The organism is Stappia sp. MMSF_3263 (genome assembly GCF_030733745.1).
Lineage (GTDB): Bacteria > Pseudomonadota > Alphaproteobacteria > Rhizobiales > Stappiaceae > Stappia.
Genome location: NZ_JASHIK010000015.1, coordinates 1 through 57,671 on the forward strand (window position 1 = coordinate 1; position 57,671 = coordinate 57,671).

At 60.8% G+C, this 57,671-nt stretch carries 38 protein-coding genes and 3 pseudogenes (1 of these 41 running past the window's edge); 21 read left to right on the forward strand and 20 right to left on the reverse strand.

All coding sequences use genetic code 11. The annotated features are described in order from the left end of the window. Positions 1–1,181 (forward strand): calcium-binding protein (locus RBB46_RS15995; protein WP_306030027.1); only part of this gene is annotated, 1,181 nt, incomplete at its 5' end. A 310-nt stretch (positions 1,182–1,491) separates the two neighbouring features. Here the strand turns inward: RBB46_RS15995 and RBB46_RS16000 are convergent. Beyond that, a complete protein-coding gene (locus RBB46_RS16000; RefSeq protein ID WP_306030028.1) occupies positions 1,492–3,612 on the reverse strand; it encodes a DUF3363 domain-containing protein in 2,121 nt (706 codons plus the stop codon). A gap of 510 nt (positions 3,613–4,122) precedes the next feature. Between RBB46_RS16000 and RBB46_RS16005 the strand changes: the two genes are divergently transcribed. From RBB46_RS16005 to RBB46_RS16040, 8 genes are all read left to right on the forward strand, one after another. Further along, positions 4,123–4,710, forward strand: a complete 588-nt coding sequence (locus RBB46_RS16005; protein ID WP_306030029.1) for a thermonuclease family protein — start codon at positions 4,123–4,125, stop codon at positions 4,708–4,710. 1,146 nt (positions 4,711–5,856) lie between these two features. Beyond that, complete coding sequence (gene cas5c, locus RBB46_RS16010; protein WP_306030030.1) at positions 5,857–6,522, forward strand: type I-C CRISPR-associated protein Cas5c; 666 nt, start codon at positions 5,857–5,859, stop codon at positions 6,520–6,522. Then, the gene (gene cas8c, locus RBB46_RS16015) at positions 6,519–8,303 is read left to right on the forward strand and encodes a type I-C CRISPR-associated protein Cas8c/Csd1 (RefSeq protein ID WP_306030031.1); all 1,785 of its coding nucleotides are present in this window, start codon (positions 6,519–6,521) and stop codon (positions 8,301–8,303) included. Before cas5c ends, cas8c begins: the two co-directional genes overlap by 4 nt. Beyond that, the gene (cas7c, locus tag RBB46_RS16020; RefSeq protein ID WP_306030032.1) at positions 8,300–9,247 is read left to right on the forward strand and encodes a type I-C CRISPR-associated protein Cas7/Csd2; all 948 of its coding nucleotides are present in this window, start codon (positions 8,300–8,302) and stop codon (positions 9,245–9,247) included. The genes cas8c and cas7c overlap by 4 nt, the downstream gene beginning before the upstream one ends. Before the next feature lie 981 nt (positions 9,248–10,228). Then, complete coding sequence (locus RBB46_RS16025) at positions 10,229–10,633, forward strand: transposase (protein WP_306030033.1); 405 nt, start codon at positions 10,229–10,231, stop codon at positions 10,631–10,633. After that, complete coding sequence (tnpB, locus tag RBB46_RS16030) at positions 10,630–10,977, forward strand: IS66 family insertion sequence element accessory protein TnpB (RefSeq protein ID WP_306030034.1); 348 nt, start codon at positions 10,630–10,632, stop codon at positions 10,975–10,977. Before RBB46_RS16025 ends, tnpB begins: the two co-directional genes overlap by 4 nt. A 93-nt stretch (positions 10,978–11,070) precedes the next feature. Next, on the forward strand, positions 11,071–12,654 hold the full coding sequence (locus RBB46_RS16035; protein ID WP_306030110.1) for an IS66 family transposase: 1,584 nt from the start codon (positions 11,071–11,073) through the stop codon (positions 12,652–12,654). Beyond that, on the forward strand, positions 12,651–13,268 hold the full coding sequence (locus RBB46_RS16040; RefSeq protein ID WP_306030035.1) for a plasmid pRiA4b ORF-3 family protein: 618 nt from the start codon (positions 12,651–12,653) through the stop codon (positions 13,266–13,268). The genes RBB46_RS16035 and RBB46_RS16040 overlap by 4 nt, the downstream gene beginning before the upstream one ends. A gap of 287 nt (positions 13,269–13,555) precedes the next feature. On the opposite strand, the gene RBB46_RS16045 is transcribed toward RBB46_RS16040, so the two are convergent. Together RBB46_RS16045 and RBB46_RS16050 are read right to left on the reverse strand one after the other, a co-directional pair. Next, a complete protein-coding gene (locus RBB46_RS16045) occupies positions 13,556–14,872 on the reverse strand; it encodes a type II toxin-antitoxin system HipA family toxin (protein WP_306030111.1) in 1,317 nt (438 codons plus the stop codon). Further along, positions 14,862–15,146 (reverse strand): helix-turn-helix transcriptional regulator, encoded by a 285-nt coding sequence (locus RBB46_RS16050; RefSeq protein WP_306030112.1) that lies wholly within the window; start codon positions 15,144–15,146, stop codon positions 14,862–14,864. The genes RBB46_RS16045 and RBB46_RS16050 overlap by 11 nt, the downstream gene beginning before the upstream one ends. Before the next feature lie 366 nt (positions 15,147–15,512). On the opposite strand from RBB46_RS16050, the pseudogene RBB46_RS16055 reads away from it, so the two are divergent. After that, positions 15,513–15,875, forward strand: a pseudogene (locus RBB46_RS16055) (transposase); the annotation flags it as partial. Positions 15,876–16,268: 393 nt separating this feature from the next. Here the strand turns inward: RBB46_RS16055 and RBB46_RS16060 are convergent. The 6 genes from RBB46_RS16060 to RBB46_RS16085 form a co-directional block, all read right to left on the reverse strand. Continuing rightward, on the reverse strand, positions 16,269–17,300 hold the full coding sequence (locus RBB46_RS16060; protein WP_306030036.1) for a helix-turn-helix domain-containing protein: 1,032 nt from the start codon (positions 17,298–17,300) through the stop codon (positions 16,269–16,271). Further along, positions 17,276–18,424 (reverse strand): type II toxin-antitoxin system HipA family toxin, encoded by a 1,149-nt coding sequence (locus RBB46_RS16065; RefSeq protein ID WP_306030038.1) that lies wholly within the window; start codon positions 18,422–18,424, stop codon positions 17,276–17,278. The genes RBB46_RS16060 and RBB46_RS16065 overlap by 25 nt, the downstream gene beginning before the upstream one ends. A gap of 647 nt (positions 18,425–19,071) precedes the next feature. Further along, positions 19,072–20,346: a TRAP transporter large permease gene (locus RBB46_RS16070; protein ID WP_306030039.1), complete on the reverse strand. Its 1,275-nt coding sequence runs from the start codon at positions 20,344–20,346 to the stop codon at positions 19,072–19,074. Positions 20,347–20,358: 12 nt separating this feature from the next. Further along, positions 20,359–20,868 (reverse strand): TRAP transporter small permease, encoded by a 510-nt coding sequence (locus RBB46_RS16075; protein WP_306030040.1) that lies wholly within the window; start codon positions 20,866–20,868, stop codon positions 20,359–20,361. A 23-nt stretch (positions 20,869–20,891) separates the two neighbouring features. Next, complete coding sequence (locus RBB46_RS16080) at positions 20,892–21,878, reverse strand: TRAP transporter substrate-binding protein (RefSeq protein WP_306030041.1); 987 nt, start codon at positions 21,876–21,878, stop codon at positions 20,892–20,894. Positions 21,879–21,916: 38 nt separating this feature from the next. After that, positions 21,917–23,221, reverse strand: coding sequence for an amidase (locus RBB46_RS16085; protein WP_306030042.1), 1,305 nt, complete (start codon positions 23,219–23,221; stop codon positions 21,917–21,919). A 356-nt stretch (positions 23,222–23,577) separates the two neighbouring features. Between RBB46_RS16085 and RBB46_RS16090 the strand changes: the two genes are divergently transcribed. After that, a complete protein-coding gene (locus tag RBB46_RS16090) occupies positions 23,578–24,063 on the forward strand; it encodes a RidA family protein (RefSeq protein WP_306030043.1) in 486 nt (161 codons plus the stop codon). On the opposite strand, the gene RBB46_RS16095 is transcribed toward RBB46_RS16090, so the two are convergent. Beyond that, positions 24,054–24,998, reverse strand: a complete 945-nt coding sequence (locus RBB46_RS16095) for a LysR family transcriptional regulator (protein ID WP_306030044.1) — start codon at positions 24,996–24,998, stop codon at positions 24,054–24,056. The genes RBB46_RS16090 and RBB46_RS16095 overlap by 10 nt on opposite strands. A gap of 482 nt (positions 24,999–25,480) precedes the next feature. Further along, positions 25,481–25,579 (reverse strand): annotated as a pseudogene (locus tag RBB46_RS16100) (IS5/IS1182 family transposase); the annotation flags it as partial. A 57-nt stretch (positions 25,580–25,636) separates the two neighbouring features. Here RBB46_RS16100 and RBB46_RS16105 point away from each other — a divergent pair. Beyond that, positions 25,637–26,006: pseudogene (locus RBB46_RS16105) on the forward strand (type IV toxin-antitoxin system AbiEi family antitoxin domain-containing protein). Between the two features lie 271 nt (positions 26,007–26,277). Here the strand turns inward: RBB46_RS16105 and RBB46_RS16110 are convergent. Then, on the reverse strand, positions 26,278–27,063 hold the full coding sequence (locus tag RBB46_RS16110) for a YARHG domain-containing protein (protein ID WP_306030045.1): 786 nt from the start codon (positions 27,061–27,063) through the stop codon (positions 26,278–26,280). A gap of 182 nt (positions 27,064–27,245) precedes the next feature. Here RBB46_RS16110 and RBB46_RS16115 point away from each other — a divergent pair, with 182 nt between their 5' ends. The 4 genes from RBB46_RS16115 to RBB46_RS16130 all read left to right on the forward strand — a co-directional run bounded on the left by RBB46_RS16115 (position 27,246) and on the right by RBB46_RS16130 (position 35,947). Further along, a complete protein-coding gene (locus tag RBB46_RS16115; RefSeq protein ID WP_306030046.1) occupies positions 27,246–28,358 on the forward strand; it encodes a hypothetical protein in 1,113 nt (370 codons plus the stop codon). Next, positions 28,342–29,625: a hypothetical protein gene (locus RBB46_RS16120; protein ID WP_306030047.1), complete on the forward strand. Its 1,284-nt coding sequence runs from the start codon at positions 28,342–28,344 to the stop codon at positions 29,623–29,625. Before RBB46_RS16115 ends, RBB46_RS16120 begins: the two co-directional genes overlap by 17 nt. A 34-nt stretch (positions 29,626–29,659) precedes the next feature. Then, a complete protein-coding gene (locus RBB46_RS16125) occupies positions 29,660–34,906 on the forward strand; it encodes a DUF6636 domain-containing protein (RefSeq protein WP_306030048.1) in 5,247 nt (1,748 codons plus the stop codon). Positions 34,907–34,987: 81 nt separating this feature from the next. Continuing rightward, on the forward strand, positions 34,988–35,947 hold the full coding sequence (locus RBB46_RS16130; RefSeq protein WP_306030049.1) for a hypothetical protein: 960 nt from the start codon (positions 34,988–34,990) through the stop codon (positions 35,945–35,947). A 638-nt stretch (positions 35,948–36,585) separates the two neighbouring features. On the opposite strand, the gene RBB46_RS16135 is transcribed toward RBB46_RS16130, so the two are convergent. The 6 genes from RBB46_RS16135 to RBB46_RS16160 form a co-directional block, all read right to left on the reverse strand. Then, positions 36,586–42,978, reverse strand: coding sequence for an SIR2 family protein (locus tag RBB46_RS16135; RefSeq protein ID WP_306030050.1), 6,393 nt, complete (start codon positions 42,976–42,978; stop codon positions 36,586–36,588). A 55-nt stretch (positions 42,979–43,033) separates the two neighbouring features. Then, complete coding sequence (locus tag RBB46_RS16140; protein ID WP_306030051.1) at positions 43,034–45,112, reverse strand: hypothetical protein; 2,079 nt, start codon at positions 45,110–45,112, stop codon at positions 43,034–43,036. 785 nt (positions 45,113–45,897) lie between these two features. Continuing rightward, the gene (locus RBB46_RS16145) at positions 45,898–46,941 is read right to left on the reverse strand and encodes an AbrB family transcriptional regulator (RefSeq protein WP_306030052.1); all 1,044 of its coding nucleotides are present in this window, start codon (positions 46,939–46,941) and stop codon (positions 45,898–45,900) included. A 20-nt stretch (positions 46,942–46,961) separates the two neighbouring features. Further along, positions 46,962–48,476, reverse strand: a complete 1,515-nt coding sequence (locus tag RBB46_RS16150) for a tripartite tricarboxylate transporter permease (RefSeq protein WP_306030053.1) — start codon at positions 48,474–48,476, stop codon at positions 46,962–46,964. A gap of 1 nt (position 48,477) precedes the next feature. After that, on the reverse strand, positions 48,478–48,912 hold the full coding sequence (locus RBB46_RS16155) for a hypothetical protein (RefSeq protein WP_306030054.1): 435 nt from the start codon (positions 48,910–48,912) through the stop codon (positions 48,478–48,480). Positions 48,913–48,975: 63 nt separating this feature from the next. Further along, positions 48,976–49,965, reverse strand: coding sequence for a tripartite tricarboxylate transporter substrate binding protein (locus RBB46_RS16160; RefSeq protein ID WP_306030055.1), 990 nt, complete (start codon positions 49,963–49,965; stop codon positions 48,976–48,978). 196 nt (positions 49,966–50,161) lie between these two features. Between RBB46_RS16160 and RBB46_RS16165 the strand changes: the two genes are divergently transcribed. The 5 genes from RBB46_RS16165 (at position 50,162) to RBB46_RS16185 (ending at position 56,905) form a co-directional block, all read left to right on the forward strand. Next, positions 50,162–50,836: a GntR family transcriptional regulator gene (locus RBB46_RS16165; RefSeq protein ID WP_306030056.1), complete on the forward strand. Its 675-nt coding sequence runs from the start codon at positions 50,162–50,164 to the stop codon at positions 50,834–50,836. Then, positions 50,833–52,002 (forward strand): PrpF domain-containing protein, encoded by a 1,170-nt coding sequence (locus RBB46_RS16170; RefSeq protein WP_306030057.1) that lies wholly within the window; start codon positions 50,833–50,835, stop codon positions 52,000–52,002. Before RBB46_RS16165 ends, RBB46_RS16170 begins: the two co-directional genes overlap by 4 nt. A 17-nt stretch (positions 52,003–52,019) precedes the next feature. Continuing rightward, positions 52,020–52,892 (forward strand): oxaloacetate decarboxylase, encoded by an 873-nt coding sequence (locus tag RBB46_RS16175; protein ID WP_306030058.1) that lies wholly within the window; start codon positions 52,020–52,022, stop codon positions 52,890–52,892. Positions 52,893–53,453: 561 nt separating this feature from the next. After that, positions 53,454–56,177: a hypothetical protein gene (locus RBB46_RS16180; protein ID WP_306030059.1), complete on the forward strand. Its 2,724-nt coding sequence runs from the start codon at positions 53,454–53,456 to the stop codon at positions 56,175–56,177. A gap of 2 nt (positions 56,178–56,179) precedes the next feature. Further along, positions 56,180–56,905, forward strand: coding sequence for a PASTA domain-containing protein (locus RBB46_RS16185; protein ID WP_306030060.1), 726 nt, complete (start codon positions 56,180–56,182; stop codon positions 56,903–56,905). A gap of 176 nt (positions 56,906–57,081) precedes the next feature. Here the strand turns inward: RBB46_RS16185 and RBB46_RS16190 are convergent, their stop codons facing one another. Both RBB46_RS16190 and RBB46_RS16195 read right to left on the reverse strand, forming a co-directional pair. After that, entirely contained in the window at positions 57,082–57,342 is a 261-nt protein-coding gene (locus RBB46_RS16190; RefSeq protein WP_306030061.1) for a helix-turn-helix transcriptional regulator, read from the reverse strand. Between the two features lie 177 nt (positions 57,343–57,519). Next, positions 57,520–57,671, reverse strand: the 3' end of a protein-coding gene (locus tag RBB46_RS16195; RefSeq protein ID WP_306030062.1) for a thermonuclease family protein. It continues 499 nt past the right edge of the window; only the last 152 of its 651 coding nucleotides appear in the window; its start codon lies beyond the right edge, outside the window — the gene reads right to left on this strand; it ends in the stop codon at positions 57,520–57,522.

Genomic DNA, 57,671 nt, shown 5'->3' on the forward strand with positions numbered 1-57,671 from the left:
AGCTTCCCGATCCCGGGACATCGCGGATCGAGCAGATCCGCTTCGCCGACGGCTCGATCATCGGCTTCGACACATTTGCTGCTCTGGCGAGCGGAGGCGCTCCGGTCGCCGATTGGACCGGGACCTCAGCCAGTGAGAACTATTGGCTGCAAGCCTCGGAGTTTGTCGCCGATGGCGGGCAGGGGGACGACGATCTGGTCGGCAATGACGGAGATTCTGTCTTCTTATGGCGCAAGGGCGATGGCAACGATCTCTTCGGCGAACGCGGCGGCTTCGACGAGGTTCATCTGCTCGATGTCAATGCCGACGATGTCGTGTTCGGAATCTCTCCCGATTGGGAGAGCCACATCACCGTAACGATTGTGTCGACGGGCGAAGTGATCACGCTCACCGATCAGCTTCCCGATCCCGGGACATCGCGGATCGAGCAGATCCGCTTCGCCGACGGCTCGATCATCGGCTTCGACACATTTTCGGGTCTGGCGAGCGGAGGCGCTCCGGTCGCTGATTGGACCGGGACCTCAGCCAGTGAGAACTATTGGCTGCAAGCCTCGGAATTTGTCGCCGATGGCGGGCAGGGGGATGACGACCTGGTCGGCAATGACGGGGATTCCATCTTCCTGTGGCGCAAGGGCGATGGCAACGACCTCTTCGGCGAACGCGGCGGCTTCGATGAAGTTCACCTGCTCGATGTCAATGCCGATGATGTCAGCATCGGCACCTCTGCGGATTTCGACACCCATGTCACCTTGACCATTGGGGCGACAGGTGAAGTCATTACCTTGACCGACCAGTTGGCATCGGCCGCAACCAGTCAAGTTGAACAGATCCGCTTTGCGGACGGCTCGACTTGGCAGTTTGCCAACCTGACTGCGGCTGTCCTGGCAGCACAGCAAACATCAGCTGATGACACCATCCTTGGATATGAAGGTCATGCAGATACGTTTGTCTTTGCAGAGACCGGGTTCGGGCATGACCGGATCGTTGGCTTCGAGGGTGGTGCCGGCACTGGCGACGTTATCGAGTTGAGCGCTTCGACCTTCGCCGACCATGCGGCCCTTTGGGCCGCCATGAGCGATGACGGGACGGATACGACACTCACGCTCGATGGGGCCAACAGCCTCACTCTGGCAGGGGTGACCATGTCCGCCCTGCATCAGGACGATTTCCAGTTCGTGTGATTGGGGCGGGGAGGCAAGCCGGTCTCGGTCAGATGAGCAATACGATGCTTGGCCGGCCGGCAGCCTTGCGCTCCGCCAGTCACTGCGCCAAGCGGATCCCAGCCTTGCTGCCGAACGGCAGGATGCGGCCTGCGAACAGCGATTGTGACCCCCTCAAGGCCCGCAAACCAGGCGTCGAGGGCTTCGCGCTTCCTGCCGTTCGGCCCCCGCGGTCACAGGCGACGGCAATCTGGACTGGTCGCGTCCAGCCTGATCTGAGCTGCTGAGCAGAAGGTGTGAACTGGATGCCGGCGGCTGATCGTCGGCCGGCTCATATTTCCATGCCGATCCCGCGACTGCGGCCGAAACCCCATTCGATGCTGCCAGCCGCGCGAATATGGGCGCTGACCATCTGGCCGATGCGCTGTTCCAGCACCGGCTGCCACGGAACGAGACGCAACTGGTGCCCATTGTCGAGCATGGCATAGCGGCCGCTGGCAAGATTGGCGGCACCGACAAGCTTTGCCTGAACCCGATCGCCGATGCGTGCCGCCACGAACATGCGCTGCCGGGCCTTCGCCATCTCACGGCCAACCCGCGCAAGTTCCTGCCGTTCGAGCCTGCCCTGCATGTGGGACGGGAAGGTGACCCGGCCGCTTGTCGCGTCGCGGTCGGCAATCCCCATCTCGATCAGCTTACGCGCACGCGTGTTCAGGGCTGTGCCGACCTCCCTCCCGAACCCGCTTGGCGCAAGCGGGATCTTGTCGCTGGCGGTGAGCTCGCGGTCGAGCCAGGTGGCTCCGTCGCTGCCGATCTGTTCGTCGAGATCGAGCGTGGAAACCACGCGAAGGGAGAAATCCTTGCTCCGGTTGCGAGCGTCATGGGCGATACCGCGCTCGATGAGGTCTGTTGGCACCTTCCATCGGTCGGCGTCGAGGCGCTCGACGATCCCGGCCCGGCGCAGGGCTTCGAGCCGGCGCATATGTGAGCGAACGACGGCGTGCGGGTCCTTGCCCTGATTCAGGGACGCCTCGCGGATCGCTTCCAGGTGGCGGCTCGGCTGGTAGATGCCGTGCGCACCGGCTAGATCGCGGATGTTGGTATCGGCCGGCCTTGGCTCGTTCTCGGGCCGTACCGGCTCCAGGGCGACAATATGGCCCTTGCCGATGTTGTCGAGCTTTGCGGGCTCGGCCACCTCCAGGTGGTGAACGTGACCATCGACCGCATCGATGATCACATGCAGCCGTTCGCTCATCTCGTCGCCGGCCAGGCCCTTGGCCAGGACGCGACCGACAATGGGCTTCTTGATGTTCTGCCCGTGTATCTCGTAGCTGCTGGATGGCCTTTCTGCCGCCAGGTTGTGGGCCTCCAGCGCGCGGTGCATGGTCTTGATGATGTCGCCGCGCAGAGCGAGGTCTTGCAGCGTCTTCTCGGCCGTGCCGGAGAGTGACCACCGGCCGGCGTCGATCTGGTGGGCGAGGGCCATGCGCTCCAGCTTGCGCACACGGTCGATGAGCAGATGGCGGTTGCTGCGGATCGTGTCGCTCCCGTTGGTCCCGGCATTGAGGTCGACCAGGCCGTGCTGCCGCTGCTCGGCAATCAGCATTCGGTCAAGCCGCGTCAGTCTGTCGGCGTCGATTTCCCTGGCCAGCTTCTCGGCGACCTCCCGCTCGCTCTGTGGTCCAAGTTCGAGCGTCAGCCGTTCCGATGCCCGGTGGCGGATGCCATAGGCGATGTAGTCGCCCGCAATGTTCAGGATCTTGCCGTCGTCGGTGACGCCGCGGATCAGAATATGGGTATGCGGGTGGCCCGTGTTGTGATGATCCACAGCCACCCAGTCGAGTCGCGTGTCGAGATCACCCTCCATTTGCCACAGCACATCGCGGGTAAAGCCGCGCAGATCGTCAATCTCCGTGGCCTCTTCCGGTGCCACGATGAAGCGGAACTGATGGCGGTCATTGCGACCGCGCTCCAGGAAGGTCTTGCCATCGGCTTCATCCAGATAGGCACAGTAGACGCGGCCCTTGTCACCGTCTCTGGTGACGCCGTCGCGCTCAAGATAGCGCAGATGCGCATCCACAGCCGTGGCACTGGTCACGGAGGTGCCACGGCTTGAGCCACCGCGCTGCATATTGAGCTTCACCACGCGGGCTTTCACGATAACCCGCCGAGCACGATAGTGCAGGCCGCCTTCATGGCGCTGCCAGCCACCACCTTCCTTGGGCAATGAGGCTGCCAATTTGGCGCCGCGGCCACGGGCGTTGAAGCGGCCGCCGGTTTTCCTGGACGACCGCACACTCCGGCGCGGATCGCTGCCCGATTTGCGCATCGTCAACTCCACCTCGCGGCGGAAGGAATTTACATCCCTCTCGGCGCCACTCTGCCGGTCGCCTGGTGGTCCCGGTTGGATGCGGAAGAGATCATCGAAATCGTCTGCCATGAGGCCCGACATGGGCAAGCACCCCGGTGGTTCAAGGTTCCAGGCCGCATCGATCGCAGATGGGCGCATATGAAGGCTGGGAGAGCGTAAGAGGGATTGGCAGAGCAGCCGGCCCGGCGCCATTGGAACTCCTGGCGAACCGCATCTGGCTGCAACGCCACCTGTTCCCGGCCACTCCCTGGAAAACACCACTAGAAATTCAGAAAAATGAAACAGAAACAGGTTTCTGCGTTTCTCGCTTTTGCGCAGGCCGCGCTGCGCTTTATCTTGCCAGATACGACATTTGTGAGCTCAGACAAGCTGTTGTGAACCGGGTCGTTTGAGCGGCCACATCGCCGTTGCTGATGCCCAAAACTCCCGCGTGAATCTGCCTGACACGCAAGTGGCAAGATCGCAGCAATGGGTGGAACCGGGTTTGGCGCGAGCACAGCTCTGGTCGCTGATGCAATCAAGGATTTGGTCATATTGGAGTGGCAGCCTTGCCGTGTGGTTGCTGGCGGCAAATGCAGGCAAGGCAGGACGATGGGTAAGCTGTACCAGTTTGATCGACGCCGTCATCCCAAACGGCAGCTGGGGCCCGCGCGCCGACCTTTTCGGCTGGTCTGGTCCCCGACACTCCTGCTGGCAGGGATGAGCTTCGTTGGCCTGGCATTCTTTGCGGCGACCCATTGGTTCATGCAGACGCAGTTCCAGCGGGAGCTTCAGGGTAGCCCCCGCGTCATTGACGGCGACACTTTGGCAATTGGCAATCACCGTTTGCGTCTTCACGGCATCGATGCCCCGGAAGCTGCGCAGACCTGCAGGGACTCGCAGGATCGAGCCTATCGATGCGGAACAGTGTCGGCCACGGGATTGTTGCTGTTCACCGGACAAACTGCGCAGCTGCGGTGTGTGCTTGTCGATCGAGACCGTTATGGACGGCATGTGGCGCGGTGTTACCGCAAGGACGGTGCCAGCGTCTCCGCCTGGCTGGTCCGAAACGGCCATGCCTTGGCCTGGCTGCGCTATGGTGGTTGGCGCTATATGCCAGAGCAGGTGTTGGCATGGTGGTATCGGGAGGGGCTCTGGCGGGGGACGTTCGAGGATCCGTCGAGATGGCGCCGGAGATGATCTTCATACAGGCCGCAAGACCGCCAGTACCTGGTATAATTGACAGGTAGTCGATGCCGCATGATCACTCGCCCTGGCTGCGTCGCGCCGGCGCAGTCACTGCGATCACGTGGTGAGCCGGATCCTGGTACGGCGCGGCGGATCACACAGGACGCATAAGCATCAGTGGTGGCCTTGAGCATCAAGCAGGCGGGCCGAACAGGCCAGACTATCAAGTGCTTTGCGTCAGAACGTGGCTGGCTACGGCAAACATCTCATGCAGTTCGAAATTCCTGGCAGGATTTTGCAGTCCAATGGTCACGTCAGGACCGATCCAGGTGCTGGCTCGATGAACCCGAGCTACGCAAACACTTGGCTCTGAACCGATTGACTTTACGGGCAACAGGCGGAGGCGGCCCCGGGCAGAACAAAAAGAGTGGGGCCAAGATGTGACCCCACTCAAAAGCGTGCCTGGCGGACAATCGAGAGTATGCTGTTTCACGACATGAAATCAAGGGCGTACACAAACAGGATTGGCGTGAGCCGGAGAACTTTGCCAAGGGTTGCCTTGGCGACCTGCAAAGGCACGACACACACTGAGCTGCACCGCTTGCGTTGCTGGCTGCATCTTGCATGTCTGAACAGGTCCAGCCTTGCTCCGTCAGGCGTCAGGGTCCTCTCACGCCGAAAGCCGAAGGTTGCGGCAATGGACGAGATCGGTTTCCCAGTTGCGTATCAGATTTACAACCGTGATCTGCGGGGCTTCGGTTGATGGCGGATCCGCACTGGTTAAAGCTCTCGTGATTGTTCAAAGTGCCCCCGCCCGCCCTGCAATAGGACGATTTCCAGTTTGTCTGACGGGCGAAAATGAGGATCGAGAGGCCATCGCGGCCATATTCGCTGCCAATCTGTTCAAAGGCCCCGGTTTCCCGCAACCGGCGTTGAACGCGTTCATTCGGGCGTGGTGGACAGAACACAGGATTTGGCCAAGTGATCAGTCGGCGGCCGGGGAAACTGCGGGGAAAGCGGTGGCGGCATTGCCATTGGAGAGGGGCTGGTGCTTCAGTGGACTGAACGTGTGTGGCAGGCGATACGCGCGCATTTTCAGCGCTTCGCTGCGAGGTCAGTGGATGAAGCACGCCTGTGCAGACGGGATTTGACAGAGCCATGTCGTTTGGAGTTCACCTTCTTGTGTCTGGACCATATGCCTGTTTCACCAGGCCTGAGATGAAGGTTGAGCGCGTTTCCTATGACGTGATGACGCCGTCGGCGGCGCGCGGAATCCTCGAAGCAGTTCATTGGAAACCGGCAATCCGCTGGATCATTGACGAGATTCGGGTGCTGAAACCCGTTCGGTTTCAGTCCTTGCGCCGCAATGAGGTCGGGGCCAAGGTGCCGGCAGGCAGGATCAGGTCTGCGATGAGAACCGGCGCGATCGGTGATCTGGTGCTGGTGGCTGATGAAAACCGGCAATTGCGCACGTCCACCATTCTTTGCGATGTCGCCTATGTCATATCCGCGCATTTCGAGCTGACCGCAAAGGCGGATGCGCATGAAACTTTGGCCAAGCATCTGGATATCTTCACGCGGCGCGCGCGCAAGGGGCAATGCTTTCATCAGCCATGTCTGGGGACGCGTGAATTCGTTGCTGATTTCCGGCTGATCGAGCCGGACGAGCGGGTTCCGCAAGGCATTTCGGAGAGCCGTGACCTCGGGTTCATGCTTTGGGGCATCGATCATGTGGCGCAGGGGGCGAGCCTGTTCTTTCGGGCAAGGCTGGAAAATGGCGTTGTTCGGGTGCCGCAGCCAGGCGCGCCGGAGATCCTGCGATGACGGTTCTTTCCTCGCTCGTACATGCCTATGAGCACATGCTTGAACGTGGTGAGGTGCCACCCTTTGGCTACAGTCAGGAAAAGATCGGTTATCTTGTCGCACTGACACGCGAGGGGCGGCCGGCGATCGACCCTGTCGACCTGCGGCAACGTGACGGCAGCAGGGTGTTGGCACGGGTCATGACGGTGCCGCAACCGGAAAAGCGGACATCGGGCATTGCTCCCAACTACCTCTGGGACAAGGCGGCCTATGCCCTTGGCGTGACCACCGGTTCGGCCGGCAGGGCGGCCAAGGCGCATAGCGCCTTCATCGAACGGCATGCCAGCTTGCTTGCCGGTGCGGAGGATCCCGGGCTTGTCGCATTGCGCCTGTTTCTTGACTGGTGGCGCCCGCAGCGGTTCAAGGAGCTGGGTTGGCCTGAGGAGATGAGGGACCAGAACATCGTCTTCGCGCTTGAAGAAGAGCGCCTCACTGAGGTGTGTCTGCACGACCGGCCGGCCGCACGACATGTCTGGGCGCAGGTTCACATACGTGAGCCGCGCGCGCAGGCCCTGTGTCTGGTCACCGGCCAGAGAGGACCAGTGGCGCGTTTGCATCCGCTCATAAAGGGGGTTTGGGGGGCTCAGTCCTCGGGGGCTTCCATCGTTTCCTTCAATCTTGACGCCTCGACCTCCTATGGCAACGCGCAAGGGGACAATGCACCTGTGAGTGAGGCAGCTGCATTCGCCTATGTTGCGGCACTCAACCGACTTCTTGAACGCGACAGTGGGCGTTGCCTGCAAATCGGCGATATGTCGACAGTGTTCTGGGCACGTGGCTGCGATACACGGCGCGCGGAACAGCTCTTCCTGGGCCTGTTTGCCGATACGGGGGAGGGGGCGGGCGAGACGATGGGCGAGACACCACGAGGGGGCACGCGCCCGGCGTCTATCCGCTCGACACACGAGCTTGCCAGGTTGCGCGCAAGTTTCCCGCAGCAACTGCGTTTTCATATCCTTGGGCTCTCGCCCAACGCTGCCCGGATTTCGCTCCGCTTTCATGTCGAGGACGATTTTTTCGCTCTGATCGAGCGGTGCATACGGCATCTGGAAAGATTGCGTGTCGAGCCTCCCGCCAAGGATCCGATGCCGCCCCTGTGGCGGCTTCTGCTCGAGACCGCAGTCTTGCGCAAGTCGGAAAACATCTGTCCAAATCTTGCAGGAGAATGGATGCGGGCTATTGTCACGGACGCGCCCTATCCGCGGATCTTGATGACCAGGGTGTTCGAGCGACTGCGTGCTGACGGGGATGTGAACGCTCTGCGGGTGGGCATTCTCAAGTCCGTATTGATCCGCAATTTCGAGGACGCATTGACGGGAGAAGTACCTGTGTCACTGGACGAGACTTGCCGTGAACCGGGCTATGTGCTGGGTCGCCTCTTTGCGGTCTATGAACGGCTGCAGACGGCAGCGTTCGGGCGCAATCTCAACGCCAGCATCAGGGAGCGATACTATGGTACGGCTTCGTCCCAGCCACGCAGAATCTTCCCTTTGCTTGACAAGATGTCGGTGCCGCATCTGATCCGGGTTGGCAATCAGAACCCTGCCCATCGGGCCGTCCTGGAGCGTATGATCGGCGGTATTTGGGAGGCCATGGTCCCCGGGGAGGACCCTTTCCCCGAATATCTTGCCGACCAGCAGCAGGCCTTTTTTGCCCTGGGCTATTACCATCAGCGCAGTGCGCTGTTCCAAAAGAATGACAAGGCGGGCACGCAACGGCTTGCTGGGGAGGAGCTGGCATGACAGCTGTCTCCAATCGCTATGACATCGTCTTCCTGTTCGACGTGGTGAATGGCAATCCGAACGGCGACCCTGATGCTGGCAATCTTCCGCGTATGGACCCGCAGACCAATATAGGTCTTGTCTCCGATGTCAGTTTGAAACGTAAGATACGCAACTTCACCGAGCTGGCACGTGGTGACGAGCCGGGGTACCGGATCTACGTGCAGGATGGCTCGATCCTCAACGAGCAGCACCGTGAGGCGTACCGGGCCGTGCGAGGCGACAGTGACAGGCTGGGCAGAGAGGCAAGGCTCAATCCACAGTCGGATGAGGAGGCGCGGGCGCTTGTGGCGTTCATGTGCGAGAATTTCTTTGATGTGCGCGCGTTCGGCGCGGTCATGAGCACTGGCATCAATGCAGGCCAGGTGCGCGGCCCGGTCCAGGTCGCATTTGCCCGCTCGGTCGAACCGATCCTGCCATTGGAAATCTCCGTGACCCGAATGGCGGCGACCGCGGGCAAGGACAAGGATGGTGGCGGGCGGGCGCAGGAGGAGCGGACGGAAAACCGGACGATGGGGCGCAAACATATCGTGCCTTACGGGCTTTACCGGGCGCATGTGTTCATCAATGCCAAGCTAGCTGAAAAGACAGGCTTTTCGGATGCGGATCTGACCCATCTTTTCCTGGCGTTGAAGATGATGTTCGAGCATGACCGCTCGGCTGTTCGCGGAGAAATGTCGACGCGCCGAGTTCTGGCTTTTCGGCATGCCAATGCGCTTGGCAATGCACCGGCCCATGTCCTGTTCGATCGCGTGAAGGTTGCCAGGGCTGTGGACGGGCAGGTCCTCCCCCTTGAGGACAAGCGGCTCGAGAGCATCCGGCCGGCGCGTGCCTATTCCGATTACGCGATCACTGTCGAGAGTGACAGGATGCCGGCTGGCGTGGAGATGCTTGAGCTGGTCTAGGATCAGGATCTGTTGAATTGGCGGAAGGCGAGGAGCAAGGCCGCCGATGGACGTCTGCCGCCTTTCCAAGGCTCGCGCGGCTGAGGCCTGTTCAAAGTCGCCCGATCCGAAGGGCGTTCGATCTAACAGCGATCTATGGAGTCAATGTTCCTGGCCGGGGGAGCACCCCGCTCTGCGCGCTCTTTCTGGCATTTCTTGTCATGTCAATTTCGTCATAATCGCAGGTCCTGGCCCGGGGACGCCACCACTTGGCACGCCACCGCCTGTTGCGGGCGTGATCGACTTTCCGATCGGCGGTCAGGAGCCCCTTGCAGGTGTCGATCTGCCGGTTTTTCTGATCCTGTTGGCATGCTAGGTTGCAGCCTCGCCTTTTTGGGAAGGCGCGGATCGAAATGACGTTGAGAAAATCCAGGTGCTGCTGTTGCCTGTCGCCTTTCGTATGGCGTGCTGATCAAGACCCGCGGGCCTGTCTCGAGCTCGCCGGTTCAACCGATCAAAGCGGTGTTGGAAGGCGCGGATTGAAACCCCAAGTCGAGAAGCAAAGTGACAGATCCTCAGGCCGCAGCTGGGTGCAGTTGCGGTCTGAGGCTGGAGTTCTTCTCCTGCATGCGGCCCTGCGAGGCAGAGCATGGTCTGCCTGGCCCTATGCTCCGGTCCCCGCTGCCCATAGCAGGCGGTTCCCCGATGATTGCCGGTGCGTCCCACATGGGCCTGCCGGTCCACCGGTGTCAGGGCTTCTGGTGCAATTTCCCGCGAGCGAACAAAGCGGTCGAACAGAATCCGACCCAGCCGTCCGGCAGGCTGTCGTTGAACACACCTGGCAGGCCCTCGAAAAGGCCAGCCTCGAAACTGGATAGGCCGGGTTTGAGCGGTAGGCGAAGCAGAGAAATCTCCAGGCCGTGCGTACCCCTCCGGTGAGGGCCGCCTTGCGATCTGAGGGCGAACGTCGGAAGTCCTAGGGATAATCCTAGGAGTAGCCCTATGACGATACCGCGGGTGGAAGTGATCACATCGGTCGAGAGACGCCGTCGCTGGTCGCATGAGGAGAAGGAGCGCCTGGTCGCGGCGTCGTTCGAGCCTGGGGTGTCGGCCTCGGAGGTCGCGCGATCGGCCGGCATTCACGTCAGCCAGCTCTTCCGATGGCGCAAGGAGCTTTGCGATCGGGTCGATGGCGGTTCATCGCAATTGGTCCCCGTCGAGATTGTTCCTGCTGCTGCCATGCCGCCCGCCGTTGAGGCGCCGGCGCCATCGGCGCCTCCTGGCCGAGGTCGCCGCAAGAACGGCATCATCGAGATCGAGCTTGGCGGCGGACGCCGTGTCCGCGTCGATCGCGATGTGGATGCCGAGGCGCTGCGGCGCGTTCTGGACGCGCTCGGTTCCCGATGATCCCGGTTCCGAGCGGAGTGCGGGTGTGGTTGGCGACCGGCCACACCGACATGCGAAAGGGCTTTCCTGGCCTGGCGCTGGTGGTGCAGGAGACGCTGAAGCGTGATCCGTACAATGGTCACCTGTTCGTCTTCCGCGGCCGCCGCGGCGATCTGATCAAGGTTCTGTGGCACGACGGCCAGGGCGCCTGCCTGTTCTCCAAGCGGCTCGAGCGCGGGCGCTTCCTGTGGCCATCACCGGCCGACGGGGTTGTAACGATCACGCCTGCGCAGCTCGGCTATCTGCTCGAAGGCATCGACTGGCGCATGCCGCAGAAGACCTGGAGGCCGACTGCATCGGGCTGATGTTTTTTTGCTTGCGCCTGGCGGCGGATGTGATTCCATCGCTTGGTGTCTGCCGCTGAATCGCTCCCTTCCGACCTTGCCGCCGCCCACGCGATGATCCTCGCGGAGCGCGCCGCGCGCATTGAGGCTGAGGCGCTTGCTGCTCGCGCGACGGCAGTCCATTCCAGCGCGGATGCGATGATTACGCGGCTGAAGCTGGAGATCGAGAAGCTCAGGCGCGAGCTCTATGGCGCCCGCTCGGAGCGCAAGGCACGGCTGCTCGATCAGCTCGAGATGCAGTTGGAGGATCTGGAGGCGAACGCCACCGAGGACGAATTGGCAGCGGAAGCTGCCGCCCTCCAGACGCAGACGGTTCGCTCGTTCGAGCGCAGGCGTCCATCACGCAAGCCATTCCCCGAACATCTGCCGCGCGAGCGTGTCGTCATCGTCGCGCCGGAGAATTGCCCCTGCTGTGGATCGACAAAGCTGTCGAAGCTCGGCGAGGACATCACCGAAACCCTCGAGGTGATCCCGCGCCAGTGGAAGGTCATCCAGACCGTGCGTGAGAAGTTCTCATGCCGGCAGTGCGAGACGATCACCCAGCCACCGGCACCATTCCACGTCACCCCGCGCGGCTTCGCTGGTCCCAACCTGCTTGCCATGGTGCTGTTCGAGAAGTTCGGCCAGCATCAGCCGTTGAACCGCCAGAGCGAGCGCTATGCCCGGGAAGGCATTGATCTCAGCCTGTCCACCCTGGCCGATCAGGTCGGCGCGTGCGCGGCCGTCTTGCGGCCGCTTCATGCTCTGATCGAGCAGCATGTGCTGGCCGCGGACCGGCTTCATGGCGACGACACCACAGTGCCCATTCTGGCCAAGGGCAAGACGACCACTGGCCGAGCCTGGGTCTATGTCCGCGATGATCGCCCCTTTGGAGGACCAGCTCCGCCGGCGGCCTTGTTCCACGCATCACGTGACCGCTCCGGCGATCATCCCGAGCGGCATCTGAAGCAGTTCACCGGGATCCTGCAGGCCGATGCCTATGCCGGCTACAACAGGCTGTATCATCCCGACCGCAAGCCGGGACCCGTGACGGAGGCGCTCTGCTGGAGCCATGCACGGCGCAAGTTCTTCGTGCTTGCCGACATCGCTGCCAATGCGCGTCGGGGAAAAACCGCGCCGCCGATCTCACCGATCGCCTTCGAGGCCGTCAAACGCATTGATCTGCTATTCGACATTGAGCGCGACATCAACGGACTGCCCACGGAGGAGCGCCTCGCCATCAGGTCGGAGCGGAGCGCGCCGCTGGTCGCCGAGTTGGAAGAGTGGATACGTGACGAGCGGGCCAAGCTGTCGCGTCACGCGCCCACCGCACAGGCTATAGACTACATGCTCAGGCGCTGGGAGGGGTTCAGCCGTTTCCTCGCAGACGGGCGCATCTGCCTGACCAACAATGCTGCCGAGCGGGCGCTGCGCGGTCTCGCCCTCGGCAGAAAGTCCTGGCTCTTCGCCGGCTCCGAACGAGGTGCCGAGCGTGCGGCCGTCATGTATACCCTCATCGGCACGGCAAAGCTCAACGATGTCGACCCACAAGCGTGGCTCGCAGACGTGCTCGCTCGCATCGCCGACACGCCGCAAAGCCAGTTGACCAATCTCCTGCCGTGGAACTGGAAGGCGCAATCTGCAAGACTGGCGGCATGAGCCACGCCGATCGCATCGCCTGCATCAGGATCCAGCTCGATGACTGGCAGCCCGCCCTCTGGCGGCGCGCCGAGGTGCCGCTGACGACAACGCTCAAGGCCTTGCACGACGTCATCCAGGCGGCCATGCCGTTTGACGATTATCACCTGTTCGAGTTCCGCGCCGACGGAAAGCGCTACGCCATCCCCGATCCCGAATGGGATAGTCTGCGCGACAAAACCTACTCGGCAAAGACGATGCGGCTGGGAACGCTGGTCGATCGCGGCATCACGCAACTGGCCTACACCTACGACTTCGGTGACGATTGGCGGCACACGATCACAATCGAGGCAATCGCCGACGCCGATCCCGCAGCCGAGTATCCCCGCTACATCGACGGCGCCGGCCGCGCCCCACCCGAAGATGTCGGTGGCATTCCCGGCTTCGAATTGTTCCTCGATGCCATCGCCGATCCCAAGCACGAGCAGCATCGTGAACTCAAACGCTGGCACGGGCGTCCGTTCGATCCCGCACATGCCGCTGAAGACGAAATCCAATCCCGGATGAAAAAACTCGCCAGACGCCGCGCTCTCGGCAGGGCCGGCTTCGAGAAAAGCCGCAGACAGGCACGCTGACGATCCGAGGCGGCCGCGGTCCTCACCGGAGGCTTACGGCCGTGCGCCCTGATCCCTGAAAACTGGATCGTTCGAAAGTGGAGTTTTCCGCGGTAACATCTCCTGGCTGGGAGGAGCGGAAGACGAGGATCGCTACAGCGCCATACCGGCGCGGACGGCATCATACGACGCCGGGCTAAGGGGCATCCACCGCATCAGTTCAAAGAACATAGCCGTGAAGACGCGTCTCGCAGACAGCGAGCTTTGGCTTTCAGATATTGGGAGTTGATTGTCGATTGAGGGGATGTTTACGCCATGATTGCGGCGCGTGCCTGCGCGAAAACGTCCTTGAGCCCTTTGGAGTTGTCGTCTAGCCCGTCCAGGCAATAGGCATTCAGGAATTGCCGCCCGGCAAATAGCGTTCGGTCGGTTGGGCTCAAATCGGCCTCGGCGCAGCTATCAGGCCAGCGTTTCGCGATAGTCTTTATTTGTTTTTCAATGATTGAAGCTGCTTGGCTTTCGCTCAGGTGATAGTCGGGTGCTGCGGCAAGACAGGTTGCCAGCGTGCTAAAGCGGGCGTCTCCTTTGACCAGCATGGCTTGCGACGCCTCATTGCCGGTGCGGCCTTGCGGGCAAATGTCATAGGCAGGCGTCAGGCTCAGCATCTCACCATCCCAGAATGCGGCATGGTTCCGTGCATGATCGTCCGTGTTGCCGCAAAGGATATTGAAGCAAATCCTGCCATACAGCTCTTTCATCGTGTCCTTGGGATCGGCAAAACGGTGGCGTATGATTTCGGCCAGTTCCTCATATGAGGCGTAGCGCGCCATCATTTCATCAAGGCCGAGCATGGTCAGTGCCGATACCATGGCGCGGCGTGTCCAGCCGCTATTCGATTTGATGCGGTCGAAACGCTCAATAAGCAGCACGTCTTTGTGTGCAGCACGGGTTAGGGACACAGGTGCGACGTTCAGTCCGGACTGCTCTGCCAGCCGCATGGCGATGAATTCGGCTTTCACGACGCTGTAGAGGTCGTTGCTCGCTGAGAACTTGGCAATGAATTTCTTTTCGCCATCTTCAATCATGGCTTTGGGGCGGGCGCCGCCGATGGAGGTGCCGTGGTTTAAAGCTTGTTCCAGTGTGGGGGTAAGTGGGAGCCCTTTTTCGATACGCTCCGCAGCGGCTTGCATTTCATCCAGCGAAGCTTCTGCTGCTAGACGTGGTATGTATTCCGTTGCCGATGCTTGAAAATCAAGCGCGCCGATGCGGTCCGAGCCGGATTGCAGCAGGAACGTAAGTTCATTGATATTTGGGATGTCATCGGAATCTGGCTTCTTGCCGGTGAGCCTGTTTATGATGACACGCCGCCCCCAGGCATCGGGCGAGCCATCGCGAATGCAGTTTGCCATTGAAAGCCCGTTTGACGGCTCTATCAGACCCGCTCGGAGCGGTAATTCCGGCTCGTAAATCGGTATGGCGTTCTTGCGATTGCGGTAACTTGCACCATAGGTGAAGAACAGTCGGTCTCGGTCTTTTGTGAGGCGACCAGCGACAACGGGTTCCGTTTCATCGGGAAGCCAAATCCATACAAAGGCTTCGTTCGGTTCTTTGAAATCAGAAGTCATCATCGATCTTCCGTTTAGCAGGGCGGACACTTTGCGGGATCAATGCCAGCTTTTCCTTTAGCCGTGCATCGTGCATCGAGAGCAATCGGCTGTCGGGCTCGAACAAATGGACACCGACAAGAGCAGCGACCTCGAAAACGCTTCCGATCTCAGGGCCGGGGGCACCTTTTTCGATATTGTAGAGGGTGGTGCGGCTAATTCCTGCGCGGTCGGCCAACTCTTGTGCTGTCATGCCCCGTTCCGTCCGCCCAATACGGATCAGCTTGCCGAGGATCGACAAGGCATGGCGTGTCACACGTGAGTAGCTTCTTTTGCGCTTCATCGTTCGGGTTTCTCGTATCCGTTTTAATGAACGTGAGATCGCTTCATGTCCATTTCGCTGAACATTATGGCACAAACTCATGTGTTTGTCAAATGAATGTCCATTAAAGTGGACATTAGATACTTAGTGTACAGTTATATGGACGTGGCTGGCTTGAGGTGGCTTTAATGAACCGGCATCTCCGATGATCGCTTGCCCTTCCGTAGAACAGAAAAATCCGTCCGACCGGCGGCAAATGCCAGGTGGACGCCTCGAAGAACCTCCCCATTCCGACCGCTTCATGATTCACTGTCGTGGTGATTTGGGCGGAAGCGATGGATGCGGGGACAGGCCGGGTTCTGGGACATCGACGAGCGCTATGTTCGGCTGAGCGAGGCCGGCGATCCGCTCGAGAAGCTGAACACGATGGTGCCGTGGGAGGTTTTCCGCAAGCCGTTGGCGAAGGCGCTGAAGCGCTCCGATCGCGCCAAGGGCGGGCGGCCGCCCTACGATGCTGTGATGATGTTCAAGATCATGATCCTGCAGGCGCTCTACAGCCTGTCGGACGACCAGGCCGAGTTCCAGGTTCAGGATCGGCTGTCCTTCATGCGCTTTCTGGGCTTGGGACTGGGTGACAAGGTGCCGGACGCCAAGACGATCTGGCTGTTCCGCGAGCAGCTCACGCAGGCCCGCGCGAAGATACTTCTTCACGGTCGTGTAGCTGCCCTCATAGCCCAGTTCGGTGATTTCCCGAAGCAACCGCCGGCCGGATAGATCGGGGAATTCGGTAACCCGTGCGGGTGCGCTGCGTATCTGCCAGATAGGCTCGTCCTGCCGCAGCCCAGCTGAGTGCCTGCACTCCTTCAAAACGTCGGTTGTGCCGATTGCGGGGCATGAGGACTGCATAAAGGCTGCATATCCTTCACGGCCTCCAGCGCCACGCGCGCCTTGAAACCCACGTCGTGATTCCTGCGTTTCGGCATAGTCTGATCTCCTCGTTCTTGGAGACCGCAGAAGTCAGATCCTAGCTTTCGTCACTGTCCGATTTCCGGGGGGATCATCCGGCTGACGGCAGCCGGCCGATATTTCGTCGAGCTAGCTGCGCGGGCGACGCTCTTTGCTGATAGGGCTATTCAGCAAGCGTTGCACTTCCGCTTCGACGCGGTTTAGCGAAAGCCCTGCCACGCCAAACCTCTCATAGAGCGACGTCAACAACGGCAGTAGGCATTCGGCCAAGCGGCTCTCAATGCCATCGGCAGGAAGCTTTGTTTCCAGCACAGCCTCATCGCTTCGCGCCGCGTGGCCTTCGACGAGCAAGTCGCTCAATGGATTTGCCCATGACCGCAGCACGCGACCGCGAAGACCTGTGAACATGGTGCGGAAATGAACCGTCACGGCTGTATCGGCATCTTTGCGAAGGAGCAATGCAAGCTTTTCCGCGTGCAATAGAACCTCACCCATCCGCCATAGGGGTAGCGTCGTATCGAGGATCGTTCCAGCAGGGAATGTTTCTGCACCGTCCTCCTGATAGCCGCGGATTAGAAACATGCGTCCCGAAGGCGCGCCGCGCCAGAAATCGCAATGCGCAGGATCGTTGAATCCGCGCTCAACCTCCTCGCCTTGCGGCGTAAACCAACATTCGACCTGCCCGTCAACTTCATGCGACCGAATGGCCTCGCGCGTCGGCAACCAGAATGGCGGCCAGCCCGTTTTCCGAACCACGGCCTTTTCCAGAATGTACTCGAAGGCGGTCAGCTCCGGCGTCTTTAGGTCGCCTTCAAGCCAGTAGTCGAACCGATACCAGCCATTTGGAAACCGCGCAGGCGAATCCTGTGGGAGGGGAGCAACCAGATTGCGCCAACGCTCGAATGCGTTGCGCACGAAATGGGCTTGCGTGTCCCCCTCGGCAGGCTCATCCACCAAGCCCACGACGCGGAGGATATCGAGTGCCTTCGCCAGCGTCAGGGTTGTTTCACCACGCTCGAACGCCGCCATTGTCGGATGGCTGACACCCGCCAAAGCCGAATGGTCCTTTTGTGTAAGCCCCTCCGCCTTGCGACGGCGCAAGGTTTCCTCCACGTACCGTTGCCACGCGAGCGGGGCTATGTTTCCAGTATTCTCAGGCATGAAATATCCACGATTTCTTTGAACCTATGCACGAAGCCATCCGGTGGCTCTGCATCGGGGGGGCGGATTATGGATGCAGCCTTTTTCACCTGCCGTTTTAGCTGTTTGAATGTCTGGTCGATGGCCCTGTCCGGTAGGCCGATTTCCTTGCCAAAGGCACGGAAAATCCCCTGGTTGGCCGCTTCCAGATGGATCTTTTCGCCGCCGATTGACAGCGCCAATGTCTGGTCGAAACCGTCATAAAATGCTGTGTTCACCACATCATAGGCGGGAGATAGCCGCAGCCCCGTCGGCGTTTCCAGAAGGGAGAAGTTTTTCAGGTGGGCATCGCAATTCCCGATCAGAGTGAAGACGATCAGGCGATTGAAAAACCGCAGAAGGTCGATTGGTGCGCGTGACGAGCGCTGGCGAATGATCGTGGCAATGTCCTCATAGGCCGCGTCATATTTGCCTGCATAATCTTGTCCCTTGGGCTTGCTAAGGATCTGCGCACAGTCTTCGAGGCGCAGTTTTTCGCCATTCGGTTCCCGGTCGAAGCGGGTAACAACGAGCGCTGTTTCGTCAGCAGCCGCGATGAGCGAGGTGGTGAATTCTGTCACTTCCCTTTCGCCGAGGACGGCGGCAGTCCACCGCAGGCTCAGGAGTTCATTCCGAACGAGATTGTCTATCCGGCCGGAATTGAATTTTGCGATATAGACGGCTGATCCTGTCGCACTCGCGGGAACGAACCTGTTTTCCGTATCCTTGGTGACGAGCAGTTTCTTTTGGACGCCCGAGACCGTGCGTCCGGGACTGGCCGTGGCTTCGGTGATTTCCGGAAGCTTCGCGGCATCGGCCGGCGGCCGGATGCTGACGGCCCCGATACAGTCTGCGCCGTACCGAAGGAGCAATCCAAGATCGTCTTCTTCAACGACATGCGCCGAACGAGCCTGTTGTTCACGCAACCATCCTTCCGGGCCAAGATGCTGGAAGAACGGATGCAGGCCGACCTTCCATTCATGTTCGCGCTGCGTGGAGGGGAAGCAGCAGGCGATATCGCCCTTGTTCCAGTCCGCATGATAGGCAAAGCGCGTTCCACCGTTGGCCGTCTCAACCAACGAGCCGGCGGATACATCCTTGAACAAGATGTCTGCGCTTCTTGGCATCATTAAACCATACCTTCATTCGGTGCTTCGCGCGCGTCTGAAGCAGGAAAAATCGAAGCTATGAATACACTATGGCGCCTGAAATCAGTATAATCAAGTTATAACTAGATTTTATTTTTTCCAGGTAAGGGAATCGATTTATAATTTTTCTCTTGGCCAAATTCTGTCCGTCATAGATTGCTTGTGAAGCTACAACTTGAATATGGTCGGTCGGAATCTGCTGGAAATGCGGCGATTGTCGCTGCAAAAGCAAAAATTCTTAAGTTTGCTTGGGCGTTTCGGCCAGGCGGAAGTCCGCCAAAAACACTGTAACTCCCTGTGACGAGCTGAGCGGCCAAACTGGGGACTCTTACTTTGGCACTGCTGGGAAAAATTCACGCCGCCGCCAGTCATCAGGCGTGCCGTCCCGAATACCGCATTGATCCGCCAAAGCACCGAGCAATCAACCGGAATAAGGGCAGCTAGCGGAAACGGTGACGTGTCCACGAACCAGACGGGATAGGTGATGGATCGTGAGCTCATAATTCCGACGAACCTAAAGAAAACCAGCGCAAATGGGTTCCCATATGCGCTGGCTTCAAACCCTGGCAGAAGCTCAGCTGCGTGCAGCTGGGTGTGCTTTTGCCTCAGAAGAACGTGTTCGGCAGCAGCATGCTGAACACCGGCACGTAGGTCAGGATCACCAATGCCACCAGCATCAACACGATCGTCGGCAGCGCGGCGCGGAAGATCTCTCCCAGTTTCATATTGGCCACGCCCATGGCGACGAACAGGTTGAGGCCGACGGGCGGGGTCAGCATGCCGACGGACAGGTTGACCAGCATGATGATGCCGAAATGGATCGGGTCGATGCCGACCTGTGCTGCAATAGGCATCATCAGCGGGCCGAGGATGATGATCGCAGAGGCGCTGTCGAGGAAGCAGCCGGCCGCCAGCAGGATGAGGTTGAACAGCAGCATCACGACGATGGAATTGCTGGTGTCGCTGAGAATGAAACCCGCCAGTTGGGAGGGCGTGCCGGAGCTGGCCAGGAGCCAGGAGAAGGCCGACGCGCCCGCGGTGATGAGGAGCAACGGGCCCGAGATCAGGCCGGTGTTGCGCAGCACCACCAGCGTGTCCTTGAACGAGATGGTCCGGTAGACGATCGCGCCGACCAGCCACCCGTAAAGACAGGCCGCCGCCGCCGCTTCGGTGGGGGTGAAGACGCCGGAATAGATGCCGCCGAGCAGGATGAACGGGAGACCGAGGCCCCAGGCTGCCTGCTTCAATGCCGCCCAGATGCTGGCGATGCTTGGTGTGGCATCGCGCGGGTACCCTTTGCGCGCGGAATACCAGCTGGCATAGGCGATCAGGATGCCGCCGATCAGCAGTGCCGGCAGCAGGCCGGCGGCGAACAGCTTGCCGACGGATGTACCCGTGACCGAACCGTAGATGATCAGCGCGATAGAGGGTGGCACGATCGGGCCCAGGGTGCCTGCGGTGGTGATCAGGCCGATGGAAAAGTACTTGTCGTACCCCGCCTTCACCATCGCCGGGTAGAGGATCGAGCCGATGGCGATCACCGTGGCCGGGCTGGAGCCGGAGATCGATCCGAACATCAGGCAGGCAACGACCGCTGCGGCCGCCAGACCGCCGGGCAGCCATCCCACGATGGCGCGCGCGAGATTGATGAGCCGCTCGGACAGGCCGCCGATCCGCATGAGCTCGGCCGCCAGGATGAAGAACGGGATCGACATCAGAGAAAAGTTATTCATGCCCGAGAACATGCGCATCGGCACGAGCACGGGGTCGAGGCCCCCCCAGAAATAGAGGGCTGCTGCCACAGAAAGCGCGAGGGCGGCAAAGATGGGCAAGCCGAAAACGAGCAGGCCAAAGAAGACGGGGACGAGAGCGCCGACCATGGGTGGGTCTCCTCAGCTCGTTTTGATGTCGACTGCGGGCGGCGTGTAGACGCGGCCGAACACGAGCTCCTGCAGGACCAGGAGATAACGGGTGATCATCAATCCCGCCGCGAAGGGGATAACGGCATAGATGTAGCCGACGGGGATGCGCAGGGCCGGCGAGAGCTGGCCCATGCGGGACGTGTTGATCACCAGCTTGCTGCCGTACCACAGCATCACGCCGGCGAAGATCAGGCCAAGGCATGCCGCGCCGATCTGCAACGGCCGAACCATCTTTTCCGGCACGAATGCGTAGATGGCCTCGACGCTGATGTGGGAGGCGTAGCGCACGCCCATCCCCATGGTCAGGAAGCTCATGGTGATGAAGGCGTAGAGAACGACCTCCTCCGACCAATAGAGCGAATTGTTGAAAACGTAGCGCGCGATAACTTGCGCGATGGCGACGAGGGTCGCGATCAATATCAACCCGCTGACCAGCGTGTTCTCGATGACGTCCACCAGTCTGTTCAACCAGGTGATCATGCCGCGACCCTCTTCTTCCTGACTTATTCGCCCTTGGCCAGAGCGATTGCCTTGTCCATCAGGGCAGGCGTGACTTTGTCGCGGAACTCGTCGTAGATCGGCTGCGATGCCTCGATGAACGCCTTGCGGCCATCCTCGGATAGCGCCTGGATCTCGATCTGGTCCTTGATCGCGTCGAGGATCTTGGCTTCGTCTTCGTTGGTGAACCGGCGCGCGGCGTCACGGCCGACGATCATCGCCTCCTCGATCACGGTCTGCAGGTCTTTGGGCAGGCCTTCCCAGACCTGCTTGTTCATGATCGCAGCATAGGTGTGATAGGCATGGCCGGTCAGGGTCATGTATTTCTGCACCTCGTAGAACTTCATCGAGGCGATGTTGGCGAGCGGGTTCTCCTGACCTTCGATGACGCCCTGCTGAAGCCCGTTATAGACCTCGACATAGGCCATCGCGGTCGGGTTCGCCCCGTAGGCGCGATAGGTCGATAGGATGGTCGGCGCCTGCAGGGTGCGCATCTTGATGCCGGCGAGATCGGCCGGGCCATTGATCGGGCGGATATTGTTGGTCATGTGGCGGAAGCCGGCGCCCCACATGGCGATGCCGTGCAGATTGTTGCCGTCGAGGGTGGCCAGCAGCTCGGTGCCGACCTCGCCGTCGAGAACGCGCATCATCGCGGCGTTGTCGCTGAGCAGGAACGGCAGGTCGAACAGGTACATCTGCTCGTTGAAGTTGGCGAGATTGCCGGTCGGCGGGATCGCGATATGGACGAGGCCCATCTGCGTCTGCTCGATGATCTCAACATCGCCGCCCAGCTGTGCGGCCGGGCGAATGTTGATCTCGATCCGGCCGCCCGAGTTCTTCTCGACCTCCTCCTTGAAGACCACGGCCGCCCGTGCGTTCGGCGTGTCTTCGGTCAGGACATGGGCGAAGGTGAAGGTGAAGTCGGCGGCATGGGCCGCGCCGCCGAACGTGGCGCCGATGGCCACAATGATCGCTCTGCTCAGGTTTTTCATGGTCTCTCCTCCAAGGGGGCTGATGTTGTAGACAGTGATCAGGTCAGCGGTGCTTTCCCGAGCATTTCGGGCCCGGATCCGATGGCAGTCTCGATGGCCAGAGCTGCCGCCAGCAGGCGGCGTTCCGCCATTGGCGGCGCAATGATCTGAAGGCCGGACGGGATGCCGTTGGCATCCAGCCCGGTCGGCAGTGTCGCCGCACACCAACCGAACAGGTTGGCGAGCGCGGTGTTGCGAAGGGCCAGCATGTTGGCCTTTCGATAGATTTCAGGGTTCGCCAGCTCGGCGATGGTCGGCGCCGTGACCGGAATGGTGGGCGAGACCAGCACATCGACGGTCTCGAACACCCGCGCCGCGGTCCGGCCGTACTGCGCAAGGTTGGCCGCGCGCTGCAGGTAGTCGGACGCGGTGAGGTTATCGACGGCCGCAACGCGCGCCATCACCGCCGGATCGAGCTCGCCGATCCGCTCGGGAAAGTTGCGATCGAGAAACGCGCGAAGCTCGGCGGCCGCCAGACCGCCCGCGCGGAAGATGGCAAGCGCCTCTTGCGTGCAGGCGAGGGGCGCATCGCTCAAGTGCGCTCCGGCCTTTTCCAGAACGCGGAGCGCCTGATTGGTGTTCTCGGCAATCGACGGCTCGACATCGTCCCAGACCGTGTTCGGGATGATGCCGATACGCAGCCCAGAAAGGTCGGCAGCCGCGACGGCCGGTGCCGCCTCGGGGTCGATGGCCTCGAAGGCGTAGACCAGATCCGCAATGGTGCGGGCGAGGAGCCCTGGTGTGTCCAGCGAGGGCGACAGGGGAACGATTCCCTCGATCGACCAGCGGCCATGGGTGACCTTCAGGGCGGTCTGCCCGGTGAAGGATGCGGGAATGCGGACCGACCCGGCCGTGTCCGTTCCAAGTGCCAGCAGCGCCGATCCTTGCGCCAGCGAGACGCCGGCGCCGGAACTCGATCCGCCGGGCACGCGCGGCGTCTCTCGCGACGACCAGGGATTGACCGGCGTGCCCGCATGCGGGTTCGTGCCCAATCCGCCAAATGCGAACTCGACCGTATGCGTCTTGCCGGTCACCACGCCCATCTGCGACAGGAGCGTCTTCACAACAGGGCCGGCGGCGTCCCACTCCCGCGGAAAGGCTGCGTTGGTGCCCGCATGAGTCGGGAGCCCGGGAACCCCGAACAGGTCCTTGACCGACACGGGAATGCCCATCAGCGGCCCCAGATCGATCCCGGAGGCGACCAGCACGTCCAGGGCTGCTGCCTGGACCTTAGCCCGGTCGCCGGCCCATGTCCGATAGGCATTCAGAACCGGCTCTGTCGCCGCATGGCGCTCCGCGGCCAAGGCCACGAGATCCGAAGACCGCACCTTACCGGCTCGAAGTTCCGCCGCGATCGTTGCCAGAGATTGAGACTGCACCCTGTTGGTCCCTGCTGGTGTGATACCTGAGCCGAGACATTACGAGAAAACGGATGCGCGACTACTCGCCTCTTCGCTGGAACGCAGAGTCGTCGGTTGGGTGTGTTGCAACAAAAAATCAAATAACTATTTGAAATAATTTAATTATTTCGATTTGCCCGTGCTCTCTGCAAGGCTATGAATTGCCGAAATGACAACACGGCGTTGTCGTCAACGCACACTCAGCCTTATCGGTTTTGCCTAGTTTGCCATCCGTCAATGCCTAATCCTGGAGCACGTTCATGCCGCATGCGACCGAAGCCCGTTTGAAGGAAATGGGGATCGTCCTGCCCCGCAGGCCCAAGCCCATCGGCAATTATTTGCCCGGCGTCGTCGTCGGGAACCTCCTTTTCACATCCGGCACACTCGGCACCCGGCCCGACAAGAACGACAATGATATCCTGCCTTATGTCGGCAAGGTGGGCTCGGACCTCACCATCGAGGAAGGCTATGCTTCGGCCCGCCTGATGGCGCTCAACCATCTGGCTATGATGAAGGCGGTTCTGGGCGATCTCGACCGCGTCAAGCGGATCGTCAAGATGATCGGCTACGTCACCTGCGCGCCGGGTTTCACCGAACCGCACCTCGTTTTGAACGGCGCCTCGGATCTCTTCGTCGAGCTGTGGGGAGAGGAGAGCGGGAAGCACGCGCGCGCCGCGCTCACCCAGCACGAACTGGGTCTCAACGCACCTGTCGAGGCCGACCTCACGGTCGAGCTTCACGCCTGAGCCGTCCTCAGGCGTTTCAGCATGGTGGCGTCGGCCTTTTCGTATTTCGGGAAGTTCGACGTCAGCATGGCGATGAACGCATCGCATGCCGGTGACCGCCGCTGATCCCGACGCACGATTGCGTAGATGAAGCGGTGCTCGAAATCCCCGCAGCTGAGGTTGAGCGGGACGAGCTCGCCCGCCTCGACCTCGCGCAGGGCAGCCTGCAGCGGCACATAGACGATCGCGTTGGACCGGATGGCGTGGCGGATCAGGAAGTGTAGCTGGTCCGCGACCATGATGGCCTTCGGCTTGCCGCCGAACTTGCGAAAGGCCCGGTTGACGAGGTGATGGATGCCGTAGCTGTCGTCCGGCAGGACGCAGTCGCAATCCGCGATGTCCGGCAGCTTCACCGCCCGCCCGTCGGCAAGAGGGTGCGACGGCGGGACGAGGGCAAGCAGCGGCTGGCGCCATTGCCCGACGATTTCCATCACCGGATGGGAGAAATGGTCGTAGACGAAGCCGACCTGGCAGATGCGCTTTTCCAGCGCTTCCAGGACACGCTCGCGCCCCCTGATCCGCATACGGAATTCGACGGCCGGAAAGCGCTTGCGAAACGCCAGGATCTGCTCCGACAGGTAGGGGTCGGTCACGCCGTCGACCGTCGCGATGGACACGCTGCCCGATTTCAGCTTCCGCAGGTCGGACATTTCCCCGCGGATCAGGTCGATCTGGCCGAGGATCGAGGCAAAATGCTCCGCCGCCAGCGTGCCCGCCTCTGTCAGTTGGACGCCGTTGGCGCGCCGGTCGAGCAAGGGCTCCCCGAACTCCCTTTCGAGCTTCGCGATCTGGCGGCTGATGGCAGAGGGCGACACATGGAGCCGATCCGCAGCCAGGCGGATCGATCCCAGATGCACGACTTCGAGGAAATAGCGGCAGGCGGTTAAATTGACCATTGGGAACCCGAATCGCCAGCATCGGCCTGTCGGCCAAGCCGTTGCGCGCACACGTGAGATCCGGCCTTATACCACCCGGCACCGGATTTGTAGCGCGCCCCTGATGTGGCCCGTCAGCACGCCGGGCGGCAGCGAGCCGTCTGTCGCTTCGCCGCGCCCTCGCTCGCCGTCGGCCCGGCGCTTTCGCGGCACGGAAGGCGGATAGCACCGAGCTGCTTCGCTGCGCGGTCCGCGATCCTTACAAATTGCTTTCTGGCTGTGTCTTTGACGTTCATTGCCTATCACCTTATGGGCAGATAAACCCGTATTGTATATCATATGATATACGCAAATAAGATAAGTACAAATTTATTGATATTCATACAAGAATTACGCATATCATTTGATCGACACAGTTGGATGGTTTGCACATCAGTTGATGTTCAGTGGCGGTTGGCCGTTCGGGCCAGCCGCGAATTCTCCGGTGCTGGTTGCTCGACTTATCAACTCTGGCCCCAAATCCTCTCTGCGACGAATTTGACGGCGGCGAGGTAGTTTTTTTCCGGGAGCTTGTCGCAGCGAGTAGCGATACGCCGCCGCCGGGATGGCTTTCAAAGCTCACGCTGCCGTAGGCCTTCAGCTTTCACACGGCGTGGTCCGTGTTCTGGACGCTACCGGATATACCGACCCTCCAGGAGGGGACGCTCAGACAGGTACAGGTTGCTTCTGAATGGCTGTTGACGGTCTTAACGCCCAAGCGAGCTCTGCTCGAAATGCTCAACGAACTGCCGGAACCCGAAAGCTTCCATCAGGCAGATGTGCTGCTGGAAGGGTTGGGCACGCTAAGCCCGCGTCGACTTCCAGCGGCAGTTTTTCTGGTTTGCCGCCCGGCACCTGCACGCCTGGGTGAAACAGATCGACCGCGGCGTCGTCGATCTCGGTGCCGGCAAACGGTCGCTTGTGAAAGGCGGGCGGCTTGACCCAGACCTGCTGATAATCGTGCCTGCCGACCTGAATGCCCTTGTCTGAACGCTAGCGTCGCTGCCCTTGCGGGATAAGGCCGCTGCGCACGACCGTGCTCAGACCGAAAACCGGTCGGCTTGATGCAAGAAAATATTTTAGTATTCGAACCATATTCTTGCTATATTTGCGCGATTATCAGGTTTTTGGTGTTTGTTGCGAGGCGCATTTGATCTCGAAATTTCTTAAGATCCCAAAAATGCAAGGAGATAAATAAATGAAATAAATCAGAAAAGTAATTGTTTATTTGATTAATATTTTTGAATTTTTCTAAACTGCTTCATCGGCATGGATTCAGTTTGCCGTTGCAAGTATATTGTCCACCTCTCACTCGGCACTCGAAGTCACGGATGGATGCCGCATTTTGATATTCCAGATCGGTCGCGAGAGGCATACCTGACCGTTTCACATACCAGCCGGCTTGATTGCCCGTTGACTTTGCCCACCGGTCGAAGTGCTTTTGCAAACAGCCCGATGAAGGTTGGACAAATGGCCGGCCGTGGCGGGCAAAAATTTCGTTTCTCGCGACATAGAGCTCCCACCCGGACAACTTTTCTAGTTGAGCCTGACGGACGATCCGATCGTCGGAATGGGGAAGGACGAAACCTTCGCTCGAAAGGCGCAACCGGTCGGGCGGGATCTCCGCCAGGTAGACCGGCTGGGACGGACCAAGGCTGTAGGCCGAAAACATCACCACGCCGGAAAGCGCGAGAAATGCGAAGACCGCCAGAAACAGCTTTCGGGTTCCTGGGCGTGTCTGTCCTGCCTCAAACCTTCGGTCTTGCTCATGCGCAGTGTCAGCCCCGGCATCCTCGAAGCTGCGCGCAAGCGCGTCCATTTCCTCTTGCGACGGCGCCAGCACTTTCAGGACGAGCATGAGGCGCGGATCTTCAAGACTGCGCGGTCTGCTGCGCCCGTTCCGCCAATTGTTGATCGTTCTGGCATGCACATTGATCCGCCGCGCGCCTGGCGTGTGAAAGCTCATTGCGCGCTGAGCCAATTGCTCATCGGACTTGATGCCACGGCCCCGTATCAAGTCGGCCAATCGCTTTGCGAAACTGGTCAAACCGCCAAATCCACCCCTGGCAATACAGGATTGTTTTTATAGCTTTAATTCAGGAAATTTCCAGAAACAACCGTAGCTTTCTCTGAAAATTCGGGGCAAGTCTGGATTCGCGTTTCCCGTTGTGCTTGGCTTGAGCCGATCTCGAAGAGCATCGGCAATATACCTTGTGGCGGGCAGACATCATGATCAGTTTCGAGCGGCTTAGCCGGGTAATTTCTTTGTCTTTGCACGGAAGCTACCTCGGGAAAAGACTGTGCAGCACTCTCCTTGTCGCACAGTTCGTCATGGCTTTGTCCTCTGCGCATCTTCTGCTGCCGATCGGTGCGGCCATGGCTGACATGCAGACCATCCGCACTGAGGAGAACGGTGTGGTGCATCACCGGCTGGAAAGCTGCGACTATGAGCGCGGGATCGCGATCGCACACTACACCCACCGGCACGACGAACCGCAGTATCAATTTGAGCTCACCGACATGTGTTTCCAGCGGGAAACCGGCAGATTGTGGGCATCCGAGCCTGCGGAGAATTTTACGCTCGTCCAGCAGGATCCAAGCATAAGCTGGTACGAGGATCTGGCGAGCGAGATCGGAAGATCGGGGTCCAAGGGGAAATTTTCGGCGGGCGGCTATGCGCCTATTTCCGGGAAGCCGGATATCAGGACGAGTTACGTCGACCTGTTTTTCGACCCCACACAGCCGGATGTCACCCGTCCGACGGAGTTTCACCAGCACACGGCGGATGATGTCGGTCTGATGGGGTATCTGTTTGAAAAACAGGCGTTACCCGAAGAGGCTGCGGGCAAGACATACCGCATAGCCCTGACGGGCTTTGACTGGGGATTGAGCGATCCGGCAAGTCGCAATGCCCGTTACGACCGCAACAAATCCGATCTGGTGCTGAATTCGGATTCGCTCGTATTCGAGCAAGACGGCACCGTAATGGATGCAGGTGAATTGCTTGATCCGGATGGCGGTAACGTCAACGGGAAAGTGACTTCCGGTCAGTTACGCCTCGCATTGCACCCTGACGGAACGATCTCCGGCGAAGGGCAGTTTGAGATCGAGAATCCGCGATTGGCGGGTTTCGAGCCGGGGGAATGGGTTAGCGCATCCTGGAAGATCGACAAGCTGGTCGGCCACCTGGCCGGCGAAGGCGCAACCGGCTTCAGGCTGAAGGGCTTCGCAAGCGGCGAGACCAGATATCACGATGGCTATGTCGGAAAGATAATCGGCACGCTGAATGTCCGAGGCACGGACCTGGCATTCGAGGAGGAGTTCCTTGTCGGCGGCCAATGAACAGCAACGCCAGCCGGTGGCCAGACCATCTATCGGGTTTACGCAAGCGTCAACAGTACCGATTAGAGTCGGGCAGTTGCTGCGTCATGGGGAGAGAGCGCCGATTTCGACGGCGAATGACGATATGGATCAACAAGAGTGGGTTGGAGACAGAGCGTTTCATGCAGCTCGTTGTCCCAGGGGGAGCAAGCGTTCAGACGAATATTCGAAGGACTGTTATGAAATTTTGCGTTATCGGGCAATAAGAGTTTTAAATTCATGCCAGTTGATGAAGTGTTTTCTCCCAATCACGCTTTCTCTGCTGATATTTGATCTGATTCCACGTCACGCTTCCGCAAATCCTTTTGAGGGAATCACCGTCCAGGAAGCGAACCCAATAGAAAGCGACCCTTTGCGAGACTATCGCATCTATGGGTGCAAAGGTGTTTCGGGGACTGGTTGGTATAGGTACCATACTGGCAACGACCCATCTGTAATTGACTATGTTCTGTCAGATTTTTGTCTCGACACTCAAACAGGTGACTTCTTCAGCAAGGAGTCACTTTCAGGTTTAACGCATGTCTTGGGGCCCAGAAGCGTTGAGCCAGGCTCCACGGCCAGCGCCTATGAGGATCTCGACGAATCCGGAGATGTCGTTTCCGGCGTCTATATCCAGACGCTGCCGGCACCGCTGCAATGTTCCAGCAACACCTCGGGCACATTCTCAATCCAAGCTATGCTGAGCGAGCAGAGGGTTGAATCCGGCCCCTTACACTTTACCGGATTATCCAACGGTATTCCCTATCCGCACGGGCGCACTATTCCACCAGACGTGGACTTCGGCCTCAGAATACTTGCAATTTCGACGATCGATAACAAGCGCATCAAGAGCGAGGAACTATTCCCATTGGGGCTTGGGGCGGAAGCAGACGCCGAAGAAGGAAGTCAGACAATTAAGATCACCGTGGGAGATCAAACGACGGTCGGAGAAGCAAGTGGCTCACTCCAAGTTAGTTTCGAAGATGACCGGACATTTGTCCTTTCTGGAGAGATTCAAGCGAAGAGCCCGCGGGTCATCGGCATTAAACCGAATGAATTTGCCTCGTTATCGATAAGAATCGAATACATGCGCGGAACGACTGCGGGCAAACGCGGCGAGGGAACATACGCGGCAGGTATCGCACGTGGTGCATATATTGACGGTTCCGGAGAAACGCACGCGCTTCGATTTAAAATCGGATTGACGGCATGCACTGCAAAACCCGGCCTTCCAGCAGATTTTTTCTGAATACAGGGAGACGACTCGGGCGTTTCGACACGTATTGGCACGTCATCGTGCCGAAGATGCCACGAAACACAGTTTTAGCCTCTCGAACGGAGATGATGGAATGAATTCGCCACGCTTGCTTTTGACCTGCCTTGTCCTGGCGTTGTCGGCAGCGCCCGTTCGGGCGGATGTCTGGACCTTCGAGACGCCCTCGGAAAACATCCAGTGCACGGTGGGACAGGGCGCGGGCGTCCAGTCGGATATTACCTGCACGATCATCGAGCGCTCCGGGTCGTTCGCCCTGCCGCGCCCGCGCGACTGTTCATCCGATTGGGGCCATACGTTTTCGATGCGCGAATATGGTCCAGTGGAGGTCTTTTGCGGGCCAACAAACAGGAGCAGGAATGGGTTCAGCAAAGCAGAATATGGTGTGACAGGAGAGTTCGGCGGTTTCACCTGCAATTCCTCCAAGAGAGGGCTGAAATGCACCAACCGCGACGGCAACGGTTTCTTCCTCTCCAGAAAGGTTCAAAGCGTTCTCTACGGGGCCGGTGAGCAAGGATCATCGAGTGGCTTTGCCGCCGCTTCGTCCAGCCAGGGCGGCGTTTCGGTGCCCAATGTGATGAATATGCCCTATGGCAAGGCCAGATCTGTTCTTCGGGAACATGGCTGGTGGCCCTTGGATAACGCTGAGCCTGGCAATCTAGTGTATTTTACGCGCGAAATCTACGATCAGGGCTATATCGAGGTGGGCACGTGTTCGCCCGTTGGCGAGACGCCGTGCAAGTTTTATTTCTACAACGACGACAGGCAATATCTGGAGGTTTCGACACGCGGAGAAAACCCGCTTGTGGCAGGAACCGAAGTTATGGACGTGCGGACCGTTGAAGCCAGGACGGCCACTAGTGCCCCAGAAACCGGGGCATACGATGAACCCGGGAACATCTCGGTCGCCTGCAACAAGAACGGTGCAGTTCTCAGCCTGGCGGATCGTTCAAAGGTCTATCTGGGCAATCAGTGCGATGCTTCCAGGCCGGGCGTGGGCGACGGTGGATGGTGGCTGGCTGATGGGGGTTTTCTCGTCGAAATCAATGGGCAGAGGACACGGTATCCCGACGACTATTCTTCCTGCGATACCCTTTCATATTGCCAGTATCGGGACGCGAGGGCGCAGATCGACAAGACCTCTCAAAAGGCGGCCAACGCTGTCGCGCAGCCCCATGTCAACAATGATCCGGGCTGGTCGTCAACGCCTGGTCAGGGCTTTCACACGGCCGGTATTGCGAACGGCGCAGGCGACGGTCTGACGGTAACTTGCGGTACTGGTGCTCCCGGTGCGCCAGGAAGTTCGATCGCACTTCAGATCGGCGGCTCTCCCATCAAGGCCGGCACCCTGGTTGAATTGTGGTTCGAGGGCACTTACCCGGGCGTCGTGCCCCTTATTCTAAGCCGCGAGAACGCATTCGTCCTCGGTGACCCATCGGTGAGTCCGCAGCATTTCGAGACTGCGGTCGAGACACTCAAGACCGGCAGATCTGTCTCCGTCCGCGTCCGAGGAGGGGCTGAAGCGCAGTTCTCGTTGGAGGGTTCCAGCGCGGCGATTGGCGAGTGCCAGCCGGTGCCGGCTTCCGCGATACTCAGCGCGGCGGCTTCTGCTGAAAGCGTTCGGGTGTCCGAGGGCGAAACCGTCCAGAAAACCGCTGCTGAGCGGCCGGTGACGGTCGATGCGAACGCCGGTCTGGTTCGTAGCGAAATTGCGCCCGACTATCAGTTCGTCACGCTCGACGGATATGCCATCCTTCCCGAAACGCAGGTTGATATGATTGGCGCAAGCCAACCATGGGTAACGTGGACGACCGTCAATTTACCGATTGCGCTGCCGCAATTGATTGAACCAGATCTGCCGGGGAGAACCCCGGACTACGACGACATCTATACACTTGCGGTCGCACACAGCTTCCTCTCGGAAGCAGAAAAATCGGCCATCGAAGGCAAGTTGGGATTGCCCTTTCCCTTGTTTGCCGAGTTCGACAAGGTACCGGCTCGGATACTCCACAGGCAAATCAGGGAGGGGGGCTACGAAGGTGCGGCAGCGGCTCACGCAACGCGGCTTCTCCGCGAAAGGGACAAGTTGGACGAGTTCACGCGCGGCCCGGCATTGCAGGAAATCCGATCGGCTCTGCGGACCAAAATCACTGCATCCAAACCGCAGCTACCGCTTCCCGTTGTCCGGATCTATGAGGTAAACCTCGGGGAATACGATTTCGAGAATGGCGGTTTTCCCGTTGACGGAATTCAGAGATTCCGAAATCCTGCGGCCTCGAGAATTGCCGATATTGCGGGAGCGGCGCGTGTCAATTCGGATGTACTGGAGTTTCCGAAGTTCATCCCAATGGAGCCCGAGGCCGCCAAGCGCCTCATAGAGAGGATCGCCGAATACCGCGGGGATCGTCATCGTGTCGCCAATATGGCCGTGTTCGGCGAAGTGACGGGAATTGACCGCGTTCAGCGGAATGGCGGCCTCTATGAGTTCGAACTGTCGCACAAGGTGAAGCGGATCGATTTCGGCTTTGGCGATAAAGTGCTTGGTGACGTCTTCTACAGCCTGGTTCCAGACAAGCTGGAGGATGCGGAAGTCGATGCTGTCAGGCAGGTGGGTGGCAAAGAGCCGGTCACCCTTTACGGCCCAGAATATCTTGTCTCTGCCGTGTCGGAGGCATTTCCCGATCTCCTCAATGCGCAGGGCATGATGGAAACGCTGATGCGGGCGCGCGTCACGATCGAGAATGCCGATCTGGCGGAATGGGGACTTGGCAATCTGCCAGGCAACAAGATCCTTCGTCCCGAGCTTGCAGAACCAAGGCGCGAGCCGAATGCCGACGACATTCGCCTTTATCGCGCATTTCTCGATGGGCGTCGCCAGGCGGGCGTGGGCAATGAAATCACCCTGCCTGTGACCACCTGGGTGAGACAGGCGGAGGATGGAACGAAAACCATCGAACCCGCAAGGCCGGTCGACCTGGTTGCGCAGGCTTTGGAGCAGAACATGGGTCTGTTCGGAAAGCTGCGCAATGGCGGCCGCAATCGCGCGGATTATCTCACTGAACTGCTGCAGGATACGCCCCATGCCATTGAGCCGGGCCGCATCGCGCTTGCAGCAGGCAATGTGGAGGTGTCGCGGCACAGCTGGACCCCTGTCCTGTTTTCACTGAAGCTCGACAAGGCCAATCCGAACGCCCCGCTGACCTTCGAAGATGGGTTGAACGAGCCGGCATCGACTAGCCGTGGCACGCGGGGGGTGATGAGTGGTTCGCCGCGGAGCGAAGGCGAATTGCGTGGCCATCTCGTGCTGGAGCTGGAAGAGGCGCCGATCCTCGTCGAGGAACACGAGGCCTCGGAATCAGGCAAGGCCGTTATCTTCAAGGTCGCAATGAAGCGGATAACGTTTAACGATCAGGGCCAGGAACGCATTATCGCATTCGACGACCGGCAGGACAGCGGCGGCGGTGCCGGCGATGGTGAATTGCCCGCTGTCCCGACGCCCGAGACCCTGCCGCTCGATGCGGAAACGAGTGACCTCCTGATCCTGCGGCATCTGCCGGACACCGTGACCGATGCCGATTTCAAACGGATGCTTCTCGCGCGCTGGGAGGTCGAGAACCGGAATCGCGACATCAACACGCAACTCCCCTGGGGGCGCTTCTTCGAGATCGGTCAGGCCAAACCGGAGGGAGGCGCGCTGGATGCCATCCTCCCCGCGTTCCGCGACTGGTCCAAGGCGCGTGCCGCCAATCTTCCCGAGACCTTGCAGATCAAGCCGCAGGGGTTCTCCGTCAGTCAGCCCAGGATTGCGGGCTTCGGCAGCACGCTAGCCAATCCGAACCTCCTGCATAGTGGGTTGAGGCAGTGCGAGTCGGCCATTCGCTGGAGCCAGGCGCAGAACAATTATCCCGAGCACAAGCGGAGAATGCTTGAAAATGCCTGCGAGTATATCCGTCAGGCGTCGAAACTGCCGAGCGATGTCTTGTATTTTGGGCGGACCGAGAGCTTGCCCGCCAAATGGCGTGGCGGAGGCACCAGCGTCCGTGCTCCGGCACATCATGGCACGGTTGGCCTGCGTTCCGAGTGCCACCGTGACAAATATTGCCGTGCCATTCAGGACGCGATCAAGTCGGGTGTTTTCGGCGAAACGGTGTTCGCGCTCGACGATGTCTATGTCTTCGACAAGGCCGCCGATATTCGGCCGGAGCTCAACACCCAGACGCGCGGCACCAGTGTCAGGCTCAACGTGCAGGTCGCCGGTGTGGAACGAAGCACGCAGGCGCGGCCGTCCCCCTTCGCTCAAGCACTGATGAAGGTGGACGACTTCATCGCGGCGCAGGAACTGTTGGAGCGTCACGATTCCCTGGGCGACTTCGCCCCCGAACTCGTCGATACCAACTTCTTCGATATCCGTGTGGTGTCGATGGAACTGGTGGAGCGCAAGACCGGCAAGGTTCTTGCCGCCATCCCGCTGGTGGACATGCCTTCGGGTCCGGACGACACCTTGCTCCAACCCGTCGAGCGGGTCACCGCAGCGCCGCCAAGCGAGGCCTATGGCCCGGACGTGGTCGCTTTGCGTCTTGGCATGTCCTTCGAGGAGGCCGACAGGATCATCCGCGAACATATGAATGTGGGACGTGTTCTCATCGCCGACCGCAGTTGGTCCGTCCGCGCCGCGGCCGGGAATATCGATCCGTTCTCTTCCGGTGTCGCCTATGAATCCAAGGATGGGCGCGAGATTGTCGTCATTCACGATGAACCGCCATCTGCTCAGAAAGTAATCATTGGCGTGGTACGCCTGATCGACGTCGACAAGGGAAAGATACCTCCAGCTCAGATATTTGCCCAGGCACGGGAGAAATATGGGCCCGCCGACGTTATCGATCTGGGTAGCCAAGCATGGCTGGACATGGACAACGCAGACTCCAGGTGCGCTGCATCTTACGGTTCCCATGCACACCGGCTGAACTGGCGCGATGCGGATGGCTCGGCGGTCGAATGGAACTCCAGAACGTTTCGGGGGGCTCCAGCACCCTTTGAAGCGGAACGCAACGTTCTGGAACTCAGATCAAAATGCGGCCCGGGCGTAACGCTCACCCTAGATACGAACGACACGGAAAGGGACCGCCTGATCTTCCGGCTACACGATCCGCAAACGCTCTACAAACATCTGACGCAGAGTGAAACAATGATCCAGGAAGGTGCCGGTTTCGGCGGTGAAGCCGCCGCTGAAGGTGAAAAAACCGGCATCAAGTTCTGAAATCGGGTGGAATAGTATTCGAGAATGGGACACCGCCCGCGATGCGGGCGGTGTCGGGGAAAATTTCAAGGGGCTTTGACAATGATCCGATTTATGCTTGGCGTGATAAGCCTCGCCCTGCTGTTCCCGACCGGCCCGACTGCCGCCGATCCTGTGCTGACCGAAACCCGGCCCATTGATGGCGATCCCTTGCGGGATTTCCGGATATCGGACTGCATAGGCACCTTTGGAATGGCGAGTTACCACTACTACACCCGGGAGAAGGGGCGCACGCTGGTCCTGTCCGATCTGTGCCTGGATGAGGAGAATGGGATACTTCTCTCGGCCGAGGAGAAGGCCGGCTTCCAGTTGGTCTCCAACAGCGACAGCGGTCGCAAGTTCGAAATTCTGGGATCTGGCAAGAATGAGTATGATCGCTACAATATAGTTTTATCTTCGGAGGATGGCTCGGCGTGTCCTTATGAAGCCTCAAAGTCGTACTGGTATCACTACTTCCTCGGTCGCGGCAGTTCATCACGCTTTCCCGATCAGGATTTGCATTTTGCCCAGGGCTACACGATTGACGACACCTCGGATGCCGTGAAGGTGACCTCGGGGAGTTCGACTCACGAAGTGTCATTCATCCCGCTTTCAATTGACGGGCGCGACCTGGATTGGGCGAATGCGGGTGGACCGCATCTCGCCTCTTTCATGGCAAGCGGCAAGATTTCCTGGAGCAATGACCAGGGGCAACTCGTTCTCGTCGAGGGTGACGGCAACAAGGCTGGCGAAGTCGAAGGTGAACTTGACATCACTGGCCAGGGAAACGGCGAAGTGATGCTCAACGGCAAGCTGGCGGCGACCAACGCCCGGCTGGCGGGGCATTCGCCGAAGGAGTGGGTCTCCATGGAGGCGAACATACCCTATATGCGCGGACACATCCTTGGAGACAAAGGGACCGCTCTTTATGCCTCTGGGCTGGCTGTTGGGACATATGTTGATGCCAGCGGGGAGAAGCACAGCTTCAGGGGGAACCTGCACCTTTATGGCTGCTTTCGCTGACCCGCGTTCGACGCAGCCTCCAAGGCCAGTAGCCAGACAAGAGCCTGACGGAAATTTGTTCGCGGCAGCGTGGCGGGTTGCAGTGGCCCGCCAGCACATCTTGTAAATTGGAGAGCGAGTAGAATGTCCAGATCTCCCCAATCCGATCGTGTCGGCTTCACCATGGTCACATAGTCGCGAGCGTCCTGATGACGGCAAGCCCGGCGATCGCGGAAACGGTTTCGGAACCCGATCCCCATTCGGTAGTGTCAAAGATCTTTCGCACTTTTGGTTTTCACGCGACGACGGCTCCTCGGGTTTGATCCGCGAATAGCGGAGTCATGTTCATGTATTTGCGCGTCGACCATTGGGGTCTGGTAATCTGATGCAGGGATAGACTTGGCAGCCTGAGGTGCCACAGCGGCAAGCGCAGTCAAGGCGGATTCAGGCGCTCGACTCAAGACTGGTTGTGATCATCTATCGGAGCCTTTCGTCACGCGCCTCCTTGAGCGTTTTTCAACGCAGCCATTTCAGACTGGCATTGAGAGTGGTCACGACGACGGAAGTGAACTGCGCGATGAATGCCCCCAAACGAGGGCATCGAATGTGCCAAAATGGGTTCGCGGGAACCCGGAAGAGGGGGCATTCACCGGAGTATCTCAGCCACCGTGGCTGTGCTTGCCGTCCAGAAATTCCGGTCCTTCCAGTTCGCGCAGTACCCGTGTGATTTCTCTGTTGTAGCGCGCGCGCTTGGCCATCTCGAGACTGGCATAGAGCAGCCGCTCCGCTGGCAGTGGCCGGCCGCGATGCAGCAGCGACAGGGCATAGGTCGTCATGGCGCTGTTGAGGCGGAGATTCATAGCGTTGCGCCGGGCGATCGCTATGGCACGCGCCAGCAGCTTGCCAGCGGTCGAGGCCTCACCGTTTTCCAGCAGGATGCGGGCGCGCAGATGTAGCGCCTCGCAGGCAAGTGAGGGCGCGCCCATCAGGTCGGCATAGTCCTCGACCTCGCGCAGTCGTTGCATGGCGACCTCGGCTCTCGGCCGCTCCTTGACCGGCGTCAGCATCCTCGTGCGGATTTCTGACAAGACAATGTGGCGGCGAACGTCCTCGTGACCGCCTGTGTCTGCGAACTGACGTGCCTCGCCCAGCAGCAGTAGGGTCTGCTCAGGGTCTCGTGCCGCGGTAAGGCGGGCCTTATGGTTCAAAAACACAGCTGCACCGCGCACGTCGTCATCCTCGCGGCACCATTTGATTGCTTCGTTATACCGGCGCTCTGCCTTGTCAATATTGCCCATCAGGTGGTCGATTAGGCCGAGATAACCTGTGGCGAGCTTGAAGACCCGGTCGCGCCGAGCCGTCTCCGAATCCTGGATTTGGTGCAGCCGCTTTTGCGCGGCGGTGAGGCGGCCGCGCTCGATCTGGACGATCGCGAGATTGAGCGAGATGCGGTTGTGCTGTCGTCCAGTGTCCTCCCGGCCGTCGATGCCGCGGTTAAGCTCGATCGCTTGACGCAGCAGCGCGACCGCGTCGGTGAGGTTGCCTTGCACCAGGCAGGTCAGCCCCGCCTCGTTGTAGAGCCAGACAATCTCGTCGCGGTAGAGCGCGTTCATCTTCGGCCAGTCGAGATCGGGGCGGTAGGCGCGGAAACCGGTCTCAAGGTCGGCCGCTGGGTCTGGATCCTTGCCAACGGCCCCGGCGGTGGCCGTTCTCAGGTCATCGACCTCGAGCAGTTCCCAGGCCTTGCGGATGATCCAGCGCAAGCGAACCTTGTAGGTCTCGAAATAGCCGCGTTTGCGCGCCGCCCGGCTGGCCGGAAGGCTCTTATAGTCCTCGAAGCGCGACACCACGGAGATCGAGAACGTGGAGCGTACCATGGTCAGCGCCGCGCGCAGCGCCTCGACGCGGGTTGTGTGGTTGTCTGTCGAGAAGATCCAGGGCTCGAAGCGCTGCTCCGTGTGCGGGATGTCGGGATATTGCGATAGGCCAACGAGCAGGCCGCGCAGGTATTCGTAGGCCTCATGGGTGAGCCGTGGCAGACCCGCGGGCATTGAGGCATAGAGCGAGGGAGAGAAGCTGTTTATGGCGATCGGGTCGGCCGTGCCGCTGCCAAGCTTGGAAATGCCGTAATGCTGCACGATGCGGTGGAGCGCGAAGCGATATTCGAGCCGCGGCGGCCAATCGCCTGGTCGCTTTGTCTCCTCCTGCGCAGTGCTGCTGGATTTCTGGGGCCGGTTCACCTGCGGATGCGGATGCAACCGAAAGCAAAGGCCGCGTAGCGCCAGCGTGTGCAGCGCCCGCGAGACGGTTCGCCGCCGGCTCACGTTGAACTCGGTCTTGGCATTGCGGAAATAGGCACGGATATCGGGCAAGCGCACGAGAACGTTGGCGCTGACCGGTGAGCCGATGACGGCAAGGCTGCGCAACAGCTTCTGATGCAGTTCGATGTCGTTTTCCGGATCGCCGATTGTGTGGAAGCGGGCGTAGGCGTCGAGCGCGGCCTGCAGCACGGTCTGTTCGCGCTGCTCGACACTGACATTGCGGATCTCGTTGACGGTGTTGAAGATGAAGGCCTCGGCCTTCTCGGCACCCTCGAGCAATGTCTTCTCACGCAGCACAATGCGCTGGGCCGCAGCGAGCAGTAGCGTCATGCAAAGGCGATTTGCGCCGAGATGCCGGCGGATCTCCTGCCATTGGCGTTCGGACGGGTCGGTCGCGGAAATGTAGCGATTGATCAGGATTTCCTTGAGTTGGTTGGCTGCCTCCTCGCCGATCTTCGTCGGGTTGCTGGCGAGGCACGGATTCGAGATCACACACTCGGCGACAGCGATCTCGATATTTCCCCAGTTCGCCGCAAGTTCCTCCGCCAGTTTGTCCGGATCCGGTTGGGACCAGGCTGTGTTTCGTCCGGCAAGGGCCTCTTGAAGGGCGGTGGTCGCCTGAAGGTCCGCCAGGCTTTTGAGCTGCTCTTCCGTTTTGGCGTCGTGCCGGTGCGTGTGCAGCACGAACAGTGCGGTCGCTAGCAGGAAGAAATTGTCGATGAGGAAGTTCGTCGTCTTCATCGGCCGGGCGAAATGGACGAGGTTCGTCTGGTCGCTCGTCGCCTGCCTATCGCTTGACGTGAAGGGGATGCCGGAGGCGACGGCGCGCTGCTGCACGCTCTCTTGGCCGCGAGCATTCATGGCAGGTCGGTCGATGCGAATCGGATGCAGCGCCGGCTCCGGCGGGCGGTCCGGGCTCGCCCGCATCCGCCCTTTCGGCCCTGGTGCGGGCTCGCGCCACAGATTGCCGAGCCCGGTCTCCGCGCCTGTCGCGATCACGTCGATTGGAAGCTGCCTGGCCTCCTCGGACATGAGGAAGGCGAGGATGTCATTGATTTCGGCGTTCTTGGCGCGGCCGTTGCGCTCGATAAGCAGTTCGATGCCATTGATATAGACGAGGACTCGCGGCTGCAATCCGAGTGTGTTTTTGGGGGAGCGAAGAAAGGTTCCGCTCGCCTGGCCGAAGGCTGCAAGCGCCTGACGCAGGTGCAGGGTGCGCTGGAGGTCTGTGCGCGCCGGGGCGGGCTTGCCTGCCCGGCTGCCGTGGTCCGCCGCAGGATCGGCTTCGTCGTGTAGTATTTTGCGAAGCCTTTTTCGTAACTCTTCCGGATCAGAGCCGACATTGGCAAGCTCCTCGCATGTCCGCCGGACATCTCTGGCTAGTTCCTCCAACGCGTCGATCAGCATGTCATAGACCGAGGCGATCTCGGTCGAGAAGCTGAGATTGATGAAGATCGCACCAAAATAGGCCGGTACGATTGGGGTTTCTGAATTGGGCGGGAGCAGCCCGTTCTCCGGCCATGCCGCCCGCATGTAGGCCGAAAGGCCGAGTGCGGTGCTCATCATGGATAGCAAGCAGCCCTTGCCGAGGCCGCGATGGGCAGCGATCGTGTAGAAGCGTCGCCCCGGCCTGAGCAGGCCACCCGTCTCGTCCTTGCAACGCTGTAGGTAGACCGCGCGCAGGAATGTGTCTGCGGCGCGCACGCCGGTGACGTTCAGCTTATTGATATCATTTGCAAGTTTTTCCGGGCCGGCGATAGCTTTCTGATCTGGCCAGGCATCTGCCACGCGTGATTCCGCCTTCGTCATATCCGTGATCACGCTGTCGACGCGGTAACGGATGAAACGCCGCGGTAGCACGAGGTTCTGTTCCGCAAATTCATCGCCAAGGGACGTATCGGCCGCCATCCGCTCGAACTTCGCCAGCCGGTGCGGCGGGCTCTGCTGCCAGCGCTCCCACCACGACCGCCATTCTTTCTCGAGTCCTTCGAGCGAGGCGTTGAGCGATCCGGTCAGCAGCGCACCATAGAGGCCTTCAAGCGCGATCTCCTGGGCGGTGAAGTCGCGCAGCACGGTGCCGAGCTTGGCATTGGCAGGGGGCCCCATCACCACCTGCCGCGTCACATGCGTCAGAAGTTGCAGGTAGAAATCGAGATAGGGCGTGCCGTCCACCTTCTCGTCACCGTGGCGGGCACGTGCGTCCCGCGCCGCCTTCGATGTCTTGTGGCGGACCGGGGTGAAAATCGGGCAAACCAGTCGGGCACGCAGGTTACTATGTGTTTCGACGGGAAATAGATCGTCTTCTTCAAGTTTTTTTCTGCCAAACAATGTAGCGAGAACAGTCTGCTCGCGCCCATTGTGCACGAGCTTTCCGAGGTCGTCTTCGAGGCGTTTGAACAGCGTCGTGCGGTCGTCCAGATTCTTTCCGGTGTCCGTCTTCAAGTTCCGTGGATAGGGCTCTTTCTCGGGGGTGGGGCGACGTCCTCGCGTCCAACGCTTAAGTGCGTCCCGACGATCCTTTGCGATTGCCTTCAGCGTGCCGATAAGGGTCAGGGTCTTGTGCAGCCAGTCGAGATCTTGCGGCGTGCCGTCGATGCTGACCTGGCCGCCGCCGAAGAAGATCGTGTGCACGCCGTAGCGAAGATAGAGGGCGGTGCTTGCCTTGGCGCGCGCGTCTTCGTCCTTTTCGGCCGGCAGCAGCACGATGGAGGTGTATCCGACCTCGCGATCGCGGTCACTGATGAACTGGCGCAGCGGCCGCAGCAAGTCTGCCTCGGTCATGCCAAGGCCGAGAAACAGGATCGGCGCGCCTGAAAAGGCGACCGATATGCCTTCGTCGACCATCTCCCGCATTGCGTCGCGCCGCAGGTAGAGGTCCATGTAGTCGGCTTCCGTCACGACGATCTCTTCGTCGCGGCTTGCCCGGCCGTGCAGATGGAATACCGACGCGTCGACCCCTTCGTCGCTCACCGTGAAGCTGACGAGATCTGATGCGGTCTCGCGGCGAAAGGTCAGATCGCGGAACACACCGCCAAGACTGTCGGCCCGGTGGCTGCGCAGATCCATGTAGCCGCGAGGAAACGGACTTCCGTCGGAAGGCCCGTCGCGACTTTCATGCTCGAACCGTCTGTATCCTGCGTCTTGGAAATAGCGCTCGATCTCGAAGTCGTAATTGGTCGTCAGAAAGCGGCTGATCTTGAGTTTGCGTGCCGTCTTGACGAGCGGGTCGAACCGCTCGGAAACGACCGAACGCCTGGAGCGGAAGTCGGCGGGTTTCACTTCGTCGAAGATCGTCAGTTGGGGAAGGCCTGCATTCGGATTGGTTTCCTTCAGCCTCTCGATCGGGTCTTTCAAAAGGGCAAGGAACATGCCGGCCAGAAAGCGCGAGGACGGCGTCAGGAATGTGTGCTCGTGTCCGGACATCTGGCCAGGATCTGCCGCCTGATCCCTGAGGTTTGCGGTGATGAAACCCGCTATACCCTGCCAGCCGGCCGCCTCGGAGGGCAGGGCCTCGATGATCTTGCGGATGTTCCGGCAGCGGAATGGTGTCAGTACATGGTAGCGTTCGGGTTTCTGGCGGATGCCGGGAATCCGCCGGCTGAGCTTTTCGGTGTTGAGCACATCGAGGGTTCGCCGCATCTCGTCGACGCGCTTTTTACGATCGCCCCTGGGATCCCTCCGTCCGCTCTCCCAGTCGTAGCAAAAGCCGCGCAGCAGGCTGTGTTCAGCGTGGGCTGTCTCGTCGACGAGAAGCATCTTCACCAGATCGGAAAAGGACATCTGCGTCTCGGCCTTGCGGGCCTGCCGGTAGTAGTCTGTCAGGCTGGCTCTGAAGGTCCCGTAGAGCTTCTTATAGGCGGATTTCGAGTTGGCTACCGTTGCACACAGGACCGGCGTCAGGATCTTCAGGCTGTCGACCGGGGCAGCATTGTCGGCGTCGTGCAGACAGCCGAGCGCATTGCGCGCCAGGATCTCTTTCTTGTCTTTGGGCGTGATGTCGCGTTTGTGCAGGAACAGGATCGCCTGCCGCTGGAGCAGGTCGTGCAGCTGCTGAGCGATCTCGAACAGGATCGGCAGGCTCTCACCGCCGGGAAAGCTACCGCTGTCGCTTTTGGTCAGTTCGAAGGTCCGCTTGAGCCTGGTCACGTCCGCGTGCGCATGGTTGACTTGCCGCTGGCGGCTCACCACCCAGCGCGCCACATTGCGGGCGTCTCCGACGGTAAAGTCATTGATCTGGGTCGTGGTTTTTGGATCCGATCCGGCGGCAGATCCACTGGGATAGATGCGCAGGCGCAGGCGCTTGAGGTCGTCGGACGTGTCGCTGGTACCATTTGGCAGCAGTGCTCCTGCCTCGAACGCTTTGGGATCGAGATCCGGATCGACGATGTAGAGGCTCCTTGCGAGCGTGCTCCGGGATTGCTCGACCAGTTTCTCGAAGCACTCCGCCGTGCGCCACACAGCATCGATCTGCACGTCCTGCCATTCCCGCCAGCTCAGCCGGCCGAAGCTTGCCGAAAAGCCCGAGCCGATGAAGGTGGTGAGATTGCGACTGTTGATCGCCTGGAACAGCAGCTGTTTGCCCTTGCCCTCAATCAGGCTCATGTCAAGCGTGTCGTCGATCTGGTGGATCGTATAAGGCCAGTAACGCAGCTGCTCGCGCAACTCCTCGAAGAAGTCGGCCTTTTCCTTGGCAGCCTTCTCGCCGCCTCCCGCCGCCGGTTCTGTCGTCATGCGTCCCCACCCCTGAATGTCTCTCTGCTTCCGTCTGCCAGCGCCTGGTCCGGTCTCAGCTCCCCAGGGCGAGCCGCTGGAAATCACCTGCGTCCACATGCATGCCGAGCTGGTCGGTTTCAGGCAGGTCGGACACGGCATAGCGCGCGGCGCGCGGCCCGAGCGTGCTCATCTGGATGATCTTTTCCATTGACCGCGCGCCATGACGGAAGCTCGGGACCTCTAGAAAGGCGTTGAGGACACCGTCGTCGATCGAGGCCTTGCCGCTGGCCTTGTCGATGATGGACGGGGCGCGCTGTTCCAACATGCTGCGCAACAAGATGGCGCGGCGAAGCACGTGATCACCGTCGCCGCCATCGGCGCCGCGGTCGTCGGGATCAGGGCCGCGCACGTCTATGTGGCCGCTCAGGCGCGAGACGAAGTCCGTGAGCTTCCGCTCCGGTGTGTCGGCGGCCTTGGCATTCAGCTCTGCGAACTTGCGGCTGGTGCCACCGGCGAACACGAACACGCCGGTGCCGATCGGATGGAGTCGCGCGCCCTCACGAAAGGTTCCGTCCTGCATCGGCGCGAGGAAATGCGGCACGAGCGAAAGCCCGTGGGAGTCGAATTCGTCGAAGAAGCAGAGCGGTGTCTTGCCCTTGAGGTTCTCATCACGGATCTCGTGGAAGAAGCCGGGCAGGTCTTCTGCTGTGGCTTCCGACAGGTTGAAGACCTTCACCGAGAGCCCGAGCGGCTCGACCATCTGGTTGATGCCGAACGACTTTCCTGCTCCCGGCGGGCCAAACACCGCAATCGACAGCGGCTTTGTTGCGCCGCGATCCGCCAGATAGCTCCGGACCAGGCGGTTGATGGCACGATATCCCTCGATTTCTGTCCGGTCGACGGTGAAGAACTTTCCGAAGCGGGCCGAGGGGACGCTTGACAACACGCCCAAACCGTCGCGGACGACTTGCCGGGCGATGTTGTCATTCGGATGCGATCGCGGGATCACGACACGCGCGGTCGGATCTGTGGCGACGAGATCCGTTGCGCAGCGATAGCGCGCGATCTGCGCTGCAGTGGGCTTTGGCATTGGAAACTGCAGCTGATCGCCGCGTTCGGTAAGACGGGCCTGGGCGAAGGCACGCTGCCAGGCCAGGGCGTTGAGGACTGACTTGTGCAATTCCTCGCGTGCGAGCGGTTGCCCGGCATCGGCGACGCCACGCGCAAGCGCTGTAGTGAAACTGTTCATCTTGCCGAACAGGTCACCGGCCTGTTCGGTCTCGACATCGCCCTCGGCAAGCGTCGGGTCGAACAGAAGGTCGAGGGGCGGGGCGGAGGTCGTGTTGCGGCTCAGGATCGCTGCAGCTTCAACATCGAACAGCACCAGCACGTGGTCGCAACCCGAGAGAAGCCTCGGCAGTAGCCCTTCGGCCAACGCTGCCTGCTGCGACAGATCCTCGACAATGCGTTCCCACGACAGGCCGCGTGCAAGCCGGACGCCGCTGGCCCTCAGGTTTTCGGCGTTGAGGATAAGAATCCGTGTCGAACCAGCAAGCGCCGCAATCCGTTCCCAAAGAGCACCTTCGCCGAGAGGCAGGTGCATCTTGTGCAGGATCGTCCGCTGGGACGCCGATATGTCGGACAACGGCGGCCCCCAGATGTCTTCGCGCTCGCGCAGGCCACCGCTCGCATCGTTGAGAATGATGATCGGCCAGCTACCCTCGGGGCAGGTTTCCGAGATCCGAGATCGCAGCGCTGCCCGCGTGCTCGCGCGATAGCCCGCAAAGCCGGATATGCGCAACTCGAGCGGCGCTTCGGGGCGGTGCTGGAGGAACTGGCCGGATGCATCGACATAGCGCACATGGGCGAGAGACTCGACATGGGTCACGCTGCCTCCAGTTCGCGCGTCGTCCGTGTCCGGGTCGCTCGGCCTTGTTTTCGGTCCTGCCATTGTCACGTTGAAGCCATGCGCCAGGAGCATCTCACGGGTCATGTGCACCCCACCGCGGCGCGTCCACATCTTCCATGTGCCGTAGTGCGCCCAGTCGGGACTGCTCTGGCCACCGATCGGTGGAATTTCGAGAATGAAATGGTCGGTGGCAGGGTCGCCGAGAAGTAGCGCTGAGCGGGGCGAGGGGTTATTTTCAACCAAGGCATGCACTCCAAAAAACTTGTCCGGCAGGCGAGGTATCGTCCGGTGAATTAACGGTTCTACAATTGCATCCCGGTGGGTCGAGGACAGTCCAAAAAAGTAACTGAGCGTAATTCCAGGATAGATTGCATGTGCGGAACGCAGAAGTAAAGAAGAGCTGGGAGGCGTCTCGACTGATCCGCTCTACGCACTCGTCGCCTAAAAGCCTTCAAATTCTGCCGGTGTTGGGGATGTCGGCGGCTGTCGCCGGCATTCTCGCCCAGCATAACTCAAGCGACCCGACAAGGAAGACAGACATGGGTGCCGACCTGCGCCATTTATGGTCCGATGAACAGATTGAGGAAGCGCTCCAGAAGTTTCGGGAGGAGGATCCCGATATCTATGAGGTTGCTCTAATATGCTCACCGACGCGTGACGCTCTGCTCCTCACCCTCGTATCAGGAGGGTACCTCCCTCAGGGTCCTGCGGACTGACAACCTAAGCGTCATGGTGGGCCGGTTTCGTTGGCGACCGTGCCATCAGGAGGATGGCGGATTAATCCGGCGAAAGGAGGGAGCTTGTGCTGCGGCTTCCATCCGATTGAAATCCATTGCCACAGCGCCGCGGTCCGGGCTCGAATTCATGTGGCGTTCATGTCACGCGGATGGGTTCGAAGATTCTTCTAGTCTATTGAAAACGCCAAGTTTTAACTGCAGGCTCCAAGAGGTCGTTGCGGGCCAGCTGTTGTACGGTTTGAAAGACCGATGACGGGCCGCGGTTTCGGCTCAAATCGCTGCCAATAGACTTTATCTGCGCTCTTTACGGGGCGTCCCGACGCGGCTTGCCGCGTAGGGCAGGATCGCCACAATGAGGAACACCCTCAGCACATGGTGCGCTGCGACCATGGCGGGATCGATCATGAGCGCGAGCGCGACAACACCGAGCTCCGGCGCGCCGCCTGGCAGATAGGCAAGGAACAGCGGTGCGATGTCACCACCAGTGAAGGTCGCGAGGATGAACGCGGCTGCAAGGGAGCCGGCGGCCAGAACAATGCCCACGAGCCCCGCCAGCCAGCCGTCACGCGCGATCTGGCGCAGGGTATACTTGGCAAAGCGAGCGCCGACACCGGATCCGATCACGATCTGCGCCAGGATCGAAAGGAGGATCGGAACATGAACCGTGCTTGTTCCGCTTGCGTGCAGAACCGCTGAAGTGAGCAGGGGCAGCAGGAGCATTACCGAGGGAAAGCGCAACAGTGAGGCGAGATACCAGCTGGCCAGCGCCACAAGGGCGAGCTTGCCGTGCTCCGTGAGGTCAAAGGCCTCGGGAGCGGTGAAGGCTGTTTGGTTCGCTGCCGACAGGTCGAGGCCGGACATCCATTCGAGCAGAAGTGGAGCGGATGCGAGCAGCACCACCAGACGGGCGGTATGGCAAAGGACCACGCGGTTTGCTTCGGTCTTGTAGTGCTCGGCCAGCATTGTCACCACGGACAGTCCGCCGGGCATTGCCGAGAACAAGGCCGTCTCGCGGTTCATGTCTCCCCAACGCCGGAAGACGGCATAGGCAAACAGGCCGAATGCGAAAGACAGAAGCGACATCGCAGCAAGGCTGATGCCCCATGTACCCGCACGCGCGACGACATCGGGGGTGAATCCGGTGCCGAGCATTGTGCCGATGGCCACCATCGCATAGCTGCGCCAGGCCTGTGGCAGAGAAGGGCGAAACGTCGAGACCTGTGTGATCAAGGCTGCCCCGGCAAGGCTCCCGAGCACCCAGGGAAGGGGGAGGTTGAGCAGGAAAAAGACGAAACCGCCCGCCGCCCCGATGCCAATCGTCGCGGCGCCGCGCATGACGGGCGAGGCGAGCATGCTCAACGGCCGGCCTGCTGGAGCTTCCGCCGGCGCAGCGCCTTGAGCAGCGGCGCGCCGACGAGAACCATCAGCATGAACACGAACAGGGCAAGCGCCATCGGCCGCTCGAAGAGATAGTTGAACGGCTGGCCGTTGGAAATCTGCAGGGTGCGCACCAGCTCCCCTTCCATCATGCGGCCGAGCAGCAGACCGATCACCGTTGCCGCGACCGGATAGTCGTTGCGGCGCATCAGCCAGCCAAGGGCCGCGAACGCGGCGACGGTCAGCGGTCCGGCAACCGTACCCGTGATGCCGTAGCCGCCCCAGGCGCACATCGCCAGGACGCTTGGCACCAGATACGCGAGTGGAACCCGCACCACCATTCCCAGAACCCGCAGCATCAGCAGGCCGATGACGGCCAGCAACAGGACCTGCCCCAGATTGCCGAGAATGATCGAATAGACCACCTCGGTCTGGTTGCGAATGAAGGAGGGGCCGCCGACGATGTTGTGAAAGGAGAAGGCGGCGAGCAGCACGGCGGTTGCCGCGCCGCCGGGAATGCCGAGCGCCAGAAGCGCCGTCATCGAGCCGCCTTCCGAACTGCTGTTGGCGGATTCGGCCGCGATAACGCCTTCAGGCGCGCCCTTGCCGAAGATCTCGGGCGTTCTGGATGTCCTTCTGGCCTCGCCATAGGACACCAGATTGGCAACCGAGGACCCGACGCCGGGGATCGCCCCGATCACCGCGCCGATAAGGCTGCCGCGAACAAGTACGCCGGGGTAGCGAAAGGTTTCGCCCACGCCGCGCAGGATCCTGGAAAAAGCGATGTCACGCTGCGCTTCGTCCTGAACCAGATAGGCGCTGCCGCGCAGCCGCAGAAGCTCCGAGGCAGCGAAAATGCCGATCATAGCCGGCACGACCGAAATGCCATCGAGCAGATGCGGATTGCCGACGGAGGTGCGCATGACGCCGGTGGTCGACATGCCGATCTGGCTCAGCATCAGGCCGAAAAACCCCGCAAGCAGTCCCTTTGACAGGCTGCTGTCGTTGAGCGTGGCGATGAGGGTGAGCCCCCACAGGACGACGACGACCATCTCCATGGGGCCGACCTTCAGCACCAGCGCGGCCAGCGGGTTGATGAGCAGGAGCAGCAGGACATAGCCGACAAACGCCCCCACCACCGACGCGGCGAGGCCAAGGCCAAGCGCCTCGTTGTGCTTGCCCTGCCGGGCCATCGGGTAGCCATCGAAGGCGGTGGCGATCGACGAGGATGAACCTGGAATGTTCATCAGGATCGCTGTTACGCCACCTCCGTAAGCTCCGCCGGTGAAGATCGAGGTGAGGAACAGCATGGCCTGCAGGAAGTCCATGCCGAAGGTGACAGGCAGGAAGACGGCCATGGCCATCGATATCTGCAGGCCCGGGATCGAGCCGAAAATCAGGCCTATCAGCAGGCCGGGGACGACCCACAGCCACGGCTCGAAGCTGGCGAAGAGCAGGCCAAAGGCCTGGGAAAGGGCGAAATGGTCGATCATTTCAGAACACCAGCGTCAGCATCGGGTAAGGGAAGAGCGAACCGAACCCCTTGACCAGAACGACAGTGAAGACCGCGGCGTAAAGCGGCGGCTGCCACAGGCCGCGCCCGCCACTCATCACGACCCCGGCCCAGACAAAGACGAAGGTCGCGACATCGAAACCGACATGCGTGAGCGCAAGGCAGAAGGCGCTGAAGCCGGCAAGCAGAAGGAGATCGCCCCATGCTCCGCTCCCGACATCCTCGCGCGCGGGCTTGCGCAACGCGCTCGCAAGAATGACCGGCAGGAGCACGCCAAGCACAGCCGCCACCGGCGCGACCACCACGAGATTGTTGAGCGAGGTGGAGGCGGACACGGCGCTCCAGAGTATGAAGCCTGATATGGCAAGCACAACACCGAGCAATGCGGCATGCGTGGCCGGGAATCTCGTGGTCATGTCCGTCCCTCGCTCCTGCAGGGTCGAGAAAGAAAGCGGGAGCCGATGCTCCCGCTTTGCTGCCTACTCTTTGGTGTCAAAGCGCTTCAGCACTTCGAAGTTGGACTTGATGATCCCGGTGGTACGTTCCGGCCCGAGCCACTCCGTGCCGATTTTCTGCGCCTTGAGGCCGGCGACGAATTCCTCGTCTTCGAGAACAGCCTTGTAGGCGGCGACCATCTTCTGGAAGGCTTCGGGATGGTCCCGCTTGAAGGCCGCGTGAGCCGCCAGGCCGCGCATTGAACCGGCCAGCACGGGGACGGCGGCGAGCCCGTTCTTTTCGAGAGCGGCGTTGAGGGTCGGCGCATCCCAGTCTTCGCTGGGCTCGTCGGCGGCCAGCGCGAGCGGGCGCACATATTCCGCCACCGACAGCGTGCCGTCGGCGGCAAGCACGGTCATGTCGACCTGCCCGCCGGCCACGGCGGTGCGTGCCGCGCCGCCCGACTGGTAGGTCACGACGTTAACGGCACTCTTGTCGACGCCAAAGGCTTCGAGCGCCAGTTCGAGATTGATGGCACCGGTCGACCCCGGAACCACGGAAACCTTCAATTTGCCGGGCTCGGCCTTGGCTGCCGCCATGAATTCGGCAAGCGTCTTGTACGGCGTCTCGGCATTGACCGCGAAGAGGTCGTGATCGTTCCACTGGCCATTGATGAAGGCAAAGTCGTCCAGCGAATAATCCGCGTCAAAGCGCAGGATCGCGTTGGAAATGTAGGGATGGATCGACGTGGCGAGGAAATAGCTGCCATCCGCCGGCATCTGGGAGAAATAGGTATGGCCGACATGGCCGCCGCCACCCTTCTGGTTGACCACCGAGATCGGCGTTCCGAGTTCCTCCTGGAGGCGCTGCGCCAGCGCGCGGGCCGTGCGGTCCGCCGAACCGCCCGGTCCAAGCGCCACGACGAAAGTGATCTTGCGCGGCGGCCAGGCCTCCTCGGCGGTGGCTGCGACGGGCTGCAGCGCTGCGACCAGCGACAGGCCGAGCGCGGCTGCGGCGATTGCGAGTTTTCTCATGGACAAGCGTCCTCCCAGACTTTGTGGTTGTCATATTGTAGTTCAATTTTAAGAGGCCCAGAGTTATCCCGCCCCCACTTCTCATGTCAAGAGATTGAACATTGTTGACATATCGATGATTTTTAAGGATTTTACGGGCTGTCGCGAATTTCGAATTTCGGAAAATCGTCTCCGGAGATGAAAATTGTCAACAATAATGGATAAATCTCGCGGCCTTGCCGCCGAGCGACTGGCTGACGAATTGCGGGAAGATATCCTTGCAGGCCGCCTCCCCTCGGGCGCGCGTCTTGGCGAAGTGGCACTGGCGGAACGGTTCGCGGTGAGCCGGGGACCGGTGCGCGCAGCGCTGAACCTGCTGAGCGAAGCCGGCATTGTGACGATTGTTCCCAATAGCGGTGCGCGGGTGCGCGAGATGGGCCGTGCGGACGCGCGGGCACTTTATGAAATTCGCGCCGCCCTGGAGGCCGAGGCGGCAATGCTCGCGGCCTCCAGGGCGGCGCCTGAAACCGCAGCGCGGTTTGGCGATCTGCTTGATCAGCACGCCGGCGAGATCGCGGCGCATCCGGAAGGCGCCTACCTGCAAGGCGGCGGTGACCGCGATTTTCACATGGTTGTCGCGCGAATGGCCGGGAACCCCCTGATCCTGCGCTATCTGGCACGCGAGCTTTATCCGCAACTCTCGCTTCTGCGCGTCAAGCACCGCAACGTCGTCGGACGCGGGGCCGAGGCACTGAACGAGCACAAGCGCATCGCGACGGCGATCGCCGACGGGGACGCCGAAGTGGCCGGCCTGCTGATGCGCCGGCACATCCGCAACAGCTGGACCGCGCTCGAGGCGCAGCTTTCCGAGACCGCCGGGGAGACGGAATGAGCCAGAAACGCATCCCGGCGGCCTTTATTCGTGGAGGCACTTCCAAGGCGGTTGTCCTGAAGCGCCAGGACCTGCCGGAGGACGAAGCGGCCTGGCCGCATCTCTTCGCCGCGCTTATGGGAAGTCCGGACCCCAACAAGCGGCAACTCGACGGCATGGGCGGCGGAATCTCCTCGCTCAGCAAGGTGTGCGTGGTCGGCCCGGCCAGCCGTGACGACGCCGACATCGACTATACCTTTGCCCAGATCGGCGTGGACAGCGATACCGTCGACTTCAGCGGCAATTGCGGGAACATGAGTTCCGCCATGGGACCTTTCGCCTATGACGAGGGCCTGGTCGAAGGGCCGCGGGACGGCGAAGCCATGGTTCGCATCCACAACACGAATTCCGGCAAGATGATCCTCGCCCGTTTTGCCGTGTCGGCCGGCCGCGCGATCGTGACGGGAGAGGCGACCGTTCCCGGCGTTCATGGCACCGGCGCGCCGGTCGCGCTGGACTTTCTCGATCCCTCCGACACGTTCGGGCGGGGCGCCCTGCCTGACGGGCAGGCCTCGCACGTGCTGACGCTCGAGGATGGCCGCAAGGTGCGCGTGACAATGATCGACGCCGCCGTTCCCTCGGTCTTTGTTGCGGCAGGCGAAGTTGCCGGCGACACGTGCAGCCATCCCGGCGCGATCGACGAGGACGCGGCGCTGATGGCGCGGCTTGAAGACATCCGGCGGCAGGCATCTCTCATCATGGGGCTGACGACCGATCTCCAGGCGGCGGCGGAGCGCATCGCGACGCCGAAGGTGGCAATGATCGGCCCCGCCGCCGCCTATAAGGACCTTTCAGGCGAAACCCATCCGGCGGAGGCCCAGGACCTGCAGATCCGCATGATCTCGGCCGGCCAGGCGCATCGGGCGGTTCCGGTGACCGGCGCGCTGGCTCTTGCCTGCGCCGCCGTGGTTGACGGGTCCGTTGTCAACGCCTGCATCTCGAAGGGCGCCGATCCGTTGAACCTGCGCATCGGCACGCCGAGCGGCATCGTCACCGTGGGGGCGACGCGCGACCCCGAAAGCGGCGTCATCAGCGTCGCGCGCATCCTTCGCACCCAGCGGCGCCTGATGGACGGACACATCTACGTGCCGCACCCCGCCGCAAACCCCTTTGCCCAACAGGACTGACGAAAGAGACACGCTTCATGCTGAACCACGAAATCAACCGCGCCTTCAAACGACGTATCCTGGAGGGCGGCGCCATTCTCATGCCGGGCGCGGCCAACGCGCTTGCGGCGCGCGTCATAGAAGATCAGGGGTTCGAGGCGATCTATCTGTCCGGCGCGGGGCTCACCAACACCTATCTCGGCATGCCCGACATGGGGTTCGTCGGCCTCAGCGAGATTGCGCAGCACACCTCGACCATCCGCGACGCGACCGAACTGCCCATCGTGGTTGATGCCGACAACGGTTTCGGCAATGCGCTCAACGTGCGTCACACGATCCGTACGCTCGAGCGCGCGGGTGCCAGCGCGGTGCAGCTCGAGGATCAGAAGACGCCCAAGCGGTGCGGCCATTTTTCCGGCAAGGAAGTGGTTCCGCTGGAAGAGGCGCGCTCCCGCATTCGCGCGGCAGTGGACGCACGGCAGGATGAAAACACCCTCATTGTCGCACGGACTGACGCCCGCGCCACCCACGGCTACAATGAAGCGCTGGATCGCGCCGCCGCCTTCATCGAGGACGGCGCCGACATCACCTTCGTCGAAGCACCGCAATCGGCAGACGAAATGCGCGGCATTCCAGCCGCGCTGAAAGGCACGCCGCAACTCGTGAACCTGGTCGTCGGCGGCAAGACGCCGATCCTCGACCTGAACGAACTGGGCGAGATGGGCTTCTCGCTGGTGCTCTATGCGAATGTCGCCCTGCAATCTGCCGTCTACGGAATGCAGCAGGCGCTCGGACAGCTCAAGGACACCGGCAGGATGGACGAAGGCGGGCCGGTGGCTAGTTTCCTCGAGCGCCAGCGCATGGTGCGCAAGGAGCTCTTCGACGAGCTTGAAAAGCGCTATGCCATCTAGCGCCTCCACCAGGATTGCAGACTTGGTCTGAAGAGGCACGCGCTTGGATAAGGCTGCATTCCCGCCTCTTGTGGGCTACCCGAGGGGAGGATGACTCGTCTGGGCGGTGATCTTTGCATCCGGCTGCCTGGGGCGATGGGCGGAGGTGTTTCGGCACATGCGGCGGAACGGTGCTTGCGGATCGGGATGTCGAGGGCTGATGCGTGCCGCCGCTGTGGCCAGACCCTCGCCCATCCTGCTGGCGAAGCGGAGATGCGCGGTTTCCTCGGCAATCGGGCTGTTCCTTGATCAGCTCAGGAAAAGACAGCGCAGGCCGCCGAGCGGTGACGGCCAGGCTTTGGTGGCCCGTTGACCTCGGGCGCATGACCAAGGCCTTGATGCCGTTGCGGGCCCGTATGAACGGGGTGCTGTGCCCGTGGTAAATATCAAGGTTATTTTTACGAAGTTCCCCAGCGGCCAACAGCCATTGTAACGTGTGGACCATTGGTTAATTGCAACCGACATTCTGTGTCGGTTGCCCGGTGCACATGGTGTCCCGGTCGTTGTCAAAGGACCTTTGCCATGAAGCCCTTGCTGTCGCTGCCAATTGCTGTCTGCCTGGTGCTGGCACCGATGCATGAGGGCAGGGCTGCGTCGTTGACGGCTGTCGAGGCGGTGAAGATATCGACCCGGCTGGGGGCATCGGTTTCCAAGGCCTATCTCGATCACGAAAGCATTGAGATTCCGCCATCTTCTCTGTCCCCGGAAGCGCGCAGCCAGGAGGTCGAGACGGCGCTGGCGCGTTACCAGACCGCCAAGAATCTCTATAGCGGGGCATCGACCGGCACCCAGATGGTCAAGGCGGTTGCCGGTGCAGGGTTTGCATTGGGCACGCTTTATACCGGCGGGGCCCTGCCACTCGTTTTGCTTGGTGTCGGCTCTGCGGCAAGCCTTGAGATGACCGATCTTTGGATCGAGAAGCGCGGGCGTGAGAACACGGGCCTGATGCTTGCGGCGCTGTCGAAGGACCTCATGGCGGAAACCGGTGCCGCGTCGGTTGAGGATCTTCTGGCCGATCCCGAACGGATTGGCCGTGTGTTGCGGGAACGGGACCAGTTCCTGAAGGACATCAAGGCACGCGCGAAAGCGTCTGGCGATGACAGGTTGCTCGATGTCGCAGCCGAGGCGCTGGAGGCCTTTGCCGCCAATGTCGAGACGACCGAGTTCGAAACCCTGGTGGCGACGGCCGGCTCGCTTGCCGATCTCGACAAGCGTTTCGCCGATTTCGCCGAGGAAATGACCGACAGCCTTGAGCGGGTTGAGGGGCGGCTGGGCGAGCAAGCAAACCTCATCGGGTCCATCCAGAACGATGTGACGGCCCTGCGTGATCAGGTCGTTGTGCTCGATGAAAAGATCGACACGCTTGGCGCCAATCAGGACCTGATCGTCGATTTCATGTTCTCTGGGCTCGGTGCGGCCGAGAAGGCGGCGGCCTTGCGCAGTGGGTTGCTCGATCGTCGCATTGTCTGTCCGCAGGCGCGGGCGGATTGTGACCCCGCGGCGGTCAAGGCAGCAATGATCGAGCGTTTCGAAACGGATGCGCGCATCAAAGAGAATGTTGCGTTGGCCGGTGATATCCTCAAAGGCATCAATGATGTCTCGACCATCGCCACGAACCTCAACCTTGACATTGGCGAGGATGGGCAGAAGGCGCTGGAAGTCGCCGGGGCTGCCGTCAACGCCTATATTGGTTTTATGGCCGGCGACTATCTTGGCGCGGTCGCCTCGATCACCGGCATCTTCCGCAAGAAGTCGGATCCGGATGCTGAACGCTTCAAAATCATGATGAAGTTCCTGCAGGAGCAGTTCGCGGCGGTTAATCGCCAGCTCCAGACGATTCAGGAGAACCAGAAGAAGATCTTCGATGCCGTCATCGGCCTGTCTCAACAGCTGGAGACCGTCTATCTCGAACTCGACGGACGTCTTGCCCGCATGGAGTTCGAGCAGCGTCAGATTTCCGACAATCTGAAGCAGCTCGTCTGGGCGCCCTGGCAGTCGTGCTTTTCTGTCTATGCCTACGCTTTGCAGAACGGCCATGTCGGGGAGCGGACGCTCCAGTTCCCCGATTTCGCTGCCATTCGCGAGGTGGCCGATGCCAGGGCACCGCAGGCGCGTGACTGCATGAACACCGTGACCGTGGCGCTCGACAGCCTGAACTCCATGTCGGGCTTTGCCAATTTTCTGGACCTGTCGATCTCCCTCAATCCGGCCAGCGTGGCTGCCAACGCAAACCTGTCTGAGGCGCTTGCGGACGATGCCAACAGGTGGAACCATCTGGAGACGGTATTCCGCAACACCATCGCGCACCCTGCCACACGCATTGCCGAAGACTGGGCCGGGCGGAACAATCTGTCCGCCGAGGCCTTGTTCTATTTGCTGGCCTCGGATCTTTACAGCGTTGGCGATCTACAGCAGATCCGCGAGCGCATCGCTGATGGCAGCCTGCCATCGAGCTGTGCCTCGGGGGGAGAGGAATTTGCGATCATCCGCGGGCTTGTCTGTCTGCCGGGGGAAAGTTCGGCGGCGCTGGCCATGCGTCACGCGCGCTCTGTGCTGTCGACGGACATCATGCTCGATGTGGTCGACTGGATGGTCGTCGTCGCCCAGCTTGGCAACATCTACGACAAGGACCCGGGAAGGTTCGCCCAGACTCTCCAGGCTGTCAGTCGTCTGCCGAATTACAACGCAGGAAACGAGATCGTTTCCCGGATGATCGACGCGACGACGCTGGCACTCGCCTCCCAGTATCGCATCTATGGCCAGGTGACGGCGCTTGGCGCGGCGCAGGACATTGCCGAGGGGCGGGCGGGCCGCGATCATCTGCTGGTATTGGCCAACAACCCCTATCTCGCCGACAACACGATGACGATCCTGCTGCATCTCAAACGCGGCACCTGGGATCTGGAAAAGGGAGTTGTCGGGCCGAGCTTTGAGGCGCGCTATACACAGGCGCTCCTTCACGCCCGCGAGGATGTGCCGACCCGTTTCGAGCCGCTCCACGCCCTGTTCGGGCGGGCACATGCCTTTGCACTCGACGGAGATGGCCGGACCGCGCTGGCTCTGGAGGTCGACGGGGAGACAGTGCATCTGCGCCTGCCGGCGCCGACGCAGCTGGTCGAGGGCCGTCTGGTCTATCCGCCGAACGTCTATGCGCTCAGAGCCAGGAAGGACGGTCTTGTCGATCGCCGTCTTGACTATGAGTTTGGCGCCGAGCCCGAGCTTGTCCTCAGCATTCTGGAGAACTGACCATGATTGCACGGCTGCTCTTTTGCATTGCCTTCGCCATGGCCGCGTCGGCACGTGCTGATCCCGCGCCTGACCTTGTCGGCAAGACGCTTTCCCAAATCAGCACGGAATTTCCTGACATGGACTTCTCGCTCATCGTCCAGGAAGTGGAGTCCAGGGCCCCGAAGGGGCGCGTGTTTCTGCAGGTGCCGTCTGCCGGGGCGGAGATGGGAGAAGGCGCCACGGTCTATTTGCGCCTATCGCAGGGGCAGATGATCCCCAAGGGACTTGAGGGGCGCAAGGCTGAGACGGTCATTGGTGAGCTTGAAGCGCGCGGCTTTGCCGTCGAGCGCACCTCTGCCCTCGTGCTCGGAATTCCAGAAGGCATTGTTGCCAAGGTGATCCCGTCGCAGGGAACATTCATCGACACCACGCAGGACGTTGTGTTCTTGCAGGTGTCCAACGATCGCGGGATCGAAATCCCCGATCTCGTCGGAATGCGAATTGGCCAGGCGCGCGACACGCTGGAGGCACTCGGGCTTCGCGGTGAACTCGTGAGCGAGCTCGATCTGCGGCAGATCGGCAGCATCTGTGAGGGGTTCACCCACTTCACTGCCGAAGTCACTGCCTCCAGCCCCGAACCGGGCAAGTTTCTTCTGCACGGTTCGACGGTCAGGCTCCAGGGCAAGAAGGTTGTCGCTTACACATGGCCGCCGGAGCCCTGCAGTCGGGATGGTATCCCGATGTAGGCACGCCGTGCGTTCAGCTCATGTCTGCCCTTGTTTCCGCCAGCTGAAACAGCCCAATGGGCAACGGCCCCCCTGTCAGGTCAACATCTTCAGCGTGTGCTCGATCGTGGTTTTGGCAGCTCCGTGTGCATGGCAGGTCCTGCCAGCGGGCAAGGGCGTGGTGGGGCGTTGCTGTGTCATGAGCGGCGTCCCCGTTTGCGCAGCGGTTTGGCCAGGTCGGCTTTCAGAACGTCGTCGATGGAGGAGAACGGGGCGTCTAGCGGTTCAAGCGCTCTCACAACCTCGTTCATGCCGCCAAGCACCATCAGCAGTTTGAGAAATGCCTCCAGCGAGATCACGCCCTTTTGCTCGAACTTGCGCAATGTCGACAGTGGCACGCCGGAGCGGGTGGCGAGACCCTCTTGCGTCAGTTCCAGCGCAAGCCGCCGCGCTCGCATGTGATCGGCCAGTTTCCGTTGGGCCTGGGCGGGGGTGAAAAGCAACTCCATAAAGTCAGTATAGGGCTTCTGTGAGGGATTCTGACACTATAGGGGTAGTTTCGGAAGTTGGCGAGCCTTGGATCTCCCGGGCAGCTCACCAATGCAACGGAATTTCGGGCGATCCTGGCGCCGGTCTCAGCGTCCCCAATAGGGTGGGCGCCATCCGGCTTGCACTGCGTCGGCTTCGTTGCAAAACCAGCGCTCACCTTTGGCGACCGTAATTTTGGTGCGGCTGTACCAGGGCGACCAGGGCGCGTGATAGATCCTACCATTGCTGGAAATATTGC

Bases quoted from the DNA above. Each gene is read 5' to 3' on its own strand.
- RBB46_RS16000 (WP_306030028.1), bottom strand. From the start codon at position 3,612: ATGTCGGGCCTCATGGCAGACGATTTCGATGATCTCTTCCGCATCCAA.
- RBB46_RS16005 (WP_306030029.1), top strand. From the start codon at position 4,123: ATGGGTAAGCTGTACCAGTTTGATCGACGCCGTCATCCCAAACGGCAG.
- cas5c (WP_306030030.1), top strand. From the start codon at position 5,857: ATGTCGTTTGGAGTTCACCTTCTTGTGTCTGGACCATATGCCTGTTTC.
- cas8c (WP_306030031.1), top strand. From the start codon at position 6,519: ATGACGGTTCTTTCCTCGCTCGTACATGCCTATGAGCACATGCTTGAA.
- cas7c (WP_306030032.1), top strand. From the start codon at position 8,300: ATGACAGCTGTCTCCAATCGCTATGACATCGTCTTCCTGTTCGACGTG.
- RBB46_RS16025 (WP_306030033.1), top strand. From the start codon at position 10,229: ATGACGATACCGCGGGTGGAAGTGATCACATCGGTCGAGAGACGCCGT.
- tnpB (WP_306030034.1), top strand. From the start codon at position 10,630: ATGATCCCGGTTCCGAGCGGAGTGCGGGTGTGGTTGGCGACCGGCCAC.
- RBB46_RS16035 (WP_306030110.1), top strand. From the start codon at position 11,071: ATGATCCTCGCGGAGCGCGCCGCGCGCATTGAGGCTGAGGCGCTTGCT.
- RBB46_RS16040 (WP_306030035.1), top strand. From the start codon at position 12,651: ATGAGCCACGCCGATCGCATCGCCTGCATCAGGATCCAGCTCGATGAC.
- RBB46_RS16045 (WP_306030111.1), bottom strand. From the start codon at position 14,872: ATGACTTCTGATTTCAAAGAACCGAACGAAGCCTTTGTATGGATTTGG.
- RBB46_RS16060 (WP_306030036.1), bottom strand. From the start codon at position 17,300: ATGCCTGAGAATACTGGAAACATAGCCCCGCTCGCGTGGCAACGGTAC.
- RBB46_RS16070 (WP_306030039.1), bottom strand. From the start codon at position 20,346: ATGGTCGGCGCTCTCGTCCCCGTCTTCTTTGGCCTGCTCGTTTTCGGC.
- RBB46_RS16075 (WP_306030040.1), bottom strand. From the start codon at position 20,868: ATGATCACCTGGTTGAACAGACTGGTGGACGTCATCGAGAACACGCTG.
- RBB46_RS16080 (WP_306030041.1), bottom strand. From the start codon at position 21,878: ATGAAAAACCTGAGCAGAGCGATCATTGTGGCCATCGGCGCCACGTTC.
- RBB46_RS16090 (WP_306030043.1), top strand. From the start codon at position 23,578: ATGCCGCATGCGACCGAAGCCCGTTTGAAGGAAATGGGGATCGTCCTG.
- RBB46_RS16095 (WP_306030044.1), bottom strand. From the start codon at position 24,998: ATGGTCAATTTAACCGCCTGCCGCTATTTCCTCGAAGTCGTGCATCTG.
- RBB46_RS16115 (WP_306030046.1), top strand. From the start codon at position 27,246: ATGATCAGTTTCGAGCGGCTTAGCCGGGTAATTTCTTTGTCTTTGCAC.
- RBB46_RS16130 (WP_306030049.1), top strand. From the start codon at position 34,988: ATGATCCGATTTATGCTTGGCGTGATAAGCCTCGCCCTGCTGTTCCCG.
- RBB46_RS16135 (WP_306030050.1), bottom strand. From the start codon at position 42,978: ATGACGACAGAACCGGCGGCGGGAGGCGGCGAGAAGGCTGCCAAGGAA.
- RBB46_RS16145 (WP_306030052.1), bottom strand. From the start codon at position 46,941: ATGCGCGGCGCCGCGACGATTGGCATCGGGGCGGCGGGCGGTTTCGTC.
- RBB46_RS16150 (WP_306030053.1), bottom strand. From the start codon at position 48,476: ATGATCGACCATTTCGCCCTTTCCCAGGCCTTTGGCCTGCTCTTCGCC.
- RBB46_RS16155 (WP_306030054.1), bottom strand. From the start codon at position 48,912: ATGACCACGAGATTCCCGGCCACGCATGCCGCATTGCTCGGTGTTGTG.
- RBB46_RS16160 (WP_306030055.1), bottom strand. From the start codon at position 49,965: ATGAGAAAACTCGCAATCGCCGCAGCCGCGCTCGGCCTGTCGCTGGTC.
- RBB46_RS16165 (WP_306030056.1), top strand. From the start codon at position 50,162: ATGGATAAATCTCGCGGCCTTGCCGCCGAGCGACTGGCTGACGAATTG.
- RBB46_RS16170 (WP_306030057.1), top strand. From the start codon at position 50,833: ATGAGCCAGAAACGCATCCCGGCGGCCTTTATTCGTGGAGGCACTTCC.
- RBB46_RS16175 (WP_306030058.1), top strand. From the start codon at position 52,020: ATGCTGAACCACGAAATCAACCGCGCCTTCAAACGACGTATCCTGGAG.
- RBB46_RS16180 (WP_306030059.1), top strand. From the start codon at position 53,454: ATGAAGCCCTTGCTGTCGCTGCCAATTGCTGTCTGCCTGGTGCTGGCA.
- RBB46_RS16185 (WP_306030060.1), top strand. From the start codon at position 56,180: ATGATTGCACGGCTGCTCTTTTGCATTGCCTTCGCCATGGCCGCGTCG.
- RBB46_RS16190 (WP_306030061.1), bottom strand. From the start codon at position 57,342: ATGCGAGCGCGGCGGCTTGCGCTGGAACTGACGCAAGAGGGTCTCGCC.